Annotated in this window: 52 protein-coding genes and 1 tRNA gene; 35 read left to right on the top strand and 18 right to left on the bottom strand. The window is 53.7% G+C overall.

Features of this window, described 5'->3' with window-relative positions:
* Positions 1–29: 29 nt before the first annotated feature.
* Positions 30–371, bottom strand: a complete 342-nt coding sequence (locus tag FKW19_RS02165) for a zinc ribbon domain-containing protein YjdM (RefSeq protein ID WP_035351694.1) — start codon at positions 369–371, stop codon at positions 30–32.
* A gap of 216 nt (positions 372–587) precedes the next feature.
* Between FKW19_RS02165 and FKW19_RS02160 the strand changes: the two genes are divergently transcribed.
* The gene (locus FKW19_RS02160; protein ID WP_063354032.1) at positions 588–1703 is read left to right on the top strand and encodes an S-(hydroxymethyl)glutathione dehydrogenase/class III alcohol dehydrogenase; all 1116 of its coding nucleotides are present in this window, start codon (positions 588–590) and stop codon (positions 1701–1703) included.
* 15 nt (positions 1704–1718) lie between these two features.
* On the opposite strand, the gene treF is transcribed toward FKW19_RS02160, so the two are convergent.
* The 3 genes from treF to FKW19_RS02145 form a co-directional block, all read right to left on the bottom strand.
* Positions 1719–3773: an alpha,alpha-trehalase TreF gene (gene treF / locus FKW19_RS02155; RefSeq protein WP_089178975.1), complete on the bottom strand. Its 2055-nt coding sequence runs from the start codon at positions 3771–3773 to the stop codon at positions 1719–1721.
* A 65-nt stretch (positions 3774–3838) separates the two neighbouring features.
* Positions 3839–5647: an ABC-F family ATP-binding cassette domain-containing protein gene (locus FKW19_RS02150; protein ID WP_089178974.1), complete on the bottom strand. Its 1809-nt coding sequence runs from the start codon at positions 5645–5647 to the stop codon at positions 3839–3841.
* A gap of 51 nt (positions 5648–5698) precedes the next feature.
* Positions 5699–6448, bottom strand: coding sequence for a response regulator (locus FKW19_RS02145; protein ID WP_089178973.1), 750 nt, complete (start codon positions 6446–6448; stop codon positions 5699–5701).
* Positions 6449–6536: 88 nt separating this feature from the next.
* Here FKW19_RS02145 and FKW19_RS02140 point away from each other — a divergent pair, with 88 nt between their 5' ends.
* From FKW19_RS02140 to glpK, 12 genes are all read left to right on the top strand, one after another.
* Positions 6537–7088, top strand: a complete 552-nt coding sequence (locus FKW19_RS02140) for a sigma-70 family RNA polymerase sigma factor (protein ID WP_255446461.1) — start codon at positions 6537–6539, stop codon at positions 7086–7088.
* 100 nt (positions 7089–7188) lie between these two features.
* On the top strand, positions 7189–7782 hold the full coding sequence (locus FKW19_RS02135; protein ID WP_089178971.1) for a sigma-70 family RNA polymerase sigma factor: 594 nt from the start codon (positions 7189–7191) through the stop codon (positions 7780–7782).
* 74 nt (positions 7783–7856) lie between these two features.
* Positions 7857–8069: a NepR family anti-sigma factor gene (locus FKW19_RS15640; protein WP_003624310.1), complete on the top strand. Its 213-nt coding sequence runs from the start codon at positions 7857–7859 to the stop codon at positions 8067–8069.
* A gap of 101 nt (positions 8070–8170) precedes the next feature.
* Complete coding sequence (locus FKW19_RS02125) at positions 8171–9853, top strand: sensor histidine kinase (protein ID WP_082823232.1); 1683 nt, start codon at positions 8171–8173, stop codon at positions 9851–9853.
* A 92-nt stretch (positions 9854–9945) separates the two neighbouring features.
* The gene (cydD, locus tag FKW19_RS02120) at positions 9946–11667 is read left to right on the top strand and encodes a thiol reductant ABC exporter subunit CydD (RefSeq protein WP_089178970.1); all 1722 of its coding nucleotides are present in this window, start codon (positions 9946–9948) and stop codon (positions 11665–11667) included.
* Positions 11668–11669: 2 nt separating this feature from the next.
* Positions 11670–13364, top strand: a complete 1695-nt coding sequence (gene cydC, locus FKW19_RS02115) for a thiol reductant ABC exporter subunit CydC (RefSeq protein WP_089178969.1) — start codon at positions 11670–11672, stop codon at positions 13362–13364.
* A 78-nt stretch (positions 13365–13442) separates the two neighbouring features.
* A complete protein-coding gene (locus FKW19_RS02110) occupies positions 13443–13820 on the top strand; it encodes an OmpA family protein (RefSeq protein WP_035351352.1) in 378 nt (125 codons plus the stop codon).
* A 4-nt stretch (positions 13821–13824) separates the two neighbouring features.
* Entirely contained in the window at positions 13825–15705 is a 1881-nt protein-coding gene (recQ, locus tag FKW19_RS02105; RefSeq protein ID WP_063354023.1) for a DNA helicase RecQ, read from the top strand.
* Positions 15702–16472 carry a DeoR/GlpR family DNA-binding transcription regulator gene (locus tag FKW19_RS02100; protein ID WP_006115322.1) on the top strand — a complete coding sequence of 257 codons (771 nt, stop codon included), beginning with the start codon at positions 15702–15704 and terminating at the stop codon, positions 16470–16472. The genes recQ and FKW19_RS02100 overlap by 4 nt, the downstream gene beginning before the upstream one ends.
* Positions 16473–16612: 140 nt before the next feature.
* A complete protein-coding gene (gene glpD / locus FKW19_RS02095; protein WP_089178968.1) occupies positions 16613–18133 on the top strand; it encodes a glycerol-3-phosphate dehydrogenase in 1521 nt (506 codons plus the stop codon).
* A gap of 45 nt (positions 18134–18178) precedes the next feature.
* Positions 18179–19009 (top strand): MIP/aquaporin family protein, encoded by an 831-nt coding sequence (locus FKW19_RS02090; protein ID WP_006115320.1) that lies wholly within the window; start codon positions 18179–18181, stop codon positions 19007–19009.
* Positions 19010–19036: 27 nt separating this feature from the next.
* The gene (gene glpK / locus FKW19_RS02085; protein ID WP_006115319.1) at positions 19037–20536 is read left to right on the top strand and encodes a glycerol kinase GlpK; all 1500 of its coding nucleotides are present in this window, start codon (positions 19037–19039) and stop codon (positions 20534–20536) included.
* A 62-nt stretch (positions 20537–20598) separates the two neighbouring features.
* On the opposite strand, the gene FKW19_RS02080 is transcribed toward glpK, so the two are convergent.
* Positions 20599–21117, bottom strand: a complete 519-nt coding sequence (locus tag FKW19_RS02080; protein ID WP_035351360.1) for a copper chaperone PCu(A)C — start codon at positions 21115–21117, stop codon at positions 20599–20601.
* 138 nt (positions 21118–21255) lie between these two features.
* On the opposite strand from FKW19_RS02080, the gene nrdR reads away from it, so the two are divergent.
* From nrdR to thiL, 3 genes are all read left to right on the top strand, one after another.
* Positions 21256–21732: a transcriptional regulator NrdR gene (gene nrdR / locus FKW19_RS02075; RefSeq protein ID WP_006115317.1), complete on the top strand. Its 477-nt coding sequence runs from the start codon at positions 21256–21258 to the stop codon at positions 21730–21732.
* A 65-nt stretch (positions 21733–21797) separates the two neighbouring features.
* On the top strand, positions 21798–22322 hold the full coding sequence (gene nusB / locus FKW19_RS02070) for a transcription antitermination factor NusB (protein ID WP_089178967.1): 525 nt from the start codon (positions 21798–21800) through the stop codon (positions 22320–22322).
* Positions 22291–23280 carry a thiamine-phosphate kinase gene (gene thiL / locus FKW19_RS02065; protein WP_089178966.1) on the top strand — a complete coding sequence of 330 codons (990 nt, stop codon included), beginning with the start codon at positions 22291–22293 and terminating at the stop codon, positions 23278–23280. The genes nusB and thiL overlap by 32 nt, the downstream gene beginning before the upstream one ends.
* Before the next feature lie 24 nt (positions 23281–23304).
* Here the strand turns inward: thiL and FKW19_RS02060 are convergent, their stop codons facing one another.
* The gene (locus FKW19_RS02060; protein WP_150150530.1) at positions 23305–24453 is read right to left on the bottom strand and encodes a hypothetical protein; all 1149 of its coding nucleotides are present in this window, start codon (positions 24451–24453) and stop codon (positions 23305–23307) included.
* A 31-nt stretch (positions 24454–24484) separates the two neighbouring features.
* Here FKW19_RS02060 and FKW19_RS02055 point away from each other — a divergent pair, with 31 nt between their 5' ends.
* Positions 24485–25327 (top strand): SDR family oxidoreductase, encoded by an 843-nt coding sequence (locus tag FKW19_RS02055; RefSeq protein WP_050793082.1) that lies wholly within the window; start codon positions 24485–24487, stop codon positions 25325–25327.
* Between the two features lie 428 nt (positions 25328–25755).
* On the opposite strand, the gene FKW19_RS02045 is transcribed toward FKW19_RS02055, so the two are convergent.
* The 3 genes from FKW19_RS02045 to FKW19_RS02035 all read right to left on the bottom strand — a co-directional run bounded on the left by FKW19_RS02045 (position 25756) and on the right by FKW19_RS02035 (position 26400).
* On the bottom strand, positions 25756–26016 hold the full coding sequence (locus FKW19_RS02045; protein ID WP_089178965.1) for a hypothetical protein: 261 nt from the start codon (positions 26014–26016) through the stop codon (positions 25756–25758).
* A gap of 20 nt (positions 26017–26036) precedes the next feature.
* Positions 26037–26303, bottom strand: a complete 267-nt coding sequence (locus FKW19_RS02040; RefSeq protein WP_089178964.1) for a hypothetical protein — start codon at positions 26301–26303, stop codon at positions 26037–26039.
* Positions 26304–26326: 23 nt separating this feature from the next.
* Positions 26327–26400, bottom strand: a tRNA-Cys gene (locus tag FKW19_RS02035).
* A 153-nt stretch (positions 26401–26553) separates the two neighbouring features.
* Between FKW19_RS02035 and FKW19_RS02030 the strand changes: the two genes are divergently transcribed.
* From FKW19_RS02030 to msrA, 5 genes are all read left to right on the top strand, one after another.
* Entirely contained in the window at positions 26554–27270 is a 717-nt protein-coding gene (locus tag FKW19_RS02030) for a protein-L-isoaspartate O-methyltransferase (RefSeq protein WP_238331194.1), read from the top strand.
* Between the two features lie 120 nt (positions 27271–27390).
* Entirely contained in the window at positions 27391–28830 is a 1440-nt protein-coding gene (locus tag FKW19_RS02025; RefSeq protein ID WP_006115310.1) for a TolC family outer membrane protein, read from the top strand.
* Positions 28831–28866: 36 nt separating this feature from the next.
* A complete protein-coding gene (locus FKW19_RS02020) occupies positions 28867–29508 on the top strand; it encodes a DUF2497 domain-containing protein (protein ID WP_006115309.1) in 642 nt (213 codons plus the stop codon).
* A 141-nt stretch (positions 29509–29649) separates the two neighbouring features.
* Positions 29650–32343, top strand: coding sequence for a valine--tRNA ligase (locus tag FKW19_RS02015; RefSeq protein WP_089178962.1), 2694 nt, complete (start codon positions 29650–29652; stop codon positions 32341–32343).
* A 79-nt stretch (positions 32344–32422) separates the two neighbouring features.
* Positions 32423–32959: a peptide-methionine (S)-S-oxide reductase MsrA gene (gene msrA / locus FKW19_RS02010; RefSeq protein WP_035351367.1), complete on the top strand. Its 537-nt coding sequence runs from the start codon at positions 32423–32425 to the stop codon at positions 32957–32959.
* A 12-nt stretch (positions 32960–32971) separates the two neighbouring features.
* Here msrA and FKW19_RS02005 read toward each other — a convergent pair whose 3' ends face one another.
* The 5 genes from FKW19_RS02005 to FKW19_RS01985 are packed head-to-tail and all read right to left on the bottom strand — an operon-like array spanning position 32972 to position 38626.
* Positions 32972–34327 carry a nitrate/sulfonate/bicarbonate ABC transporter ATP-binding protein gene (locus FKW19_RS02005; RefSeq protein WP_006115306.1) on the bottom strand — a complete coding sequence of 452 codons (1356 nt, stop codon included), beginning with the start codon at positions 34325–34327 and terminating at the stop codon, positions 32972–32974.
* Positions 34328–34342: 15 nt separating this feature from the next.
* Positions 34343–36091 (bottom strand): ABC transporter permease subunit, encoded by a 1749-nt coding sequence (locus FKW19_RS02000; RefSeq protein WP_089178961.1) that lies wholly within the window; start codon positions 36089–36091, stop codon positions 34343–34345.
* A complete protein-coding gene (gene dut, locus FKW19_RS01995; protein WP_089178960.1) occupies positions 36088–36567 on the bottom strand; it encodes a dUTP diphosphatase in 480 nt (159 codons plus the stop codon). Before dut ends, FKW19_RS02000 begins: the two co-directional genes overlap by 4 nt.
* A gap of 35 nt (positions 36568–36602) precedes the next feature.
* Positions 36603–37832, bottom strand: coding sequence for a bifunctional phosphopantothenoylcysteine decarboxylase/phosphopantothenate--cysteine ligase CoaBC (gene coaBC, locus FKW19_RS01990; RefSeq protein WP_089178959.1), 1230 nt, complete (start codon positions 37830–37832; stop codon positions 36603–36605).
* Between the two features lie 11 nt (positions 37833–37843).
* A complete protein-coding gene (locus FKW19_RS01985) occupies positions 37844–38626 on the bottom strand; it encodes a class I SAM-dependent methyltransferase (RefSeq protein ID WP_006115302.1) in 783 nt (260 codons plus the stop codon).
* A gap of 29 nt (positions 38627–38655) precedes the next feature.
* Between FKW19_RS01985 and mutM the strand changes: the two genes are divergently transcribed.
* The 6 genes from mutM to gyrB all read left to right on the top strand — a co-directional run bounded on the left by mutM (position 38656) and on the right by gyrB (position 46642).
* Entirely contained in the window at positions 38656–39495 is an 840-nt protein-coding gene (gene mutM / locus FKW19_RS01980; RefSeq protein ID WP_089178958.1) for a bifunctional DNA-formamidopyrimidine glycosylase/DNA-(apurinic or apyrimidinic site) lyase, read from the top strand.
* Between the two features lie 138 nt (positions 39496–39633).
* Positions 39634–39903 carry a 30S ribosomal protein S20 gene (gene rpsT, locus FKW19_RS01975; protein WP_012812907.1) on the top strand — a complete coding sequence of 90 codons (270 nt, stop codon included), beginning with the start codon at positions 39634–39636 and terminating at the stop codon, positions 39901–39903.
* 341 nt (positions 39904–40244) lie between these two features.
* On the top strand, positions 40245–41678 hold the full coding sequence (gene dnaA / locus FKW19_RS01970) for a chromosomal replication initiator protein DnaA (RefSeq protein WP_006115300.1): 1434 nt from the start codon (positions 40245–40247) through the stop codon (positions 41676–41678).
* Positions 41679–41793: 115 nt separating this feature from the next.
* The gene (dnaN, locus tag FKW19_RS01965) at positions 41794–42918 is read left to right on the top strand and encodes a DNA polymerase III subunit beta (protein WP_089178957.1); all 1125 of its coding nucleotides are present in this window, start codon (positions 41794–41796) and stop codon (positions 42916–42918) included.
* A 45-nt stretch (positions 42919–42963) separates the two neighbouring features.
* On the top strand, positions 42964–44112 hold the full coding sequence (gene recF, locus FKW19_RS01960) for a DNA replication/repair protein RecF (RefSeq protein WP_006115298.1): 1149 nt from the start codon (positions 42964–42966) through the stop codon (positions 44110–44112).
* Between the two features lie 91 nt (positions 44113–44203).
* Entirely contained in the window at positions 44204–46642 is a 2439-nt protein-coding gene (gene gyrB / locus FKW19_RS01955) for a DNA topoisomerase (ATP-hydrolyzing) subunit B (RefSeq protein ID WP_089178956.1), read from the top strand.
* 115 nt (positions 46643–46757) lie between these two features.
* On the opposite strand, the gene kdsA is transcribed toward gyrB, so the two are convergent.
* The 4 genes from kdsA to tpiA all read right to left on the bottom strand — a co-directional run bounded on the left by kdsA (position 46758) and on the right by tpiA (position 50475).
* Complete coding sequence (gene kdsA / locus FKW19_RS01950) at positions 46758–47591, bottom strand: 3-deoxy-8-phosphooctulonate synthase (protein ID WP_089178955.1); 834 nt, start codon at positions 47589–47591, stop codon at positions 46758–46760.
* Positions 47588–49222 (bottom strand): CTP synthase, encoded by a 1635-nt coding sequence (locus FKW19_RS01945; RefSeq protein WP_003625521.1) that lies wholly within the window; start codon positions 49220–49222, stop codon positions 47588–47590. The genes kdsA and FKW19_RS01945 overlap by 4 nt, the downstream gene beginning before the upstream one ends.
* 141 nt (positions 49223–49363) lie before the next feature.
* Positions 49364–49708, bottom strand: a complete 345-nt coding sequence (gene secG / locus FKW19_RS01940; RefSeq protein WP_006115295.1) for a preprotein translocase subunit SecG — start codon at positions 49706–49708, stop codon at positions 49364–49366.
* A gap of 26 nt (positions 49709–49734) precedes the next feature.
* A complete protein-coding gene (gene tpiA / locus FKW19_RS01935) occupies positions 49735–50475 on the bottom strand; it encodes a triose-phosphate isomerase (RefSeq protein WP_089178954.1) in 741 nt (246 codons plus the stop codon).
* A gap of 246 nt (positions 50476–50721) precedes the next feature.
* Here tpiA and FKW19_RS01930 point away from each other — a divergent pair, with 246 nt between their 5' ends.
* The 7 genes from FKW19_RS01930 to FKW19_RS01900 all read left to right on the top strand — a co-directional run.
* Positions 50722–52641 (top strand): SurA N-terminal domain-containing protein, encoded by a 1920-nt coding sequence (locus tag FKW19_RS01930; RefSeq protein WP_089178953.1) that lies wholly within the window; start codon positions 50722–50724, stop codon positions 52639–52641.
* Positions 52638–54179, top strand: coding sequence for an anthranilate synthase component I (gene trpE, locus FKW19_RS01925; RefSeq protein WP_006115292.1), 1542 nt, complete (start codon positions 52638–52640; stop codon positions 54177–54179). The genes FKW19_RS01930 and trpE overlap by 4 nt, the downstream gene beginning before the upstream one ends.
* 58 nt (positions 54180–54237) lie before the next feature.
* Positions 54238–54834, top strand: coding sequence for an aminodeoxychorismate/anthranilate synthase component II (locus tag FKW19_RS01920; RefSeq protein ID WP_006115291.1), 597 nt, complete (start codon positions 54238–54240; stop codon positions 54832–54834).
* Positions 54834–55946 carry an anthranilate phosphoribosyltransferase gene (gene trpD, locus FKW19_RS01915; RefSeq protein WP_089178952.1) on the top strand — a complete coding sequence of 371 codons (1113 nt, stop codon included), beginning with the start codon at positions 54834–54836 and terminating at the stop codon, positions 55944–55946. The genes FKW19_RS01920 and trpD overlap by 1 nt, the downstream gene beginning before the upstream one ends.
* A gap of 17 nt (positions 55947–55963) precedes the next feature.
* The gene (gene trpC, locus FKW19_RS01910; protein ID WP_089178951.1) at positions 55964–56830 is read left to right on the top strand and encodes an indole-3-glycerol phosphate synthase TrpC; all 867 of its coding nucleotides are present in this window, start codon (positions 55964–55966) and stop codon (positions 56828–56830) included.
* Between the two features lies 1 nt (position 56831).
* Positions 56832–57308: a cyclic pyranopterin monophosphate synthase MoaC gene (gene moaC / locus FKW19_RS01905; RefSeq protein ID WP_089178950.1), complete on the top strand. Its 477-nt coding sequence runs from the start codon at positions 56832–56834 to the stop codon at positions 57306–57308.
* 127 nt (positions 57309–57435) lie between these two features.
* Positions 57436–57671, top strand: a 236-nt coding sequence (locus FKW19_RS01900; RefSeq protein WP_238706778.1) for a thiamine pyrophosphate-dependent enzyme, incomplete at its 3' end; no start/stop codon positions are given.

Genomic DNA, 57671 nt, shown 5'->3' with positions numbered 1-57671 from the left:
GTTTGAACATACGCCCTTTGGTTGACTCATCAGGATTTTTTCACGAATTCTGATTTCAGGTTCATCGCACCAAAGCCAGCTATCTTACAGGCAATGTTGTGGCCATCACCCGCATCAACCAGCCGAATGTTCTTAACCTTGGTTCCGCCTTTAACAGCCTGAGAAGATCCTTTAATTTTCAGATCTTTCAAAACCGTTACCGTATCACCATCAGCAAGCTGGTTTCCGTTGGCATCTCGCACAACGGATGAAACCTCCGCTTCTGCAGCATCCGCTTGGGTTTCTGCATTCCATTCATGGGCACATTCCGGGCAAACCCACAAATTTCCATCATGATAGGGATACTCGGAACCACAAGAAGGGCACTTCATTTTATCATCCTTTAATTTCTCCGTCTGAAATCCTGAACCCAAAGGGCAGGGGCAGAAGGTGTTTTTGATAAATACCATTTATGATGGAGAACACGAAATACCACGATGTTTATATTTAAGCAGAAATTGTGATGGGTTCACCCTGAACTCTCAATATCAACAGGCAAGTGAATATGGCAGATTACTGCCAGCCTTGATGAACAGGAGAAGATTTTCATGAAATCACGCGCCGCAGTTGCATTCAAACCGGGCCAACCTCTGGAAATTGTTGAAATTGATGTAGCTCCCCCACAGGCCGGGGAAGTTCTGGTTAAAATCCTGAACACTGGCGTTTGCCACACAGATGCCTTCACTCTTTCGGGGCAGGACCCAGAAGGCCTCTTTCCCGTTGTGCTGGGGCATGAGGGCGCAGGTATTGTGATGGAAGTTGGCGAAGGCGTTACCAGTGTTAAGCCCGGAGACCACGTTATTCCGCTATATACGGCAGAATGCGGTAAGTGTGAGTTCTGCACTTCTGGCAAAACCAACTTGTGTATTGCAGTGCGTGCCACGCAGGGTAAAGGTGTGATGCCGGATGGCACCAGCCGTTTTTCCTACAAAGGTCAGCCACTTTACCACTACATGGGGTGTTCTACCTTTAGTGAATACACGGTGGTAGCCGAAGTTTCCTTGGCTAAAATCAACCCAGAATCTAACCCCGAACAGGTTTGCCTACTGGGTTGTGGCGTTACCACAGGCATTGGGGCCGTACACAACACGGCCAAAGTGCAAGAAGGGGATTCTGTAGCTGTTTTTGGCTTGGGCGGTATAGGCCTAGCCGTTATTCAGGGTGCGCGCCAAGCCAAGGCCGGACGAATTTTTGCTATTGATACCAACCCGGACAAGTTTGAACTGGCCAAGGCTTTTGGAGCTACGGATTTCATCAATCCCAAGGATTATGAAGCCCCCATTCAGCAGGTTATTATTGAAATGACAGGTTGGGGCGTGGACCACAGCTTTGAATGTATCGGCAATGTTGAAGTTATGCGCGCGGCCTTGGAATGTGCACACCGTGGCTGGGGCCAATCTGTAGTTATTGGCGTAGCCGGTGCCGGAAAGGAAATTTCCACCCGTCCGTTCCAGTTGGTAACGGGCCGTACATGGAAAGGCACGGCATTTGGTGGTGTTAAAGGCCGTACACAGCTCCCCGGCATGGTGGAAGATGCCATGGCAGGCAAAATTGATCTGGCCCCATTTGTAACCCACACCATGCCACTAGAAGATATCAACACAGCGTTTGACCTGATGCACGAGGGCAAATCCATTCGGAGTGTAATTCACTACACCCCGTAATACACTAACCGGTGCTTACTGATCCTTTGGTTTAGCTGGCTGATCGCTATGCTGGATCGGTTTGTCTGATGAAGGCGCACTGTGCGGGGCATCCTGTTCAGGAGCGTCATCATCATCGTCTCCATCATCATCCTTGTTGAATTGTTCCATATTGAGGGATGACAACGGCACACCACGCAAGGGCGAACGTTCTTCCACTGGAATTTCCGGGCCCTTTGCATCCCACGCATCAATTGGGGGCAGAGGTTCTTGCGAGGGTTGATCTGCCAGTGGGTTGTTATCCAACACCTGCCGCGTATTTTGCGGATAGCGGTTCATAAAGCCCACCAAGGTGCCGTTCGTCCAACCAAAGCCAATCTGCATGGGGTATTCCCCACCACCTTTACCGCCTGTTGGGCTGATCTCGGTGGCAGAAACATCGTATTTTTCCAGCAACACACCACTGCGTTCAAAAGTGCCAATCACGCGGGCCATCCAACGGCGCGCAATATCGGCCGCAAATTCGTGGTGCCCATATTGTTCCAGCCCTTTAACGGCCATCCATTCCAACGGCGCCCAGCCATTTGGGGCATCCCACTGCTGGCCTGTTGGATGCTCTGTTGCAGTTAAACCGCCCGCATGCAGCAAGCGGGTTTTAAGGGTTTCAGCCACCGCATCGGCCTGATTGACACTGGCTTGATGCAAAAACAGCGGCATGGAGGTGGCAATGGAAAGGATATTTGTTTGCCGCCCGGTGCGCCAATTATAATCAAAATAGGCGCCCTGTTTTTCGTTCCACAAAAACCGATTAATGCCAGAACGTAAAATTTCTGCCTGCTGGGCGTAATAACTGGCCTTATCTTCCTGCCCATTCAGCGCATAAGCATGAGAGAGTGTCTGATCCAGATGTACCATCAGACAGTTCAATTCAATTGTCAGCAGTGATGTAGTTTGGATTGTTGTCAGCGTTTTACCATCAGCCAACCACCGTGATGAAAAATCCCACCCGCTTTCGGCCCCAGCCCGCAAATCACGCCAGACTTCGCCAGAAGGGCGGCTTGTTTCCTGCGCTGTGGCCATATCCTGCGGCCAGCTTTCATCACGCGGGGCGCTGCGTGTATCCCAGTGGCGGAACATGAGGGTACCATCTTGCAGGCGCACCACATGGTGCCGCGCCATGCCCGGCGGCAGATTGGCCGCACCCAAGGTCCAGTAATCATATTCCTTCTGCAGTTCCGGCAGAAAGGATGTGTAGGCAATCTGCCCATCATGGCTAGCAAGCAAATCCAGCATGAGGGAAAAAAATGGCAGGCCAGAACGGCTGAGGTAATATGTGCGGTTGCCGTTGGGCATATGCCCATATGTATCTATAAGCGATGCAATATCGCGCACCATATCACGCATGAGATCTACATGATCATCCTCATACAGGCCGATCATGGTGAAGTAGCTGTCCCAGTAATAAATCTCTGCAAACCGCCCACCCGGAACAATATACTTATAAGGGAGGGGCAGTAGGGTAGACCACGGCATGGCCACGTCCGGGTCTCGCGTCAGAACATCCCACATGCCGGAAATGTAATCCCGCACACTTTCATCCGGTTTGCGCGTATAGGCGGCAGAGCGCAGGGCAGGGATAGTAAAATGCTCTGTTACAAAGTCTTTCAGGTTAAAGCCTGGCTTGTCTTTTTCCTGCTTCCATAATGCCACCAGATCGGTAGGAGAGCGATCGGGCACAATGTCTGAAACCACTTTGGGGTCTGTAAACATACGTGTTTGATGAATGGCTGCAAAAAGCCCATCAAACGCAATAGAAGGCGGGCGGATATCCTGTTCCACCGCTACTGGCGTTTCACTCTTGCTTTTGGCCATAACTTCTGGCGCTTTTCTCCCCTCCGGCTTTGGAGCTGCTGGCTGCGCACTCCCCGGCGGTAAAGGCGCCAGACTGAGCAATGGTTGTGCGCCTTCAGCATCCGCGGCATCAGTCATATCCTGCGCATACGCCATAGGCGCTGCGGTGAGGAGAGCAAGAAGCGCCACACTATAGAAAGGAAGAGTGCGCTTATAAAGAGAACCAGTAAAACAAGGCATACCAAAACATAGGCATTGCCACTGCTTACCTGCAAGCCGAAGATGATTGAAAAATGCGCCAGACTTTAATCTACTTTCAGGGCTTCGCGCTTCATTTCCAGTTCCAGCCAGCGTTCTTCAGATTCGGCCAGCTTTGTTTCCAGCTTTTGTAAATCAACCGAAATTTTTTCAAACTGCGCTGGGTTTTTGCCATACAGGTCTGGATCAGCCAGTTTTTCACGCAGCGTTGCAGCCTGTGCTTCCAGCTTTTCCATTTCCTTAGGCAGATTATCCAGCGCGAACTGATCCTTATAACTCAGTTTTTTGGCGGGGCCGCGTGCTGGGGCCGCATCCTTGGGTTTGGCAGGTTCATTTTCCACCACGGCAGCGGTTGTAAGTGGTTTCTGGTGCCGTTGAGCCAGCATATCGCTGTATCCACCGGCATATTCTATCCAGTTACCATCTCCCTCCGTTGCCAGAACAGATGTGGCAACACGGTCCAGAAAATCACGATCATGGCTTACAAGCAGCACTGTGCCTTCATAACTAGCCAGCATATCCTGCAAGATATCGAGTGTTTCCAGATCCAGATCGTTAGTCGGTTCGTCCAGCACCAGCAGATTGGAGGGCTTGGCCAAGGCGCAGGCCAGCATCAACCGCCCACGTTCCCCACCAGATAGAGCACTTACGGGCGTGCGTGCCTGTTCCGGACGGAACAAAAAGTCTTTCATATACCCAATAACGTGGCGCTTTTCTGTGCCCACCAACACCATATCGCCGCCACCTTCGGTTAGGGTATCGGCCAATGTGCGTTCTGGGTTTAAGCTCCGGCGCTGCTGATCCAGCGTAACCATATTAAGGGATGGGCCAAGCGAGATTGTGCCGCTATCGGGCCGGTCCAGCCCTGTGAGCATACGCAACAATGTGGTTTTGCCTGCACCGTTGGCCCCAACAATACCCAGCCGGTCTCCGCGCAGAACACGCAGATCCAGATGGCGAACCACCTGTTTTTCACCCCATGCCTTGCTGATATCTTCCGCCACAGCCACCAGCTTGCTGGATGTTGCGGCGGCCTGTGTGTTCAGGGTGAGGGTACCGGGGGTGCGAATAGCTTCCTTACGCGCGGTGCGCAAATCTGCCAGCTCTCGCACGCGGCGCACGTTACGTTTACGGCGTGCGGTTACGCCATAACGCATCCAGTCTTCTTCTCGCGCAATCTGGCGGTCCAATTTGTGCGCATCGCGTTCTTCCTGTTCCAGAACCTCTTCACGCCAAGCTTCAAACCGCCCAAATCCTTCATCAAGCCTGCGGGTTACCCCCCGATCCAGCCACACAACAGAGCGTGACAGCGTAGAAAGAAGCCGCCTATCGTGGCTGATAATCACCATGGCGCAACCAAGGCTCAGCAATTCACGCTCCAGCCATTCAATGGTGGGCATGTCCAGATGGTTGGTCGGTTCATCCAGCAACAGCACATCAGGGGCCGCAGCCAGCGCCCCGGCAATGGCGCAACGTCGGCCCTCACCGCCAGAAAGGTTTTGCGTGTTTTCTTTGCCCGTCAGGCCCAGCGCATCTAGCAATGGCGCAGCTCGCCATGCCATATCCGGGTCTCCTATCTGGTTCACCACGTAATCTGCTGTTGTGGTATAGGCAGTCAAATCCGGCTCCTGCGGCAGATAGCGCAGGGAAGCGCCGGGCTGCACAAAAACAGAGCCTGAATCCGGCTGAATAACACCAGCCGCTATTTTGAGAAGAGTGGACTTGCCCGATCCGTTTCTGCCCACAAGGCACAGGCGCTCACCCCGACCAACGGCAAAGCCTACGCCATCCAGAAGTGGGTTCCCCCCCAGTGTAAGAGTGATGTCCTGCAGGTGGAGTAAAGGAGGATGCGCCATGCTTAGAAAAGATAATCCGTATTTATGAAAGAACAATAAAGGCTGATTTGGTTACGCAGCCTGTGTGCGTGCGCTACTGACAGCCTGATACGTGGCAACCGCAAGGGTAAGGGGGTCAAACGGCTTGGTAATAACAAAGCTGGGTTCCATGGTTTCCCCAGTCAGCAAGCGTTCGGGATACGCTGTTACGTAAATAACCGGCACATTGAAGGATGAGGTAATTTCTGCCACCGCCTGTATGCCATCCCCCCCAGGGCCAAGGTTGATATCTGCCAGAATAAGCCCCGGCTTAGTTTCTTTAGCTAATTTTACCGCATCTGCCTGTGTATGGGCTATGCCTGCCACCTGATGCCCGCATTGCAGCACAAGCTGTTCGATATCCATGGCAATAATGGGTTCATCTTCAATAATCAGCACAGATGTCTGTACATTTTTGTGCAGGCGGCCCTGTGCGTCTTCCAGTTCCAGTTCCGCTTGCTTGGGGGGCACGCCTGTAATCCGCGCGGCCATTTCAACCGGCACTTCTTCCAGCGTGATCAAAAGCAAAAGCTGGCGCTGTGTTACAGAAAGCCCCGCAACATCATATTCCGCAGCAAATCCTTTGCGAGAAAACAGCCCTGAAATTGCCTCATAGAGCTGATAGAGGGGCGTGAAACCTTCCTTCAGCCGTTGCGCAGAAAGGCCGCGCAGGCTTTCAGCCACCAGCAGATCACCTTCTGGTTGGCTGCCTGTCAGCGCCCGCGCGTAACGTCTGCCATAAGGGAGGGCCCGGATCAGGCCGTCACGCAGCGACTCTGACATGGCAAGTCTCCTTCATAATGGGTCATGACAAAAACATGCGAGAACGCGATGATGCACGCGCACCGGCTTTCCGGAAAGGGGATTTATCCTGACTCGCACTCCACATTCCACCCATGTTGCCACGCGGCGCACGTTTCGCACAGAACTTCTTGCAATTATCCCTGCATTACGTGGGTTTGCACGCTTTCTGGCGCGTGATTCCGCCATTGCAGATGATCTGGTGCAAGATACAATTGTGCGTGCTCTGGATAAGGCAGAAAGCTTTACACCCGGCACAAACCTGCGGGCATGGTGCTTTGCCATTTTACGCAATCTGTTTTTGGAACAGCACCGCCAAGGCCGTAGGGAACGCATTGCGCTGGAAGATTACGGGCACCATCCCGCATCAACCTCCGAATCGTCACCGCACGCGCAAACCGAAATGCAGGAGCTGGAAAGCCTGTTGTGGCAGATATCTCCGCTCCTGCGTGAGGCTTTGGTGCTTGTTGGTGCGCAGGAGCTAACATACGCAGAAGCCGCAGACATATGTGGGGTGGAAGTGGGCACTATGAAGGCCCGCGTTTCCCGCGCGCGGGCCGCACTTAAAAAAGTTATGGCCACGCAGGATGGAAAAAATGGGCCGGAGGGCTCACAAACCTAAAGCTCTCGTTTTCGTGAACACTCACTTGTTTTTAAATGTAACCTTTCCACTTCGCCGAACATTGAAGGGGTAAGAGATCCACAAGGCGGAGAACACAAAAATGACAGCCTCTTTCCATGATCAGGTTATCGCTATCCTCCCCAAACTGCGCGTGCAGGCATTGGCGCTTACCCGCAATCGTTCTGTGGCCGAAGATCTTGTGCAGGATACTGTGTGCAATGCTTTGGCGGCGCAGGATAGTTTTGTAATGGGCACCAATTTTGCGGCATGGATGCACCGTATCTTGCGTAACCGTTTTATCTCCGACCTGCGTAAAAAGCGGGAAGTCGGGAACATTGATGATACTCCTCAATCCCTATTGTCTGTAAGCGGGCGGCATGAAGACAGGCTGGCCCTGAAGGAACTGGATGCAGCGCTTGCACGGCTGCCAGACGACCAGCGGGAAGCTTTGGTCTTGGGTGTTCTGGAGGGGATGAGCTATCAGGAACTGGCAGACGTTGCCGGATGCGCTGTGGGTACAGCAAAAAGCCGGGTTTTTCGGGCGCGCCGGCAGCTAGAAGTCTGGCTGATGGGAGAAGACGAAGACGGTGTTTCTGGCAAAACAAGCGCAGAATCCACCACAAGAGTTTCTTCTACCCGACGCAAAACCCGCACGGCCCGAAACACAACGCGTAACGCACAGCAGACGGCATAAGCGCAATGGCGTACGATACTGATGTTAGGGACCCAAAGCCCGCAGAGTCGTGCAAACACAGCACCCAACAGGCCATGCCCGGATGGATGGCATGGCAGAAACCGGAGTTCAGGATGGGAAAAAGGAGAGACGACGCCCACTCCCGAAAGCCGAAAAAAAAGCGGGATAAAGCTTTTGACCTATGGCTAAAGCGTGGCCTGCACCAGATGTTCGATAACGTTGTGAATGAACCCGTGCCTGAAGAGCTGCTTAAGCTTATTCAGGAAGATCGAGAAAAACAGGATTAAGCATTTTGCATATCAGTGGGCGAGGGGAAGGCCCTGCAAGCCGGGTAGCGGCCTCCCTTCTGTCTGGTCTGGGGCGTATTTTCAGCACTACAAGCGCACGAATGCGGCTGCTGATCTGCCTTTCAGCCGTTCCTGTTATTGCCATTGGCGCCGTACTGGCTCTGCATAATTACCGCGAAGTTACTCTTGGCAGTGCGCAGCGTGCTGGCAACGCCATTATGCGGCTAGACCTGCAATTCCGCCATGATACAGACAGATTACGTAGCGCCCTTGAAACCATAGGCCATATGGATCTGACCCCCGATCAGATCGTGCATGCCCTGCGGCTTATGGAAACCATTAGTGGGCAGCGTTACTGCTTTCTGTCCGTGCTGGATGATGAAGGAAAGCCCATACAATCCGTTTCCCCCCAAGGGCGGGGATGTGCGGAGGTAGGGGCGCTTTCTGCCCCAACCGATGTACATTCCACTCTACTTGAAGCCGTGCAGACCAGTGGTGGGCCGGGTGAAGGTGGCGCTTTTTTACGTATTACCGTACCCGCAGGGTTTCTGGCTCTACCAGAAGCACATGGTTATCTGATGGGTATTCTCCAGATATCTCGGCAAAGGGCATATCTGGGTAGCGCCTCCGGCTGGCAGGTTTTTGCAGAGGACGATAACCCCATACAGGCATGGCTGCTGATGCATAATGGGCAGTTGTTGCCTGTATGTTCAGATTGCGGGTGGCAATCTCCACCACCTTCCATTGTGCATGAACTCAAGAACGCTCTGGAAAACAGCGAGCGCAGCATTATCACACTCCCCACTGGGCTGGGGGGCTATGCTCTGGGCGCTATTGCGGGAGGAGCAGATATTCTGGTTTCCACCCAGCGCACATCCATGGAATCTGATGCTCTGCATACCATGATCCTGCAAATTGTAGGGCTGGTGCTGTTGCTGGTTATCGGGCTTGTTGCCGTTACGTTAGCGGCCAATATTGTGCTGATAGGCCCTTTGCGCCGTCTCACATACTCCGTGCAAAAATGGCAGATGGAAGGGATTTTTGATGCACGCATCACCCGCTCCATGCCGCTTGAACTCCAGCGCCTTGGGCAGGCTTTTACCCGTGCCACACGCCGCCTCTCCCGCCATGAAGCACGGCTTAAAAAAGCCATGGCGCATCAGCAACTGCTGATGAAGGAAGTGCACCACCGCGTTAAGAACAATCTCCAGATTGTGGCTTCCTTGCTCAACCTTCAGGCCAATCAGATTGAACACCCGGAGGTGCGGGCAGAATTTGCCCTGGCGCGAGATAGAATTCGGGCGTTAGCAACACTGCATCGGACACTCTATGCAGAAGATGCTCTGAACAGCCTGAACATGTCTGTCTTCCTGCAAGAACTTTGTGAGCAGACACTTCACATTGCCGGAGAATCTGAGTTCGGGCGCATTACGCTGGATGTGATTTCAGACAGTTTCTGGATGGACCCGGATCAAGCTGTGCCGCTTGCCCTGATCGTTACAGAAATTATCACCAACTCCATTAAATATGCTTTTCCGGATGGCCAGAAAGGCACCATTTTTGTGCGCCTGCATCGCAGCCACGGGCAACTCACCCTTCAGGTTGGGGATAACGGGGTAGGGTGCGCATGGGAAGAACCGCCAATACATCAAGGCATTGGCCTAAAACTTATTCACGCATTTGCGCGCCAGCTTAAAGCAACGCTTACGTATAAAGGGGAAGGCGGCGTGCAATATACGTTGGTGATGCGCCTGCCAGAAAACCCGCCAGAGGCCAGAAAATAAGGCAAAAAATGCACGCTATGCCCAGATTGCAGCGGGGGATGGCTTTCTAAACTGTTTGCGTCTTGCGTCTGTCGGTATAAACGCCTTGTATTATGAGCAACGAGAAAGCAGCAATCCGCAACTGGACACGGACACAATCGCGTCTGGGGCGTCAGGCAGCGCGATCAGTGGTTGGAGCCGGGCTGCTCTCCAGTCTTGTCGGTATAGGGCAGGTCTGGTGTGTGGCCGTTGTGCTGGGGCATGCCCTGGTTAACTGGAAGATGGCAGATGCCGCAGGCCCTATGCCTGTATGGCCTTTTCTGGCCTTTCCGGTTTTGGCCATTCTACGCGCTTTGGTTATGGTTCAGGCCGATACAGCCGCCGCGCGTGCAGGCATTGCCGCACGCCGCCGGTTGCGTGGTGAGGTTCTGGCCTCCGTTCTTACAGGTGGCCCTGCACTTTTGCGCCGCGTGCATAGCGGGGTGCTGGCTTCCACCATTGTAGATAGGGTGGAAGCGCTGGATGGCTTTTTTGGCCGTTGGATCCCGGCCTCTATTCTTTGGATTATTGCACCTGTTGCCATTCTCATTCCCATAGCCATTGTGCAGCCACATGCAGCACTGGTTCTGGGCCTATGCGGCATAGCTGTACCTTTCGGGCAGGCTCTGTTTGGCATTGGGGCGGCTGTGGCTTCCCGCAATCAATTTCTGGCCATGACACGCCTGCAAGCTCGGTTTTTAGATCGCGTTAAAGGTATTGCCACTATTGTTCTGGCTGGCCGTGCGGAAGATGAAACCCGCAAGCTGGGCGATGCAGCAGAAGAATTGCGCCAACGCACCATGAAGGTGCTGCGGGTTGCCTTTCTGTCTTCCGCCTCTATCGACTGCGCCATGGTTGTTGCTCTCATTGCCATCGCCATTATGGATGGCCGGCAGGCTTTGGCCCTACAGGCGGAAGGAAGCGCCCCTGCATTGGTGCATGCCGTTACTGCGGGGCTGTTTGTTTTGCTAGCTGTGCCAGAGTTTTTTGCCCCCCTCCGTGGCTTGGCCCTTGCTTATCAAGATAGAGCACACGCCCAAGGGGCTGCTACAGCTGTGCTGGAACTCCCTGAAGCTCAAGAGCGCCCTGCGCCGGAGGGTGCCCGCACCGTCAACGCCAATGGCGTGATGGTCTCCTTTGATGATGTCAGTTTTTCATGGGACCCAGCACGCGGTTTAGCGCTAGACCATGTCAGCTTTACTGTGCCTGCGGGTGAAACACTAATTCTGGCTGGAGCTTCTGGTTCTGGTAAATCCACTATCATGGAATTGCTGCTCGGCTTCATTCAGCCCGATACCGGGCGCGTTCTGTTCAACGGTGCTCCGCTAGATAGCATTGTGCCAGACGCACTGGCTCGCATGGTCTCATGGATTGGGCAAAAGCCTGTTCTGTTTGCTGGCACATTGCGTGAGAATATTCTGTTTGCAAAACCCGATGCCAGCGATGCCGAACTTCAGGCTGCGCTAAAATCTGCTGCTGTTGATCAGTTCTTGCCCAACCTGCCCGAAGGGCTTGAAACCCGGATTGGGGAAGGTGGGTTTGGTCTTTCTGGTGGGCAGGCCCAGCGCATTGCCATTGCGCGTGCTTATCTGAAAAATGCTCCGGTGCTGCTGTTGGATGAGCCCACAGCGCATCTGGACCCAGCAACAGAAAAAAGCGTGTTTGAAAGCCTGCAACGCTTGGCTGTAGGCCGCACCGTTATTTTGGCCACCCATTCTGCCGCCGTGCATATGTTCAAAGGCCGCCGCATAGATCTGGCCAGCGGCCGCGTTATCAGCCGACAGGGAGCAGCCTGAGCATGACCTCTCTCCCTAACCCACGCCCCACCGGGGAACTGACAGATTGGCAAGCCATCCGTACTGTTTTTGCGCTCTGGCGCAAACAGGGGGGGCGCCTTGCTGGCGGTATTGTTCTGGCTCTGCTGGCCTTGGCTTTTGGGCTGGCGCTCATGCAAACATCTGGGCTGCGGCTGGCCGGTTGCGTTATGGGTGAAATTGTTATTGCCACAACAGCTTTGCGCTGGATTGGTGCGGGCCGTGTGATCCTGCGTTATGCAGAACGCCTGTTTGCGCATGATGCCATGTTCCGCGCGTTGGCTGATTTGCGTGTGTGGTTTTTCCGCTCCCTCGCGCAGGGGGCCGCTGCCGGTTTGGGCTTCCGGCGGGCGGGGGATATGCTTTCCCGCCTTGTTTCAGATATTGGCACGTTGGACGGCCTTTACCTGCGCATTGTGGTGCCGCTTATCTGTGCCTGCGTTACATTTCCGGCCCTCGTTATTATTGCAGGCCATGCCAGTGTGTTGCTGGGCCTTGTTGTAGGGCTGCTATTTGCCTGCTCTGCCTTTGTGGTGCCATGGATGATTGCGCGCTCTAGCCGAGCATCTGCCAGCCAGATCGTGCATCATCTGGCCCATTTGCGCATTACGGTGCTGGATCTGGTTGGTGGCCTGCGTGAAATCCGCGCTTTTGGCGCAGAAGGCCGTATGCTGGCACGTGTGCAGGCGGCAGATGCCGCTCTCCTGCAAGATCAGCTCCGTCTGGCGCGGCGGGCAGCCCTTGCCAACGCCATGGCCTTTCTGGCCGGACAGATTGCCGTATTTGCTGTGCTACTGAGCATTGGCGGACTGTTTGCAGAACATATTCCTGCACTGGAAGGTGTGGGCATTCTGTTTTTAACCATTGCTGCTTTTGAAAGTGCCGCGGCACTTACCCGTGCAGGGCTACAGGCTGGTGCAATGGGGGCAGCAGCACGCCGCGTAGTGGAAGTGGCTGAACAACCTTCCGCCATCACCATTCCCGCGTCTGAGCAAACAGATGCACCGCTAGATACGCATATCCGTGTAGAAGGCGTAAAGTTCCGCTGGGCGGCAAATCGCCCATGGGTGTTTGATGGTCTTACACTGGATATTCCCGCAGGTGCACGCGTGGCCATTCTGGGGCCATCTGGCGTGGGCAAATCCAGCCTTGCAGCTCTCCTTCTTAAAGCTGCCACACCAGAAGCCGGAACAATCACACTGGGCGGAGAAGACATTTCCCGCATTAAGGCAGACTCTTTGCGCCAGCGTATCGCATGGCTTTCCCAAGCCACGCATTTGTTTGATGATACCATCCGCGCTAATCTGCTACTGGGCCGCCCAGATGCTACGGAAGAAGACCTGTGGCAGGCGTTGGAAGAAGCCGCCATTGCAGATGTTGTGCGTAACCTGCCAGAAGGGCTGAATACATGGTTAGGTGAAGGCGGTGTTCGGCTATCTGGCGGGCAAGGGCGACGTATTGCGCTGGCCCGCACATTACTGACGCAAGCCCCCATCATGATTTTGGATGAACCCGCCACAGGGCTGGATGCCCAAACAGAGCAGGACTTCCTACGCACACTCAACACCGTTACAGAAGGGCGCACAGTTATCCTTATCGCACACCGCCTGACTGGCGTTGAAAAGCTGGATCGCATCTGGCGGCTTTCTGCCGGAGTTGCCAAGGCCGCCGTTGCATAAGCAAATCTATGTTGACGTAATGCCCCCGGCAGGGCACCAGTTAGGAAATAATGACATATCTTGATTAGGATATTTTATATGCGCCGCTTGCTTCCTGTTGCTGGTCTCTGCCTTTTGGCTGCTTGTGCTGGCAATGCACCACGCAAATACGTGGTTTTCTTCTCCGCTCGTTCAACAGAGCTGGATGACAATGCTCGCAATGTCCTGTTGCAGGTGGCAGACGAATCCAGAAAGCATCCTTCCCGCATTGTAAAGGTGGAAGGTTACGCACATGCAGGGCAGGATCTTTCTGCCGATGCGCTTTTGGCCATTCAGCGCGCTAAAACTGTTGCCCAGCAACTAAGCGAAGATGGTGTGGCGGGTGATCATATCGTTCAGACCCCACGCGCACCTTCCAGCAGCGAAGGCATGCAGGTTGGCTCCCGCCGCGTGGAGATCGAACTGGCCAACCCCTGATAGAATGACAGAAACCGGCTCCATATCCACGCCCTCTCAGTTTTCACATAGCAGGCTGGAACGGGATCGGTTTGCTGGCAAACCGCCGCAGGAGGTTCTGCAGGCGGTTTTTGGCTTTCCGGGTTTCCGCAGCCTTCAGGCGCAAGCCGTTGAATGCGTTATGGAAGGCAGAGATACACTGGTGCTTATGCCAACCGGCGGCGGCAAAAGTGTTTGTTACCAAATACCCGCCCTGTGCCGCGAAGGCATGGGGCTGGTTATTTCCCCCCTTATTGCCCTTATGGATGATCAGGTTGCAGGCCTGCGCCAACTTGGCATCAATGCAGCGGCCCTTCATTCTGAACTAGAAGGGGATGAAGCCGCCAAAATCAGATCAGATCTGGCAAATGGGCGGATAGACCTGCTGTATATCTCCCCAGAACGGCTGCTTTCATCCGGCACGCTGGACAGGCTTGTGCGCATACCGCTTTCGGTTATCGCTATTGATGAGGCTCATTGTATTTCGGCATGGGGGCATGAGTTCCGGCCAGAATACCGCGCCCTTACAGCGTTGCCACGCCATTTTCCGCATGTGCCACGTATTGCCCTTACCGCTACCGCGGATGAACGCACGCGAGAAGATATTCTAACAGCGCTGGATATGCCGCATGCCGAGGTACTGGTTTCCAGCTTTCATCGGCCTAACCTCAACATTTCCGTGCAGCCCAAAGCGTCTGAAACCCGCCAGCTTATTACAGCACTGGAACGGCATAAGGATGCCGCCAGTATTGTATATTGTGGCAGCCGTGCCCGCACAGAGCGCATGGCCGCTTCTCTGCGTGAACGCGGATGGCCTGCCTTGGCCTATCACGCCGGGCTTTCCCCCATAGAAAAACGTGCCGCGCTCCTGCGTTTTCGATCTGGTGAACCTCTTGTTATTGTTGCCACTGTCGCCTTTGGCATGGGCATAGATAGGCCAGACGTGCGCGCTGTCGTGCATCTGGACATGCCATCCTCGCCAGAGGCCTATTATCAGCAAATTGGTCGGGCAGGGCGTGATGGCCTGCCATCTGACACACTTCTGCTGTACGGCGGGGAGGACATGGCTCGCGCCCGTTATTGGCTGGATCAATCCGCCGCACCAGAAAGCGAAAAACGGATTATGCGCAGCCGGCTGGAAGCCATGATCGCACTAACCGAAACCACGGGTTGCCGCACCCGTGCGTTATTGCATTGTTTTGGTGAGGAATTGGCCGAACCCTGCGGCCATTGCGATAACTGCCTACATCCGGTGCTAACATTTGATGGCACAGAAGCCGCCCGCAAGCTGCTTTCTGCTGTGTATCGCACTGGGCAATGTTTTGGTGCACTACATGTTATCAGTGTGCTGCGCGGCAAAACCACAGAAGCCGTTAAGCGTAATGGGCATGACAAGCTGACTGTGTGGGGTATTGGTAAGGATAAAAGCGAGCAGTTCTGGCGCGGCGTGGTACGTCAGCTTATTGCGCGTGGGGCCTTGCGCACAGAAGGCCAATACGGCGGCCTGATTTTAAACCAGAATGTAGCGCGCCCCATTTTACGCGGTGAGGAAGACATTCACCTACGTGCAGATCCTGTAGTGGAAACAGCCAGCCGCATATCAGACCGCAGCAGCCAAAGCGCAGGCATTACCCTTACGGAAGATAGCAAAGCCCTGTTTGATGCCCTACGCCAATGGCGCCGGGAAGAAGCGCAGGAGCAGGAAATTCCGCCTTACGTTATTTTCCATGATTCCGTGCTGCGCGATATCGCCATGGAAAAACCCTCAGATTTGGATGAGCTGGGAGATATCAAAGGGGTAGGGCGCTCCAAACTGGAACGGTATGGAGAAGCCGTGCTGGAGGTTCTTGAGACAGCGCAGGCATGACACAGGCAGTGCAACAACGTCGGTTTCGCATTCTTAAACTGGTGCAGCAACACGGCTATGCAACCAGCGAAGATTTGGCGCGTGAACTCAATGTTACCGTGCAAACCGTGCGCCGAGACGTCAACATCATGGCTGCACAGGGGCTGCTGGCGCGCCATCATGGTGGAGCCAGCTCTCTTTCGCCATCAGAAAATATTTCTTATTCCGATCGGCAGATCCTGAATTTGCGTGAAAAGGAAGCCATTGGGCGTAATGCCGCACAGGCCATTCCCAACGGGGCTTCGCTTTTCATCAATATTGGCACAACTACAGAAGCCTTTGCGCAATCTCTCCGCACCCATAAGGCACTGCGGGTGATTACCAACAATATTCATGTAGCCACGCTTTTGGCCCCCGCTCCAGAATGTAGTCTGATTATTACGGGTGGGCACGTTCGCCTGCGTGATGGCGGCATAGTTGGCCCTACAGCCGCCGCCATGATGGAACAATACCGGGCGGATTTTGGCGTGATCGGCATTAGCGGCATTGATGAAGACGGCACATTGCTGGATTTTGATGCAGATGAAATTAGCGCCGCGCAGGCCATTCTGCGCAATGCCCGCACTGTTTTTTTGTTGGCAGACCACACCAAGTTCCGCCGCAGACCCATGGCGCGGGTAGGGCATATTACGCAGGTCAACGCGTTTTATACCGATCAACCACCACCAGCGGGCATTCGCGCGCTGTTAAAAGAACACGATATCAAACTGCATATTGCCCAACCATGATCCATGATTTTCGTAAAGGAAAGCAGGAAGGGCCGTTAAAAACCGCCATCTGGCCATATTGACACCATTCTTCTTGCGTTTTCTTTTCGAATACGAATAAAAGACAGAAGTTTGCGTTCTGACCGAAACCGGAAGAAACCATGACCACACCTACTGCATCTCCCGCCCGCATTTATGATCTGCTCATTGTTGGAGGAGGGGTAAACGGCGCAGGCATCGCACGAGATGCTGTTGGCCGTGGCGCCTCTGTTCTGCTGGTAGAGCAGGATGACCTTGCCAGCTACACATCATCTTCCAGCACGAAGCTTATCCACGGTGGCTTGCGTTACCTGGAATATTACGAATTCCGCCTGGTGCGCGAAGCCCTTATGGAACGTGAACGCCTGCTGAAAATGGCCCCGCATATTATGTGGCCACTCCGGTTTGTGCTGCCTCATTCCAAACTGGTGCGCCCGGCATGGATGCTTAAGGCTGGCCTGTTCCTTTACGATCACCTTGCCTCCAACATGACACTGCCGAAGTCTCGCGGCATTGATTTCCGCACGCATTCATCCGGCGCGGCTCTAAAGCCAGAATACACCAAAGGTTTTGTGTATTCCGATGGTTGGGTGCAGGACAGCCGCCTTGTGGTGCTGAACGCCATGGATGCCGCAGAACGTGGTGCAGATGTGCGTACACGCACACGCCTGATTGCGGCCAACCGCGCCAACGGTGTGTGGGAAGCCACGCTGGAAGACCGCGCAACCGGCAAAACCACAACCGTACGCGCCAAGGCGCTGGTCAACGCGGCTGGCCCGTGGGTTGCGCGTTTGCTGGCCGATACGCTGAAAATCCCGAATTCCAAATCTGTTCGGTTGGTCAAGGGCAGCCATATTATTGTGCCGCGTGTGTATGAAGGCCCGCAGGCTTACATCTTCCAGAATCCGGATAAGCGTATTGTGTTCGCTATTCCATATGAACAGAAGTTCACGCTGATCGGCACCACCGATATTCCGTGGAAGCAGGAACCGGGCAAAGTGAACATTGCGCCCGATGAAGTGACTTACCTGTGTGAAAGCGTAAACCGCTACCTGAACGTGCAGGTGAAAGAAAGCGACGTGGTGTGGAGCTATGCTGGCCTACGTCCGCTGTATGATGATGCCTCTGCCAACGCCTCTGCCGTAACGCGTGATTACGTGCTGGATCTGGATACGCAGGACGGTGCGCCGCTACTTTCTATTTTTGGCGGCAAGATTACCACATACCGCAAACTGGCCGAACACGCGCTGGAAAAACTGGCGCCTGTTCTGCCCGCGGTGGGTGGCGAAAGCTGGACTGCACAAGAAGTTCTGCCCGGTGGTGACTTGGGAGATGGCGGCTTTGATCAGGCTCTGGCACGCCTGCGCCGTACAGCCCCATGGCTGCCAGAAGGTCTTGCATGGCGCCTGATGCGCAATTATGGCAGCCGCACCTACGAAATTATTGGTGAAGCCAATAGCATGCAGGATATGGGCGAAGTGCTGGGCGGTGACTTAACATCGCGTGAAGTAGATTATCTGATCTCTCGCGAATGGGCTCGCACGGCAGAAGATGTTCTGTGGCGCCGCAGCAAGCTGGGTCTGCATCTGAGCGATGCAGAAAAAGCCAATGTTGAAGCATATGTCGGGAAGAAACTTGCCTGATATCTGAGAACCATAGATACGTCCTTTCCAACAAGAAAAATAATAATGAGGAAGGTCATGGAAAAAACAGGAAAAGCCCTGCTTGGGGAAATGATAGCCGAATGTCTGGCTGTTATGATTATTGTGACTATAGGGGATTCAGTGGCAGCAATGTTCTCGCTGTATGATCCCAGCCCCTTCAAGCAGGCTTACTGGGGTGTTGCCATTACGTGGGGGCTGGCTGTTACGCTGGCCATCTATGTCACTGGTTCTGTATCTGGCACGCATGCCAACCCGGCCGTTACGCTGGCTTTGGCATGCTACCGTGGTTTTTCCTGGAAAAAAGTTGTGCCTTATTGGGTGGCGCAAGTTGGGGGCGGCTTTTTAGGCGCTTCGCTTGTATATGCCCTGTATGGCTCCGTTATCCAGCATTACGCGCTCGCTAATCATCTGGATTGGGTGAATGACGGCGCGGCTTCTGGCGTTTTCTTTACCCATCCCGGTGATTTTGTAACCCCACTTCACGCCATGATGAATGAGGTTATCCTTACCGCTATTTTGGTGCTGGGTATTTTTGCCATTACCTGTGAATACAATACCGTGGCCCCGCAGGCTAATTCCGGTGCGCTGATTATTGGCTTGCTGGTTGCCATTTTGGGCGCATCTTCCGGCTTTTTGGAAGGATGGGCCCTCAACCCTGCGCGCGATCTTGGGCCGCGCATTTTCTGTTTTGTTGCAGGATGGGGACGTGCCGCGTTTCCTTCCCCCGGCAATTATTGGTGGATGCCTATTGCTGGCCCCATGGTGGGCGGTTTAGTGGGCGCCACACTTTACCAGACACTTCTCCGCCCATTTATGCCCGCAAGGGCCCGGGTGACCACGACGGCGGCAGACTGACCGCAACACGCAGAAGGATACTCCTTAATGAGTAAGCAAGACTGTGTCCTGGCTATTGATCAGGGAACGACATCAACACGCAGCATTGTCTTTGATCGTGATGCGCAGGAACTCGCTGCCGCCAGAGAGGAGTTTGCACAGCATTACCCCAAGGCGGGTTGGGTAGAACACTGCCCGGAAGATATCTGGAAAGATGTCGTTAACACCGCACGCACAGCGCTGGAGAAATCTGGCGCGGCAGACCGGGTAGCGGGCATTGGCATTACCAACCAGCGCGAAACCATTGTGGTGTGGGAACGCGCCACTGGCAAGCCTATCCACCGCGCCATTGTCTGGCAGGATCGGCGCACGGCCAATGTGTGCCAGAAACTGCGTGATGAAGGCGCAGAAACACTGGTGCGCGAACGCACCGGGCTTTTGATTGATCCGTATTTTTCTGCCACCAAGCTGGCATGGCTGCTGGATAACGTGCCCCAGGCCCGTGAGCGTGCAGAAAAAGGCGAGCTGGCTTTTGGCACCATTGATTCCTTCATTCTCTGGCGTCTGACTGGCGGCAAGGTGCATGCAACGGATGTCACCAACGCATCTCGCACCATGTTGTTTGATATCCACCGCCAACAGTGGGATGAAGACCTTCTGCGTCTTTTCCGCGTACCTGCGGCACTTTTGCCAGAAGTGAAAGATAGCAGCTGCATTTACGGTGAAACTGATCCTGAACTGTTCGGCCGATCCATTCCTATCGCAGGTATTGCGGGGGATCAGCAGGCCGCTGTGGTCGGGCAGGCGTGCTTTACACCAGGCATGGCCAAGGCCACCTATGGCACGGGCTGCTTTTTGCTGCTGAATACGGGGGATAAACCCGTAACATCTCGCAACCGCATGCTCACCACCATTGCCTACCGTATTAATGGCAAAACCACCTACGCGCTGGAAGGCTCCATTTTTGTGGCGGGTGCCGCTATCAAATGGTTGCGTGATGGGCTGCACCTGATCACCCACGCATCTCAAACCGATGATATGGCGACACGTGTGCCAGATAGCCACGGCGTTTACATGGTGCCGGGGTTTGTAGGCCTAGGCGCCCCGCATTGGGACCCTGATGCACGCGGGCTGATCTGCGGCCTAACGCTGGATTCAAGTGCTGCGCATATTGCCCGTGCTGCTTTGGAATCCGTAGCCTATCAGACGCTCGATCTGGTTACGGCCATGATGCAGGATGGCGGTGGCACCACAGATAGCATTCGCGTAGATGGCGGCATGTCTGCCAATGACTGGTACTGCCAGTTTCTTGCAGACATGCTGCAAGCCAAGGTGGAGCGTCCACGCAATGTGGAAACCACCGCTCTGGGCGCAGGCTTTCTGGCGGGCATTGCAACAGGTGTGTGGGATAGCGAGCAGACCGTGGCTTCCGAATGGGCACGGGGCTCTCTATTTGAACCTAAAATGGAAAATGAACAGCGCCGCACCATGATTGCCGGATGGCATCAGGCGGTTAAGCGCACTCTTAGCACCTATACGGGCAGCTAAAAAACAAGCTCTGGCGGGAATATTTTTCCTGCCAGAGCAACGCTTTGCTGAATATGGCGTGATCAGTCTGGCTTATGGTCGCTTTCTGCATCTGTGCCTGCATCCTGAACAGGAACAGATACGGTTTTTGAAGATCCACCCATAAATGTAAATGTAAACGGCACGTTCTGATTGGCATGCACGTTATTGGAAAGGCCAAAGCAGAGCAGGTGGTACCCGCCCGGCGGAAACACCAGTGTAGAATTGCCCGGCAGGGCAAGATGGGTAAACAGCACCCTAGTACCGCCTGTGCTTTCCTGATCGGCATGGTGGCCCACCAGTTTCTGGCAAACGGGAGAACTTACCCCCGTAAGCAGATGCGCGGTTTCACTGGCATTGGACAGGGCAAAATAAACTGTTGCCGGTTCTCCTTCCGATGCCAGATGCAAAGATGTGTCAAATATGGTAATATCCTTTTGAGCATCCACCTGCTCCGGCAAAACGGGCTGGGAAGGCTGATTATCGGCCAACGCCTGCGGTAAGGCATAGGCTGAACAAGAAAGAGCTGCACAGAACAGAACAGCAAAATGGCTGCGTTTCATAATTTCTCCATCCAGATGGACCGCCACATGGTATGGACGAAACGGCCCAAAAGAAATAAGTGGTGCCTTTACATACGCGCTCTTTTAACAACAGAAAACGCCAGCCAAAAATGCGCCTGAGGGAAGGTTGATACCACCATGCGTTGCCCTTTTTGCGGGAACCCAGATAGTCAGGTCAAGGATAGTCGCCCCAATGAGGAAGGACTGGCCATTCGGCGGCGGCGTGCATGCCTGTCCTGCGGGCAGCGTTTTACCACGGTAGAACGTGTGCAACTGCGAGAACTGGTTGTGGTGAAAAACGATGGTAGGCGCGCGCCCTTTGATCGGGAAAAAATTGCACGCTCCATCCGTATCGCCCTGCGCAAACGCCCTGTTTCCGAAGAACAGATTGAGCAGATTGTTACCGGCATTGTGCGCCAGCTTGAGGGGAACGGAGAAACCGAGGTGACATCCACCCGCATAGGTGAACTGGCAATGGATGCCCTTAAGGAAGTAGATGGCGTTGGATATGTGCGGTTTGCAAGCGTGTACCGCGATTTTACGGAAGCCAAGGATTTTTCGGAAATTCTGAACCTTATGGAATCAGGTGGCGCCCCAGCCCCCGGAAAAGACTAGACCTTAGAACAGAAAAGCGCCATGAAACCCGGCTTTGCAACTGACTGGCCGGGCAGGAGGGATGGATGACAGAACTACAGGACGAACCCCGTTTGAAAGGGGCGCAACGGCCCCGCACGGCAGCACGCGTTGCCGCTGTGCAAGCCCTGTTCCAGATTGACCAGAATGGAGACCGCCCAGAAAACGTTATTGAACAGTTTCTGGTTCATCGGTTTGGCACAACGCTGGATGGCGCAAGTTATGAAGACGGCTGCATTCCAGAGGCCGATACACAGCTTTTCAGCCACATTGTGCGGCTGGTAACCTCCCTACGCACGCAGGTTACGCGGGAAGTTGAAAAAACGCTTCCAGAAACGTGGCCCATTGCACGGTTAGACCCCGTATTGCGCGCATTGCTTCTGGCAGCCGCGGCAGAAGCAACAGAAGGCGATGCACCAGCCCCTGTGCTGATCAACGAATATATGGACGTGGCCCACGCCTTCTTCTCTGGTGACGAACCGCGCCTTGTGAACGGCGTTCTGGATACGCTCTTCAAACGTCTGGCGGCTGAACGGAACCATGATACAGAACAAACCCAGCAACCAGACTGATCTGCCGCAGGAATTTGCGTTTATCCGGCAGCACTTTTCTGCTCTGGCTGGGGCTGCTGCCCTTGAATTGAGGGATGACGCCGCTGTTTTCACGCCGCCCGAAGGGCGAGAACTGGTGATTGCAGCGGATGGTATGGTAGAAAATGTTCACTTTCTGCCAGATGATCCACCAGAAACCATTGGCCGCAAGCTGCTACGCTGTAACCTGTCTGATCTGGCTGCCATGGGCAGCCGCCCGGAAGGTTGGCTACTAACATTTGCACGCCCACCTCATACTACCGAACAGTGGGTGGCACAGTTTTGCAAAGGGCTTAAAGCGGATCAGGAGCAATTCGGGCTCCAGTTACTGGGGGGCGATACAACCTCCACCCGTGGCCCGCTGGTCTTATCCCTGACCATTCTTGGCTCTGTGTTGCCGGGGCAGGCTATCCGCCGACAAGGCGCTCAGGCTGGTGATGGTTTATGGGTTACCGGCACTATTGGTGATGGCGCATTAGGCCTACGCGCCCTTAAAGGTGAGATACCTGATCCATCTGGCCATCTGGCGCAGCGTTACCGCCTGCCACAGCCCCGTATTGGTTTGCCCTTATACGGCCTTGCTTCTGCTGCCATGGATATTTCAGACGGTTTGCTCCAAGATGCAGGGCATCTCGCGCGGGAAAACGCGCTGCATGTGACCATCCACGCAGATACCGTGCCTCTATCAGACGCAGCTCGCCAAGCAGGCCCCAAATGGCTGGAAACCTGCCTGACTGGCGGCGATGATTACGAGATTTTATTTGCCGTTCCCACGCAGCATGAAGCCTCATTGCTGCGCAAAGGCGCGTTAGATACCGCCTGCGGCCCCATAAAAGTAACCCGTATCGGGGAATTCACGCAGGGATCTACCGGTGTAACGGTTGTAGATAGCGCAGGCAAAAGCCTGCAATTCCGTTCCCACGGATGGAGCCACCTTTAGGCGCTCCACCCGCCAGAGCGCGATTTATTCCACCAGAAGTTTTTCGTACATCCGGTGCCGTTTGTAAGGCGTGGGAGAAATGCGCTCAATCAGCTTACGCAAGCCTTCATGCGTTTCCAACACCCAGCCTAGCTCAATACTGCGATAAGGCAGCACATGGCCACGCTTCATCAGTTCATCAATAATCAGGGCAGGTAGCATGGCGCGCAGGGCGGTGCCGAGATACTTCTTGCGCACACCCAACAGCACCACCCGTGCAGACCGGAAATCATGGCTCATTACGCGAGAGGCCAGCTTAAGCCAGCCCAGCGGAGAGGGCGCACCACCTAAGTCACCGCTGATATCAAACATGTTGGGAATAACCAGCGCAATGGCAGCCGGTTCTCCGGCTACTTCAGCCAGCACATACTGTTCTGGCCGCAAAATGGGCTTAAGGGCCTTTAGCAGGCTTTTGACCTCATCCTGCGTAAGGGGAATATTTCCCCACGTATCAGACCACGCATCATTATAGATTTCACGTAGGATTTCGGCATCTTCATTCACCTTATCCTTACGCAGGCCGCGCATGGTAATCGCACCCAAGCGCTGCCGAATGTTAGCAGGTATCTGGTTTGCACGCTCTGCAGAAGGGCTGGTTTCCATCCGGTAGGATAGCAAATCTACCGCACGCTTAAACCCAGCAGCCTCCACAGCAGGACCCAGAGTTTTGGGGTGCCACGGTATGCCAATCATGGGGGGCTCATCTTGCCCCTCCACCATAATCCCGGATTCACCATTGCTATTCAGTGTCCACGGGCCACGTATGCGCTCAATTTTGCGCAATTTTAGCCATTGTATCGCGGCTTCAAGCAATGGGGCCACGCATTCCGGCTCCAGCGTATCCAGCGCCCCAAAAAAGCCTGTGCGCGGGCCGGGCTGCTTGAGAGCCAAAGCATCTATCTGGGCAGATATACGCCCAATGGGCTTTCCATTCCGCCACGCAAGAAAATAACAAGCAAAGCCGTGCTCAAAAAATGGTGCATGCGTGGGTGAAAAAATATCCCGCTGCTCCATATCTAAAGGAGGCACATAACTTGGCAAGCCATCGTAAAGAAGGCGTGGTAGTTTTATAAAGAGAGAAAACTGGCGTGAACCCGAAACAGGTGTAACCGTAATCTGAGTGGGGGAAGACATTGCCACTCCGTTGTGTGAAAGCCAAAAGCCAATGGGTGATGCCTTATTACGCAGCATTGGGAAAGGGAAAAGTGTGAAAGTTGTTGCGAACGGAAAACACACCGCACGCTCTGTTCTGCTGACTGGGGCCACCGGCGGAATTGGAATGGAACTGGCCAAACGTTACGCACGACCAGGCCGGACACTGATACTATGGGGCAGAAACCCGCAACGGCTGACAGAAATTGCCACAACGTGCTGTGCACGCGGCTCTGCTGTTTTTACCCGGCAGATTGATCTGTGTGATGGTGAAGCCGCTCTGGCAGCATTTAAGGCAGATTATGCTGAGCATAAACCTGATCTGGTTATTCTGGGGGCAGGGCTATCTGACATACAGCCATTAGACAGCATGACAGAAGACCCGCAAAAGGTCTTACAGCTTGCGCAGGTTAACTATGCCACGCCTGTAGCTTTGGCCACAGCCGCTGCCCAGAATATGATTCCTAATGGAGGCGGGCATATTGCCCTTATCGGCTCTGTTGCAGGTTTTTACGAACTCCCGTGCTCTCCTGCCTATAGCAGTTCTAAATGTGGGCTGGATTTTTTTGCACGTGCGGCAGGTCTGGCGTGGGAAGATAAAGGTGTGGGCCTTACGCTGATTGTGCCCGGCTTTATAGACACACCTATGAGCCGCAGGCTGGAAGGGCCACGGCCATTTCTGGTTTCAGCCAAAAGTGCTGCACGCCGCATTATCCGGGCCATTAACAAAAGAAAGAAAGTTTATATCTTTCCGTGGCCATTTCGGGCGCTGCGCGTTCTTGAGCGGCTGCTGCCTCAATGCCTGCGCGAACGCATTTTACGCAGCCTGATTGTTGGCCAAAAAGAGCGACAATAAGTTTTTCTAGATAGCTTGTGCTGCTTGAAAAAAGTAAAGCACAAGCTTGATGGAGCAGAAAAAACTAACTCTCACCACCCGGTAATCTGCCTTTTCCAACCCATAAGATGAGAGGAGGCAGGAAAAAATAAAATGCCATGATAAAAATAAGATCTCGCACCAGATAAGCCAGATCAATATGCAGGCCAAAATGGCAGATCAGATTAGCCAACCCCAGCATAAAACAGACACATAAAAAAGCGCCTGCGCTGGCATAAATAGTCCGCCCAGCGTTTATCTGTTCTACTTTCTCCAAAAAAACATCAGCAAATTTTTTCTGCACAAGCCAAGCCCTTATTTTACGAAATATTTATACCCGGCATGGCACACCGGAGCCCAAGATATGCGGGCAGCAGCACCTTTTTCAGATTCGCTGCCCGCAGTATCTTTTATTCCGCAAAATTTGGAAGCGTGATGTTCTGATCTTTTGCCAGTTTCTGAATAGCAACCTTGGTCAGGCCCAGCAGATTGGCTGTATCAACAAAAGCAGCATCGGCACTTGCGCCAGGCGTTGGGGGCAGGGTGACCGTTACAGAAAATTCAATATTCTGATCCTGCTTTGTAAAGCGCAACTTAGCCTTGGTGCTTCCGTCCTTCTGCACCTTAACGGAACGCAGAATGCCATTTTGTGCTGTAGTGTCATTACCCACGAGCGTATTCCTTTGCAAAATTATGACAGCGGGAATGTGAACGCAGCAGCCACAAGTAGCAACGCTTCTACCTGCACCCCAGACCACCCAAAATATGCAGACTCCCCAAGAGATTCTGAACACACACTGTAAGCTATACGTGCAATAAGGCGGCTTTTCCTGACAGCAGAAAAATCATCTACTTTCGGGGGCTTTGCGCGACGAATTGCGGCATCTTCCGCCGCATCATTCCATGTCATACGAATAAGAGCTGACAACCGCAGTTTTCTGCGGAAAATGTCAAGCATTGTCTTTTAGTTTCGTAGGGAAATGGAGGTCTGGGCGGGAATCGAACCCACATTCGCGGATTTGCAGTCCGCTGCATCACCATTCTGCCACCAGACCATCGGGTGATGGGGAGCCTTATCTCCTGTTCTGGCGCATTGGTCAAGCCGTTGTGTTGTGCGAATTTTAAATCTGTGTGTCACAAAATGTTTTGCCCTTAATCTGGCAGGCACTGCAAAGGGCATAAACCTTAACCGCAAGGGATAGGAAAACGTGACACTTCAGGCCGCAATACAGCAGAATTCCTACCCAATGCCGTATCCAAAAGATAAAGATATGGAAACCGCACGTAACCTTATGGTGGACGATCAGCTTCGTCCTTCAGAAATTACAAACCTCTCATTATTATCGGTCATGCGGGAATTGCCCCGCGAATGCTGTGTTATGCCCGATCAGCAATCTGTAGCTTATGCAGATATGACACTCTCCCTAGGGCAAGGGCGTGTATTGCCCCAACCTTTGCTCACAGCGCGCCTTGTGCAGGCCGTTATGCCAGTAGAAAAAGCGCGGGTTCTTGTTGTAGGGGCAGCAACCGGATACACAGCAGCACTTTTTGCCGCCCTTGGTGCCGATGTCACGGCGCTTGAATCAAACACACGCCTTGCCGAACAAGGGCAGCACTTCTGCCAGCAAGAGTCTCTGAACGTTTCATGGGTTATCGCCCCCCTTAGCGAGGGCATAACGGGCAACACGCCTTATGATGTCATTTATTTTGATGGCGCCATTCTACGTTTTCCCGCTTTTTGTGCTGCGCAACTGGCCACATCCGGCATCATGGCTGGTGTTATGGCCACCCCCAATAGATTAGCAGAAGCTTTTACGGCCAGAAGAGAGCCAGAAAGTGCGTCCAGTTTTATTGTCACTAACCTTTTTGAAACACAGCTACCTTTACTGCCAGATCTTGCCGCACCCGTTACTTTTGAATTCTAGAAATAAACTTTTAGAAAGATATTCTGCCGCAGATGATTACAAACTTGTAGAAATAGGTTCAGTATCGTGGCATGAGCAGTGCCTTAAGCGGCAATACGGTAACTGAATCAGGAGTATCAGATGCGGCGTATTTGCGGAGCAGGGGTGGGTATGGCTGTTGTGCTATGCAGTTCCACTGCATGGGGGCAGAAATACGATGGCAGTGGTTCGCCAACCTTTGTGCCACATACGCTGCAGGAAGCACTTGCTGCGGCCTATCTGACAAACCCGACTCTTCAGGAAGCACGTGCCACCCTACGCGCTACCGATGAACAGGTGCCAACCGCTTTGGCTGGCTGGCGGCCAACCGTAACCGGCACAGTAGGCCTGACATACTATAAGGGTGTGAACGATTATCAGGGTGAGGCAGATCAGCCTTCTACTGGTTATATTCGCCAATATAACACCCCTGGTTATACGGCAGGCGTAAGTGTTAATCAGCCGTTATATACGGGTGGCAAAACCACATCCTCTACACATCAAGCTGTTAACAAAGTTATGGCAGCCCGCGCGCATCTGATTTCTGCCGAACAGCAAGTGTTCAAGCAGGTTGTGAATGCGTATGTTTCCGTTATTGAAGATGAACAGCTCTTGCAGTTGAACATCAACAACGAACGCGTGCTTCAACAACAGCTCCGCGCAACGAATGAACGCTTCCGGGTAGGGGAAATTACGCGCACAGACGTTGCACAGGCTGAATCTGCTTACGCAACAGCCAAAGCTACCCGCCAGCAATCCGAAGGCACACTTCAAACTGCACAAGCCACATATATGCAGATTATCGGCATGGCACCGCCGCCTAATCTGGTTCCGCCGCAGCCTTTGGTATTACCTGTTAAAAATGAGCAGATGGCCGCAGCTATGGCGGTTAAAAACAATCCAGATGTCATCAATGCACTCTTTACCGAATCTTCCCAAAAAGATGCAGTAGCCGTTGCAATGGCAGCCATTATGCCAAAAGTTTCTGCCACTCTGGCTTATTCCAGACAGGTAAACCAAAGCCTGAATAACCAGATTGACGAAAACAAATACGCCATGATCAACTTCAACATCCCGGTTTATCAGGGGGGCTCAGAATACGCAGCTGTGCGGCAGGCCAAGCAGCAGGCGCAAGCTGCACACCGTGAAGTTGATGTGCAGCGCAGAACAGCCGCGCAGGATGCTGTTTCAAACTGGCAGAAACTGGTTGCCTATCAGGCCGCAATCAACAGTAACCGCGCCGCTATTCAGGCAGGCACCGTGGCTCTTGATGGGGTGGAACGTCAGGCTATTGTAGGCACCAGCACAACGCTGGAAGTGTTGCAGCAGCAGCAAACTTTGCTGCAAGCACAGGTGGCTCTTGTTCAAAGCTTAAGCAATATGGTGCTGACTTCGTACAACGTTGCCGCAGCCATTGGCCGCCTAACCGCAGCCGATCTCAAGTTGAATGTTCCTCTTTATGATGACAAAGCTTACTATAACGCTGTAAAAGATCGTCTTTGGGGGCTGAACGATTATGCGGTCAGCCAGCCAGGGCGCTAAAAGCTGAACAGTAAGGGTAAGGGCAGGGGTTATTGTATGGCATCGTCACAGGATCCATCTGAAGGCACAGGTAAATCAGTAGCAGATGTGCTGTCTTCTATACGGCAGACCCTGCATGATGAGCATCTGGCAGCCATGGCTCCCCCTTCTTCGGACACAGACTCCGCAGAGGGTGATGAAGACGATGATATGCTGGTTCTTTCCCCTTCCATGATGGAAGGGCTTGTGCAGGAATCGCAGCCGGATCATCATTCCAGCCAGCCCAATAGTTCAGCGCATCATCCAGTCAATATGGGAGAAGACACGGCTCTTGTGCAGTCATCACCTATCGCTCATGATGACGGTATCCTATCCGTAACTGATCTGAGACAGATCCCGCTAACTGAAAAGGCAGAACACGATATGTCTGGTCCTCTCCCAATCCCCCTGAATGACGAAACCATGTCAGATACATCAAATTCATTCGCTGTTCTGCAGAAAACCCTGCAGGATAAGTATCTAAGAGAGCATGAGGAGAGAAAAGTGGCTATTTCACATGAAGGGTCTCTGACTGTTGAAGATATCGTGCGCCAGGAAGTGCGCGTATTCCTTAAAAAGTGGCTGGATGCACATCTTGCAGGCATCGTGCAGGCTGCTGTCCGTAAGGAAGTGGAACGTCTGACGCAGCGCGGTCTGTAATACCGGAAACCAGACACGCCGTTACTGGGTGAACGCACACATTTCAGTAACGGGTGCTCTGCCAAAAACCGGATGATTGCTCTGCAAAGGCGGAGGCAGTACATGCCTGCCGCCTTTTTTACGTTGTGTGGTGGAATACATATGCTGAACAAGTCTTTTGAGCCGGCCCAGATAGAAACACGTCTGTACGAATTATGGGAAAGCAGAAAGGCATTTTCTGCACAGCCCAACAGCGGCAAAAAGCCGTTTACTATTATGATTCCACCGCCAAATGTTACCGGCACCCTGCACATGGGCCATGCCCTTACCATGACATTGCAGGATACGCTTATCCGCTGGAAGCGTATGCAGGGGTTTGACACCCTGTGGCAGCCCGGCACAGACCACGCAGGTATTGCCACCCAGATGGTGGTGGAACGCACCTTGGCCACCGAAGGAAAAACCCGCCAGGAAATGGGCCGTGATGCGTTTATTGAGCGCGTGTGGGAATGGAAGGAACAATCCGGCGGCGGCATTACAAAGCAGCTGCGCCGCCTTGGCTCCTCTCTCGATTGGCCACGTGAACGCTTTACGATGGATGAAGGCCTTTCCCGCGCAGTGCGGGAAGTGTTCGTAACCCTTTATAATGAAGGGCTGATTTATCGTGATCGCCGGTTGGTAAACTGGGACCCGGTTTTCCGCTCCGCCATTTCTGATCTGGAAGTGGAAAGCAAGGATGTTGCCGGTAATCTGTGGTATATTCGCTACCCTGTTGAAGGCGCTGGGGATGCAACAATTACCGTTGCCACCACGCGGCCAGAAACCATGCTGGGCGATACCGCTGTAGCCGTTCACCCAGAAGATGAGCGCTATAAAAACCTGATTGGTAAATCCGTTCGTCTGCCACTAACTGGCCGCCTGATTCCGATTGTTGCAGATGAACATTCGGACCCGGAAAAAGGCACGGGCGCTGTTAAAATCACGCCCGCGCACGATTTTAATGACTTCGAAGTCGGCCGCCGCCACAACCTGCCCATGATCTCTGTTCTGGACGATCAGGCCCGCATTGTGCTGGATGAAATCGAGCAAGACCTCAGCGCTGTTGAAGGACTGGCTGACCCAGCTTTTGTGCGCAGTCTGGCTGGCCTTTCCCGCGAGGAAGCACGTAAAACTATTGTCGCCCGTCTGGAAGAAGATGGCTGGCTGGAAAAAATCGAACCCCATCGCCATCAGGTGCCGCATGCTGAACGTGGTGGAGCAATTATTGAACCACGCCTAACCACGCAATGGTATTGTGATGCTGGCAAACTCTCTGGCCCAGCCGTGGAAGCCATTACATCCGGCCGCGCCAGCTTTATTCCCAAACAGTGGGAAAACACCTTCTTTGCTTGGATGCGTGATATCCAGCCTTGGTGTATTTCGCGCCAACTTTGGTGGGGCCATCGTATTCCGGCATGGTATGGCCCGGACGAACATGTGTTTGTGGCGCATGATGAAGCCGATGCTCAGGCACAGGCCAACGCCCATTACGGCAAGGTAGAATTACTACGGCGTGATGATGATGTACTGGACACATGGTTTTCTTCCGCCCTATGGCCGTTCTCCACATTGGGCTGGCCAGATAAAACACCAGAACTCGCCCGGTATTACCCAACTGATGTTCTGGTAACAGGCTTTGACATCATCTTCTTCTGGGTTGCCCGGATGATGATGATGGGCCAGCACTTCATGCATGATGTGCCGTTCCGCAACATTTTCATTCATGGCCTTGTGCGCGATGAGCACGGGCAGAAAATGTCCAAAAGCAAAGGCAATGGTATTGATCCACTGGAACTGATTGATCAGTACGGTGCAGACGCCATGCGCTTTACCATTTGCGCACTCACCGGTATTGGACGAGACGTCAAACTAGGCCGCAAACGGGTAGAAGATTACCGCGCCTTCATTACCAAGCTCTGGAATGCTGCTCGCTTCTGTGAAATGAACGGCGTTAAACCTGTTGAAGGGTTTGATCCGGCAACCGTTAAATCTCCGCTTGGTCGGTGGATTATTGCCGAAGCGGCCGCTGCTATTACAGAAGCAACGCGTGCGCTGGATTCCTACCGTTTTGATGAATACGCACTCAGTTGCTACCGCTTTGTATGGAACCGATTCTGTGATTGGTTCCTTGAATTCGCAAAACCCGTATTTAACTCTACGGATGAAGCCGAAGCCGCAGAAATTCGCGCTGTAGCAGCTTATGTTTTGGGCGTTATCCTGCGCCTGCTACAGCCTGTTATTCCGTTTGTAACGGATACGCTGTGGCACTCCTTTGGATATAGGGAAGAAGGCAGCCTTATTTCTGCAAGCTGGCCAGAACCTGTTGTGCCAGCCGGTGCAGAAGCAGCTCAGGCAGAGTGCGACCAGATTATTCGCCTGATTACGGAAATCCGTACAGTGCGGGCAGAAATGAACGTACCACCGGCACAGAAAGCCCCAGTGTTTTTGAAAGATGCCTTGCCGCAAACATTGGATCACGCACAGCGGTGGCAGGAAGCCATTGGCCGCATGGCGCGTGTTTCTGAAATTGCGCCATTGCAGGGTGATATTCCGCACGGCTCTGCACAGGCTGTGGTGGATGAGGCAACTCTTATCATCCCGCTGGCCGGGTTGATTGATCTGGATGCCGAACGTGCACGCCTGAAAAAGGAGCTGGGTAAGGCAGAAGATGAAGTTGCCAAAACTGAAAAGAAACTTGGCAACCAGAACTTTGTCACCCGCGCCAAACCCGAAGTGGTGCAGGAAATGCGGGATCGTCTGAAAGTGCAGCAGGGTGAGTGCGTGCGCCTGAAAGCAGCTCTATCTCGCATCGGGTAACAACCGCGCGATCCCATATAGCCTGCTGGCTTAATTGCTGGCAGGCTATATGAGCATACAAGCAGGAGAGAACAGCAGCATGGAAACAGCAATACTTGGCGGTGGATGCTTCTGGTGTCTGGAAGCTGTTTACCGTGGCATGAAAGGCATTCTCTCTATTGCGCCGGGTTATGCGGGCGGCACTGTGCAGCACCCTACCTATCAGCAAGTGTGCACCGGGCAGACAGGCCATGCCGAAGTTATCCGGCTGGAGTTTGATCCTGCCATTATCAGTTATGCTGAAATCCTACGCATCTTCTTTGTTATGCATGACCCCACAACCCTGAACCGACAGGGAAATGATAAGGGCACACAGTATCGCTCTGTTATTTTCTATGAAAATAACCAGCAGAAGCAGCTTGCGGAAAGCGCCAAACAAGAAATTGCGCAGGAAAAAATCTGGGGCAATCAGCCTGTGGTGACAGAAATTCAACCTCTCACCACTTTCTGGCCAGCGGAAGAAGCGCATTTTGATTATTACGCCCGCAACCCTATGGCGGGGTACTGTCAGGTTGTTATCAGCCCCAAAGTGGCTAAAGCCCGCAAGGAATTTGCGCGTTACTTTAGCCCCACATAAAAAACAGACGGCTTATTCTGAAGTTTCATCTTCCAGAAAAAAGCGGTCTCCTTCTTCATCATAATCAAACAGTTCCGCAAACCGGCCCCAACCAATAATGGTCTGGAGTGTCTGGCGCGCGTAATCGGCAGACATACTATCTTCCAACTCACTACGGAAACGCTCTGCTTTAATGCTGTGAGATGGCCGTTCATCCAGAAGGGTGCAGATCATCCGCACCAACGGCACGTTATGGAGCAACGCGTGGCCCATAATAGCCTTGCGCTCATCCAAATCGCTCAGAACAAAATGCACGCCCTCGTTGGTGAGCAGGATATCTCCATCTTCCAGTTCTGCCAGACGCAAAAGTTCCAGAGATTCCCCTAGTGGGAACAGATCATCCAGTTCAAGCTGAAGCTTTTCTGCCAATACCGGCAAATCCGCTCGGCCATTGAGCGGGGGTGCAGCCAAGGCCTCCATCATTCCAATCATCATGGTAATGGAAACAGGCACCAAAGCGCGGAAAGAGCGGGTAAGGGCAGCGCCTTGTGGCGCGCCTCGGCGTGCCAGATCGGCCTCAGAAACAATAGGGGCACGCTGCGTCATCAACGCGTAAATGTGGTCCACCAGCTGGCGGAACTCTGCATCTTCGCGGTTACGCGGGTGTGCAAACGGCACATTCAGCACATGCGCAATGCGCCCGGGGTTGGAAGATGCAATCACGATACGATCACACATCAACACAGCTTCTTCAATATTATGCGTCACAATCAGCATACATTGAACTGGCAGCTTTTCTTCCGACCATAGCTCTATCAGATCTGTGCGCAAATTTTCCGCTGTCAGCACATCCAGGGCAGAAAAAGGCTCATCCATAAGCAGCAAGTCAGGATGCACCACCAAGGCACGGGCCAACCCTACACGCTGCTGCATGCCGCCAGAAAGCTCCTTGGGCCAAGCATTCTCATACCCACCCAAGCCAATCAGATCTATGGCATCATCAACCAGCTTGTCACGCTCTGCGGCAGGCACTCCGCGCGCATCTAGCCCCAGTGCTACGTTTTCTTCAACTGTCATCCACGGAAAGAGGGCGAAGGACTGAAAGACCACTGCAATTTCCTGCGTGGGTTTATGCAGAGGCTGCCCTTTCCACACTATCTCACCAGAAGATGGCGGCAGCAAACCAGCTAGAATACGCAGCAGGGTAGACTTGCCCGAACCTGAACGCCCAAGCAGCCCAACTATTTCTCCGGCATGCAAGGTAAGGCTAATGTTATCCAGCACCTGCACATCAGCAGCGCTATCCTTATGGTAAAAACGGCTGACATGACGTGCTTCTGCCAAAACAGAGCCGGATGGAAATGTTTTTTTCTCTGGGCCAGATGCCATTGCTCTCTATCCGGTTCAGTTCAGTTTTAGGCGACGAGCGACAAAGTCCGACAAAGGCCGCCATACCAAAGCATTGGTGAACATGACAAATATACACATCACCACCGTACCCAACCCAACATTACTTATGTTTCCCAGTTGAGTGCTTTGCGCAACATAAGCGCCTAGGCCGTGGGCCGTTAAGGTTGTTTCTCCCCACTGCGCCACTTCCGATGCAATGGCTGCATTCCATGCGCCACCTGCGGCCGCCATAACGCCCACAAGGTAATAAGGTGCAATGCCCGGCAGTATAATGCGCCGCCACCAGAACCAGCCTCTCACTTCCAGATTTCGGCCAACTTCCAGCAAATTGGACGGGAAGGAGGACGCCCCAGCAATAACGTTGAACAGGATGTACCACTGCGCCCCCAAAATCATCAGGGGGGTGAGCCAGATATCTGGCGTCAGATGAAAATGTACAATTACCACCACAAACACCGGAAAGAACAGGTTAGCCGGAAAAGCCGCCCCATACTGTGCCAATATCTGCGCCCGCCGGGCGCGCATGGGGTCCAAACCGCACCAGATACCCACCGGCACCCATATTAACGATGCCAGCACCAACATGCTGACCACACGCAGCAATGTGATACCACCCAACCCAAACACATAGGCAATCTGGCCAAGCGTGTAATGGGTATGCGCGTAAGCCCACACCTGCCATGAAGCCGCAAGGCAGACAATCAGAAGAAAGCCCCACCACAGCCAATCTGCACCATCACTGTTGTCATCCGCTGTGGCACGCACTGTATCAGGGCGAGCCCCCAGAGGCAGGTAGCTTATGCGCCGCCCAACAGAAAGCAGGGCATTGCCCCCCATCCGCAGTAAACGTGTACGGCGCACCAGCCGCAAAAACCATGGCTCCACAACCTGGGCCGTATTAACACTTTCCAGCCTGAAGCGTGTGGCCCACGCGGCCAAAGGCCGAAACAGCACCTGATCATAAACCAGAATAACAACCATCATGGCCACAATGGCTGCGGCTACAGCACCAATATTCTGCTGATCTATGGCCATACCAACATAGGAGCCTATGCCCGGCAGCGTAACATCCGTGCTGCCAACGGTAATGCTTTCAGAATACACCACCATGAACCAGCCACCGGCCATGGACATCATGGCGTTCCACACCAAGGATGGGATAGTGCAGGGCACTTCCAGCCGCCAGAACTTCTGCCAGCTTGTTAGGCCAAAACAACGTGCGGTTTCTTCCAGCTCAGGCGGCACAGACCGCAGGCCCTGATACATGCCCAACGCCATGTTCCATGCCTGACTGGTGAAAATAGTAAAAATTGCCGCACATTCTGCCCCCAATATACGCCCCGGAAACAACCCCAGAAAAAACGTGATGGTGAAAGACAGAAACCCAAGGATGGGAACAGATTGCAGTACGTCTAATAAAGGTATCAAAATCTGCCCTGCACGCCTGCTTTTGGCCGCCAACGTTGCATATACAAACGTGAACACCAAAGAGCACGCCAAAGCCGCAAACATGCGTATGGTTGTGCGCAACGCATAGCCGGGCAAATGCCACATATCCAAATGTATGGGCATGCTGGCAGGCGCCACCAATGGCCCCAGCATGTGCCTTACTGCTGCCCCCAGCGCTATTGCCGCAGCCGCCAGACACAAAAGCAGAAGAGCATCTGCGCTGTTCGGATAACGTAAAGGCAGAGAAGACGAACCTTGTGGCCGAGGTACAAGGTTCATCCAGCTTCTGTTCATGGCACTCCGGTTCCCGTGCTGCCAAACCCACCTGCGCCGCGCTGGGTTTCATCCAGCTCGTTACATTCGGCCCATGCCACCCGTGTAACGGGGGCCACAACGGCCTGTGCAATACGCATGCCGCGCTCAATGGTAAACGGGGTTTGGCCGGCATTCAGCACAATTACCCCCAGTTCTCCGCGGTAATCTTCATCCACTGTTCCGGGGGAATTGGGAAGGATAATGCCGTGCTTGAGAGCCAAGCCAGAACGCGGACGCACCTGAAGTTCATACCCACGGGGCAAGGCTATGCGCAGCCCGGTTGGTACCAACACTCGCGCACCGGGCAGCAACACCACGGGCTCTGCCACTGCGGCCAGCAAATCCATCCCCGCAGCCCCAGCCGTGGCGTAGGAGGGTAGGGGCAAACCCTGCGCATGAGGGAGGCGTTGCACCTGCACACTAAGATCAGCCGAAGGACAAGTGGGTGCAGACATCAACAAGCCTCTATCAAAATTTCAAAAACAATCTATCAGGATTCTGTAAACCAATCTGCCATGCGAGAAGCAAGCCTTTGTGCAACTTCTTCTTTTGGCATATGTGGCCAGCGCTCACTGCCTTGGGCGGTTATCAGAACAACCTGATTTCTATCACCCCCCATAATGCCTGTGCCAGCACTTACATCGTTTGCAACAATCCAGTCACATCCTTTGCGTTGGCGCTTGGCGGTTGCATGCTCCTCCACCTTTTCGGTTTCTGCGGCAAACCCCACAACAAGCATCGGGCGCTGTGGGCCGGGGGCGGAAATTTCGGCCAGAATATCTGGGTTAGACACCAGCCGAATAGGAGCGGGCACATCATCTCGGCTGGTTTTTTTAATTTTTTGCCCCGCTTGCACCTCAGGCCGCCAATCTGCCACCGCCGCGGTGCAGACAGCCGCATCAAACGGAGCCGCTGCCTTAACGCATTCCAGCATTTGGCAAGCTGTTTCGCACGGAACAAACGTAACACCAGCAGGCGCACGCAACATGGTTGGGCCACTTACCAATGTCACGGAAGCTCCAAGATCCGCCAACGCAGCAGCAACGGCATAGCCCTGTTTACCGGAAGATCGGTTAGCCAGATACCTTACAGGGTCCAGCGGTTCTTGCGTAGGGCCTGCTGTTACCAGAACAGCCTTCCCCGCCAAAGGGCCATTCTGCTGTTGCCGCTGGCGGAAAAATGCTTGCACGGCATCCAAAATATCGGCGGGTTCCGGCATCCGGCCTGCGCCAAATTCACCGCAGGCCATGGGGCCAATAGCTGGCGGCACAACATGTACGCCGCGCTGCTGTAACGTGGCCACGTTATGCTGCGTAGCAGCGTGCTCCCACATTCTCACATTCATGGCGGGAACGGCCATTACAGGTGCATCTGTCGCCAATAAAAGCGTGCTGGCCAGATCATCCGCCAGACCACCGGCCATGCGTGCCAGTAAATTGGCAGATGCAGGGCAAACAAGAACCAAATCTGCCCAGCGGGAAAGCGCAATATGCCCCATTTCCTGCTCAGCCGTTAACGAGAACAGGTCTGCATAAACCGGCTGCTCACTTAACGCTTGCAGGGTAAGGGGCGTTACAAACTGGCTTCCGCCTTCCGTAAGCACGCAGCGCACCTGCATGCCAGCGCCTTTAAGCAGACGTATCAACTCCGGCGCCTTGAAGGCGGCAATACTGCCGCCCACAATGAGCAAAACGGAACGGGAAGGCAAAACCACGTCCATACCCTTTGGCCTTATACGCGCCAGCCGGAATGAATGGCTGCAATACCACCGGAAAGGGACTGATACCGCACGTGAGAGAACCCAGCCTCACGGAACATATCTGCCAGTGTTTCCTGATCCGGGAAGGTGCGAATGCTTTCCGCCAGATACTGGTAGCTTTCACGATCCTTGGCGATCAGATTGCCCATGGCAGGCAGCACCTTGAAAGACCACGCATCATAGATAGGTGCCAGTGCTGCCACCTGAACGCGGGAAAATTCAAGGCACAGAAAACGCCCGCCGGGTTTGAGCACACGCCGAGCTTCACGCAGCACAGCCATTTTATCTGTGCAGTTCCGCAGGCCAAAAGCGATGGAAACCCGATCGACGGACATATCGCGCAGCGGAATAGCTTCTGCATCCACAACGCAAAAAGACAGATCGGATACAAAACCACGATCAATGGCCCGATCCCGCCCAACAGACAGCATGCTGCTGTTAATGTCGGTCATAATGGCGGAGCCACCGCCACCCTTCAGCCAGCCAAAGGTAATATCACCCGTGCCACCGGCCAGATCCAACAAAGACATGCCGGGCTGCGGGCCAAGCTCTGTTACAAAAATACGCTTCCATACCCGATGGATGCCAAGGGACATGATATCATTCATCACGTCATACTTACCCGCAACGCTATCAAACACGTCACGAACAAGATTTTTCTTTTCTTCCTTCCTTACGGAACGGAAGCCGAAATCCGTTTCTTCCACTGTTGCGTCAGAAGAAGCGGGGGAGGGCGTAAAGCTGTTGTCGGTCATGGGGTTCCCCTATACCCTGCTTTTTAGCCATGCCGGAACTCCCTGAAGTAGAAACCGTAATGCGCGGGATGCAGATTGCCCTGCAAAACGGTACCATCAAAGAAGCAATTGTGCGCCGTCACGACCTGAGATGGCGGATTCCTGCCGATTTCTCACAAACAATCGAAGGCCGCCGGATAGAAGGCTTTCGCCGTCGGGGCAAATATATTCTTATGCGCCTGTCTGGTAGGATGTCCATAATCTGGCATTTGGGCATGTCTGGGCGCGTGCTTCTCGATTCTCCAACCACGCCATTATTGCATGAGCACGTTGTGCTGATTCTGCAAAATGGAAAGCGCTGTGGTTACATAGATCCGCGCCGGTTTGGCATGCTGGATCTGGTTCCAACCGATCAGGAAGATACCTATCCATTACTGGCAGGCATGGGGCCAGAGCCGCTTGAGCCAGATTTTACCCCCAAAACGCTTTTGGCTGCCAGCAAAAACAGGCGGATGCCCATCAAACCTTTCCTGCTTGATCAGAAGGTTGTGGCGGGGTTAGGCAATATTTATGTGTGTGAAGCCCTGTTTCGGGCTGGCATTGCCCCAACCATGCCAGCCTGCAATCTTACCGCCCCCAAAGCCCGCAAATTGGCGCAAGCCATACGTGATGTGCTGGAAGAAGCCATAGAGGCAGGTGGTTCCAGCCTGAAAGATTATGTACGCCCAGAGGGCGGGTTGGGGTATTTCCAGCACGCATGGCGGGTATATGGGCAAACGGGTAAGCCATGTCCCAATTGCCCCGGCACACCCGCATGTTCTGGTGTGCAGCAGATAACGCAGGCCGGACGATCCACATTTTTTTGTCCCCAAAGGCAGAAAAACGGGTAAAATCCTAGTGGTCGGCATGGAAGAAGCTTGACGGAAGGCGCTTAGGTGCATTACAGCACCGCTTACTCTTTATGGGTAGCGCGTTCCGGCGTGTCTGCCCTATTAATCTTTCTTAAGTGCTGGACAGAATAGAAACTCATGGCGAATATCGCTTCGGCGCGTAAGCGCATCCGGCAGACCGCGAAGCGGACTGCTCGTAACACCGCCCGCAAATCCCGCATGCGTACTTTCATCAAGAAAGTAGAAACCGCAGTTGAAGCTGGTGATCATGGCGCTGCGCGCGAAGCACTGCGCCTTGCTCAGCCAGAAATCCAGCGTGCGGCCACTAAGGGCGTTATCCACCACAACACGGTGGCCCGCAAAATTTCCCGCCTGTCTGCCCGTGTGAAAGCACTGGCTCCGGCCTGAGGAAAGTGCGGGGCCACCTTAATTGGTGGCCATCTGACGCTTTGAGATAAAGCCGAATCATCACCCAGATGGTTCGGCTTTGTTTTTATCACCACCTTGGCTGGATAAAGCGCAAGCAGGGCAGGCAGCATGAAATATTGATTGCTCCATTTGCTCTCACTGCTTTACCTTGCTGGATGGCTTGGCGCTGTTCGGGCTACCTTCCGCAAGATATAAGCAAGCCTGCACCATAGGCCGCCAAGGCCGTTACAGATGTTACACAGCACCGGCAGCACACGTGCCGCCTGTTTTGTGAAAATGCGTGAACCCATTCGCGCCTTAATGACCGCTCGGGAGCAAAAATGACAATCGGAGTGGACGATGACGAAAGCGCCTTTTCCCGGCTTGAAGACGGCAAGGGGCTTGAGGAATCGTGGCTGCGTATCTGCGCCCGCCTGAAGGGCGAAGTTGGCGAAGTTGAATACCGCACTTGGCTGACCAAAATTGCGCTGGGCCCGATTGATGGTGATGAAATCACCCTGCTTTTACCCACACGCTTTTTGCGCGACTGGGTAAGAAGCCAGTATGGTGACCGCCTGAGCGAACTGTGGAATCAGGAAATCCCCAGCATCCGCCGGGTGGAGCTACAGGTTGCCCGCGCCGGAGATCCGGCCCCCATACCTTTGGAAAGTGTGCCAAGCGCCAACGCCGCAACACCCGCACAGGAAGAGGCCACCCCAGCAGCACGCACCGCGCCAGAAGTGCGGAGTGACTTGGTGACTGCGCTGGATAGCCGCTTTACGTTTGATACGTTCGTGGTGGGCAAGCCCAATGAATTTGCTTATGCCTGCGCCCGCCGGGTTGCAGAAAAACCCTCCAGCGTTGGGTTTAACCCGCTGTTCCTTTACGGTGGCGTTGGGCTGGGTAAAACGCATCTGATGCATGCCATCGGGGCCGAACTGATCCAGAGCGGCAATGTGTCCGTGGCCTATATGTCTGCCGAAAAGTTCATGTATCGGTTTATTGCGGCCATTCGTTCGCAATCTACCATCGAGTTCAAAGAGCAACTGCGTTCCGTCGATGTGCTGATGATTGACGATTTGCAGTTCCTGATCGGCAAGGACAATACGCAGGAAGAATTCTTCCATACCTTTAATGCGCTGGTAGATGCCGGGCGGCAGATTGTGGTTTCGGCTGATAAATCCCCATCCGATCTGTCGGGGCTGGAAGATCGGCTACGCACGCGTTTGGGCTGCGGTATGGTGGCAGATATTCATGCCACCACGTTTGAGCTACGTATTTCCATTCTGGAATCAAAAGCCGCTGCCTCTGGCGTTGTGGTGCCCGGTAAGGTTCTGGAATTTCTGGCACACAAAATTACGTCCAATGTGCGTGAGCTGGAAGGCGCGCTCAACCGCCTCATTGCTCACGCCAATCTGTTTGGCCGCCCGGTTACTCTGGAAGCCACACAAGAAGTACTGCACGATATTCTCAAAGCGCATGACCGGCGTGTAACAATTGAGGAAATCCAGAAAAAAGTAGCCGAGCACTGGAACATCCGCCTGACAGACATGTCATCCGCCCGCAGGGCGCGCAATGTGGCGCGGCCCCGGCAGGTTGCAATGTATCTGGCTAAGCAGCTTACAAGCCGCTCTCTGCCAGAAATCGGGCGTAAGTTCGGTAATCGTGACCACACAACCGTTATGCATGCGGTAAATCGCGTTACGGAACTGATGGGGCTGGATGCTGCTTTTGCAGAAGATGTGGAACTCCTGCGACGGATGCTGGAAAGCTGAAAACGTAGAGATTCCAAAGGGATTGACTGATAATGCCCACCTGTTACTTTTCGAGGTGGAAAAAGCAGGTGCCTCTTGCCAAACAGAGGCCCTGTCTTGCAGGAAAGAGGGTTAGATGAAGTTTTCGGCGGAACGTGCAACACTGCTTAAGGCGTTGGCCCATATCCAGAGTGTTGCAGAAAAGCGTAACACCATACCCATTCTAGCCAATGTTCTTATTCAGGCTGCTAATGGACAGCTCAGCCTGAAAGCCACGGACATGGAAATTGAAGTGGTTGAAGGTGTTCCCGCCAACATCACGCGGGAAGGGGCGACAACTGCACCTGCATCTGTTTTGTACGAAATCGTGCGCAAGCTGCCCGATGGTGTGGATGTAGAGCTGGATCAGGCCGATAGTGAAGGCCCTCTTCTGCTGCGTGCGGGCCGCTATGCTACCCGTCTGAACGTGCTGAGTGTGGATGACTTTCCATCCATGGGGGCAGGAGATTTCCCATATCGCTTCAAACTGCCCGCAACAACACTACATTCTCTCATAGACCGCACACGTTTTGCCATTTCAACCGAAGAAACCCGTTATTACCTCAACGGTATCTTCCTGCATGGCACAGAAGTAGATGGCGAACCCAAGCTGCGCGCCGTGGCTACAGATGGACACCGCCTAGCCCGTGTGGAAGCCGATCTACCAGCAGGCGCCGCCGGAATGCCGGGGGTTATTGTCCCACGCAAAACCGTGGCCGAAGTGCGCAAGCTGATTGATGAAGCGCCAGAAGAAGTAGAAATCGCACTTTCTGAAACGCGTATTCAGTTCACGGCAGGCCCCGTTACACTTACATCTAAGCTGATTGATGGCACGTTCCCTGAATACGAACGGGTGATCCCACGCAACAACACACGCATCCTGCGGGTTGGCAAAAAAGATTTTGCAGATGCCGTGGCACGTGTTGCCGCCATTAGTCAGGAACGTTCTCGCCCGGTAAAGCTCACGCTCGAACCCGGCCTGCTTACTCTGTCTGCCAGCAGCACAGAGCAGGGCATGGCTAAGGAAGAGCTGGATGACAACCGCATTTCCTACGATGCAGAAGGGTTGGAAATCGGTTTTCAGGCACGCTACCTTAACGACATCACAGATCAGGTAGAAAAAGAGGTGGAATTTGCGTTTGCAGATAGCGCATCCCCCACCATTGTGCGCGATGTAGATAGCCCATCTGCACTCTATGTTCTCATGCCGATGCGCGTGTGATCCGCTTTTTTGCTTTAACACTTACGGCCTGCCTCCGTTGCCCAAATGCAGGCAGGCCAACAGAAGCAGCGTGGCATGCCCCGGCTTCTTAAACTTACGCTTTCCAATTTTCGCAATTACGAACGGCTTGTATGGTCCCCCAATGCAAGCCTATTGGTGCTGACAGGCGAAAACGGCAGCGGCAAAACTAATCTGCTGGAAGCAGTTTCTCTTCTCTCGCCCGGTAGAGGGCTGCGCGCGGCACCTCTTACACAATTTGGCCGAATGGGCGCGATCAACTGGGGTGTTTCTGCGCGTATTGAAACGAAAGATGAGTTTCTTGAACTCGGCACCGGCACGCAAGGCGGGCAGGAGAGGCCACGCCGCGTTTTTTTGCTCAACGGTCGGCAAATTCGGGGGCAAGAAGCGTGGGAAGATACTCTTGCTACTGTGTGGATTACCCCACAGATGGATCGGTTATTTAGTGAGGGCGCATCCGGTAGGCGGCGCTTTCTAGATCGCCTGGTTATGGCGGTAACACCGCACCATGCGCGGGAACTGGCCGCATATGATCGTGCCATGACGCAACGCAATCGCCTGCTGCAAACACGCTTTTCCGAACACTCATGGCTATCTGGATTAGAAGCCTCCATGGCGCGTCATGCTGTGGCTGTTGCCGCAGCTCGGCAGGAAACCGTGCGCCAGATTTGCCATTATGCCCAAAATGGTCTGGGCGCTTTTCCTGCTGCCATTGCGACACTGCAATGCGCTATTGCCCAGAAACTGGAAACATCTCCAGCGCTGACCGTAGAAGATTGGCTATGTGCAAAACTTGCCGAGTTGCGAGAAGATGATGCCGCACGTGGGCGCGCCACATTTGGCACACATCGCAGTGATTTTTTGCTGGAAGATCTCTCGTCCAGACAACCGGCAGCACTCGCCAGCACTGGCCAGCAGAAATCCTTGCTTATTGGCATTGTGCTGGCACACGCGCGGCTTGTAACCGACTACCGCGGGCAGCCCCCCATTTTGCTATTGGATGAACCTTTAGTGCATCTGGACGCTGCGCGCCGGGCTTCATTGCTGGAAATTGTGCAGGATTTTCGCACAACTGTGCTGCTTACCGGCACAGATCAGGCACCTTTTGCCCCACTTAAGCACAGCGCTCAGTTCGAAACCCTGAAAAACGGTGCTTTTTTGCCATCTGGGCCATAAAACATACGGCTCAATCTGGCCCCAGAGGCTTGATCAGGGTATAAGAATAAAAGGTTTTTTTGTTCTTTCCTGTACGGAGCGTACCGTTCTTATGACCGACCTCTCTCAGCCCACGCCATCTGCCGTTTCCGAAGAGTATGATGCCGCGTCGATCTCTGTGCTGAAGGGGCTGGATGCTGTCCGTAAACGGCCCGGCATGTACATTGGTGATACGGACGATGGCTCTGGCTTACACCACATGGCGTTTGAAATTATTGATAACGCAGTGGATGAGGCTCAGGCCGGTTTTGCATCGCGCTGCATTGTCACTTTTAATGCAGATGGCAGCGTAAGCGTGCGCGACAATGGGCGTGGCATTCCTACAGACATGCATACAGAAGAGGGTATTAGCGCCGCCGAAGTGGTGCTGACCCGCCTGCATGCTGGCGGCAAGTTCAACCAGAATTCCTACAAGGTTTCTGGCGGCCTGCACGGGGTGGGCGCTGCCGTGGTGAATGCGCTTTCTGAGTGGATGGAAGTGCGCATCTGGCGTAACGGACAGGAACACTTCATTCGCTTCCAACATGGTGAGCGCGATGCCCCGTTGGAGGTGGTTGGCCCATCTTCCGAACCATCAGGCACGGAAGTAACCTTTAAACCCAGCAGTGAAACATTCCCCAAAACGGATTTTGATTTCACTATTCTGGAGCGCCGCCTGCGTGAGCTGGCCTTCCTGAACTCCGGGCTAGAAATTGTGCTGCGCGATGCACGCGTTACCCCCGTGCGGGAAGAAAAATTCTTTTACGAAGGTGGGCTAGAAGCTTTTGTAGATTGGTTGGATAGGTCTCGCACCTCGCTGTTTGCTCCACCCATTACTGGTAGCCTAGAAAACCCGGACAACGGCATTAAGGTCGAGTTCGCGCTCACATGGAATGATAGCTTCCATGAAACTATGCTGTGCTTCACCAACAACATTCCGCAGCGCGATGGCGGAGCGCATCTGGCAGGCTTCCGTCAGGCACTTACCCGTGTTGTTGGCAAATATGCCGAAAGCATTGCCAAAAAAGATGCGCTTTCCCTGCAAGGGGAAGATATGCGGGAAGGGCTGACGGCTGTTCTGTCCGTTAAAGTGCCAGACCCCAAGTTCTCTTCCCAAACCAAGGACAAGCTGGTTTCGTCCGAAGTGCAGCCCGTTGTACATGCTGCTGCGGCAGACATCATCAGCCACTGGTTTGAAACACACCCCAAAGAGGCAAAAATTGTTGTCTCTAAGGTGCTGGATGCTGCCTCTGCGCGTGAAGCCGCCCGTAAGGCGCGTGAGCTTACACGCCGCAAAGGGGTTCTGGATGTTTCATCACTGCCCGGCAAACTAGCAGACTGCCAGGCTCGTGACCCAGCCAAAGCTGAACTGTTTATTGTGGAGGGTGATTCCGCAGGCGGCACCGCCAAACAGGGGCGTGATAGGCGCTTCCAAGCCATTCTGCCTCTAAAAGGCAAGATCCTGAACGTAGAGCGCGCGCGGTTTGACCGCATGCTAGGCTCTGCCGAAATTGGCACGCTCATTACGGCTCTTGGTACTGGTATTGGCCGTGGCGAGCCAGAGCAGGGTGGTTTCTCTATTGAAAAACTGCGTTACCACCGCATTGTCATTATGACTGACGCTGACGTGGACGGATCTCATATCCGTACACTGCTACTGACCTTCTTCTTCCGCCAAATGCCAGAACTGATCGAACGCGGTTATCTGTATATTGCCCAGCCGCCGCTTTACCGTGCCAAACGCGGGAATGAAGAAACATACCTGAAAGACGATGCCGCACTTGAGCAATATCTGCTCAACAAGGCCCTGAACAATGCCAGCTTTGTTTACACGGACAAACGCGTTGTAAGTGCTGAGGAGCTGGCCGCAGATCTTCCGTTCATTCGGCAGGCAGCGCAGGCGATTAACCGCCTTTCCAACCGCATTCCTTCTTGGATTATCGAACAGGTTGCCTTGGCTGGCGCGCTAACAACAGATATTGAGCTGCTCCAGCAACGGATGCCAGCACTTCAGCAGCGCCTTGATGCAGCATCTGCTGAAAATGAAAAAAGCTGGAAAGCCGTTGCCAGCGCAGATGGTGTGGAACTGGCCCGCAATGTGCGTGGGGTAGGGGAAGTGTACCGCATTGACCCAACCATGCTGGCCAGCAACGATGCCCGCTGGCTGACCATGCAAGCAAACCGCCTGCAAAAAGACTTTGCAGAAGGCGTGGCGCTGAAAAACGATACCACCGAACACCAACTGAGTGGCCCGGCTGATCTTTATACCCGACTGCTGGCACAGGGCCGCCGTGGGCTGACAATTAACCGCTTTAAAGGTCTGGGCGAAATGAATGACGCTCAGCTTTGGGAAACCACATTGGACCCGGCTATGCGCACGCTGTTGCAGGTACGCGTAGGCGATGTGGAAGAAGCTGGCGATGTGTTTACCACCCTGATGGGAGATATTGTTGAACCCCGGCGTGATTTCATTGTCGGCAACGCACTTAAAGTTGCCAATCTGGACGTCTAACCCTGCATAAAGGGGGAGAATTTACCTCTCTCCCCCTTTGGGACTATAAAAAAGCCGCAGCCTGAAAAATCAGGTTGCGGCTTTTTTGTTAGCAAGAATACTGGCTTCGCCTAGTTTACCCTTTAATCAGAGCATCAATCTTCTTGAACTGCTCCAGCAAGGCTGGCAGGCTTTTTATAGGTAACATGTTGGGGCCATCGCTGGGCGCTTGGTCTGGGTTCTCATGCGTTTCAATAAACAGAGATGCCACACCAATTGCCAAAGCAGCACGAGAGAGCACAGGGGCAAACTCACGCTGGCCACCAGATGCACCACCTAAGCCACCCGGTTGCTGTACGGAATGCGTGGCATCAAACACAACGGGGTAGCCAGTCTGGGCCATAATAGGCAGGCCACGCATATCATTTACCAGCGTATTATAACCAAAGCTGGTACCACGCTCACACAGCATGATGCGATTATTGCCCGTAGAAGCAATTTTGGCCGCAACGTGCTTCATATCCCACGGTGCAAGAAACTGGCCTTTTTTCACATTCACCGCAGCTCCCGTTTTACCGGCTGCCAATAACAGATCTGTCTGGCGGCACAGAAAAGCCGGGATTTGCAGCACATCCACAGCTTCTGCAACCGGAGCGCACTGTTCTGGCGCATGCACGTCTGTTAGCACCGGAATATCCAGCGTATTCCGCACGTTAGCCAGAATATCCAGCCCTTCGGCCATGCCAATACCACGCGCACTGGAAATGCTGGTGCGGTTGGCTTTATCAAACGAGCTTTTATAGATCAGCCCAACACCAGCCTTCTGGCAGATTTCCTTCAAAGCCGTGGCTGTTTCCATTGCATGTGCAGCGGATTCAATCTGGCACGGCCCGGCAATCAGCACAAATGGCTGATCATTACCGATGTACAAAGAACCAAGCTGAAAATCCGAACCCAATGCCTGCGTCATGCTTTTTTAGCCTTTTCCAGCGCAGCCCCCACAAACCCGGCGAACAGCGGATGCGGTGCAAACGGCCGAGACTTGAGTTCCGGGTGATACTGCACAGCAATGAACCACGGATGATCTGGATATTCCACCACTTCTGGCAAGATGCCATCTGGTGAAAGGCCAGAGAACTTCATCCCGGCTTTTTCAAGCTGATCCTTGTAATGAATATTCACTTCATACCGATGGCGATGCCGCTCACGAATGGACGTTGCGTTATACACTTCTGCCGCGCGGGAGCCTTCAATCAGCTTGGCTGGGTACGCGCCAAGGCGCATGGTGCCACCCAGTTCTCCACCTTCGCTCCGGCGCAGGCGTTCGTTACCGCGTGCCCATTCGGTCATCAGACCCACCAAAGGCTCTTCCGTATAGCCAAATTCGGTAGAAGATGCGTTGGGTAGGTCAGCCAGATTACGGGCACATTCAATAACCGCCATCTGCATGCCAAAGCATATTCCAAGGAACGGAATACCTTTTTCACGCGCAAAGCGAATGGCCTCAATCTTGCCCTGAGATCCACGCTCACCAAACCCACCGGGCACCAGAATGGCATCTACATCGCCCAGTTTAGCTTCTAGTGATGCCGGGTCTTTTTCAAAAACTTCGGCATCCACCCAATCCAGAACAACCTTGGTACGGTGGGCAATGCCACCATGCAGCAGAGCTTCGTTCAGAGATTTGTAGCTATCCAGCAGGGCTGTGTATTTACCAACCACTGCAATGCGCACCTCGTTATCGGGGTGGCGGATGGCATCTACAATTTTTTCCCACCCTGTCAGATCAGGTTCTTCAGCGTGGGGCAGGCCGAAGTAACGCAGCACTTCGGTATCCATACCTTCTGCATGGTAGGAAAGAGGGCAAGAGTAAATGGTATCTACATCCCGCGCGGCAATAACGGCTTCGGGGCGCACATTGCAGAAATTGGCAATCTTGCGCCGCTCTGTTGGCGGAATAGGGCGATCACAGCGGCACAGCAAAATTTGCGGCTGAATACCCACATTCTGCAATTCCTTAACGGAATGCTGGGTCGGCTTGGTTTTCAGCTCACCCGCAGAAGGTATCCACGGCAGCAGCGTAAGGTGCACAACCATGGTCTGATCCGGGCCCAGATCATTACGCAGCTGGCGGATAGCTTCCAGAAATGGCAGGCTTTCAATATCGCCAACTGTGCCGCCAATTTCCACCAACACAAAGTCCAGATCATCCGTATTGGCAACGACAATGTCTTTAATGGCATCCGTAATATGCGGGATAACCTGCACGGTTGCGCCCAGATAATCACCACGCCGTTCACGGGCGATAACATCTGAATAAATTTTGCCTGTTGTGGTGTTGTCTTCCTTAGAAGCATTTACCCCCGTGAAGCGTTCATAATGGCCAAGATCAAGGTCTGTCTCGGCGCCATCCTCGGTCACAAACACTTCCCCATGCTGGTAGGGGCTCATGGTGCCGGGATCAACGTTCAGGTAGGGATCAAGCTTGCGTAGGCGCACTTTGTAGCCACGCGTCTGCAACAGGGCAGCAAGGGCAGCAGATGCAATGCCTTTGCCAAGAGAGGATACCACACCACCGGTGATAAAAACAAAGCGGGTCATGAGCAGACTTCCTACACGGACAAGGCCGGGCGGGTAAAGATGGACAAACGCAAACTACCGCATGCCACAGGACATGCGGAGCTGAAGGGATGAAAGGGCTCTCTCCTCACACATAGCGGAAAGGAGAGAGAAACCTGCATTTTACGGATGCGCCGGAGTAGCTGGCTGCGGAGCAGGAGCTGTTGTTGCCGGAGCAGCAGGTGCGGGCGCTGTGGCTGCCGGGGGCTGGGCCAGAATATCATGCCCTTCACCCGTAACGGAGCCTTTGTAAAGCATGGCTAACAACAGGGAAAGCAGCATGAACACACCAGCCAGCACAGCCGTTGTGCGCGTAAGCAGGTTGGCTGTTCCGCGGCCGGACATGAACGCACCCATGCCCTGGCTGCTGCCAATTCCAAGGCCACCGCCTTCACTCCGCTGAATTAGCACAACGCCAATCAGGGCTATGGTCACACAGAAATGCAGGATCAGCAGGGCTGTGGTCATGTCAGATTCCAGATCAGAACAGCAAATCAGGCAGCAGATGCTGCGCTGACGATGGAAAGAAACGCGTCCGCCTTAAGGCTGGCACCGCCAACAAGCGCACCCGCCACTTCAGGAATGGGCAGGATGGTGGCCGCATTCCCAGCGTTTACGGACCCTCCATACAGGATTTTGATGACTTTTCCAGCCTCTCCAAACTGTCGCACCAATTCTTCACGCAGGAATTTCATGGTTTCGGCAATCTGATCAGTGGTGGCGGCAAGGCCTGTGCCAATCGCCCAGATAGGCTCATATGCCAAAATACCATTAAACCCATCGGGCAAAGAGCCCTTGATCTGCCAACCCAGCGCATCAAAGTGCTCACCAGTTTCGCGCTGATCTTCGGTTTCACCAATACAGACAATCGGGGTCAGCCCGGCTTTGGCAGCGGCCATGGCTTTTTCACGCACGGTTTCATCCAGTTCACCATGTTCCTGACGGCGTTCTGAATGGCCCAAAACAACATAGGACACGCCCAGATCAGCCAGCATGGGGGCAGAAATATCACCCGTATGCGCGCCAGAAACATCCTGATGGCAATCTTGCGCACCCAACTTTACCGGTGTGGGCTTTAACGCATCTGCCAGCAGCCCAAGCTGGGTAAAGGGCGGGCACACCACCACATCCGCGCTGTTGGCGGGCAAGCCGCTGGTGATAGCCTTGACGAGTTCCTGCGAATCACGGCTTAGGCCATTCATTTTCCAGTTGCCGACAATAATCTGTCTGGTCATGTCCTGCTCCTTGCCTGTAGCGCGCCATGCCAGCGGGCACGTGCGTTTATAATATGGTTCTTACATGAAGGCTAAACCATAGACGCCCCCCTTGGGGCAAGAGAGCAGGCGCCTTAATTCTTGCCTGTCTGTCGTGCAGGAGCGGTTATGTCTGGTCAAGCACCGCAGCTACCCTTATGGTGCCGCGCCTGTGCATACCCTTTGTGGTATGATGTTTTTTAAGCATAGCTGTGGATCCATCGGGTCATGATTTCCTATCTACGTCGCGTTTTTGTTGAGTCCTGGCTGGGCCGGGTGACTGCAATTGTCATTTTTCTGGCCTTTGTCGGCTGGGGAATAGGCGATGTTATGGGCTATATGGGGGAAGAAACGGATGTTGTTGCCAAAGTGGGGCAACAACAGGTTTCTTCCGATGATCTGGCCACAGCCCTGCAATCTGAACTGCCAACAATTGCCCGCCAGATGGGGGTATCAGACCCATCGCAAATTCCTTTGGCCATGCAGCGGCAGGTTGCCTACCAGATTCTGCACCGCCTGATTGGGCAAGCAGAGCTACTGAATACCGCACAGAAGTTAAAAGTGGCAGTGCCTGATTCGGCCGTACGGGATGAAGTATTCTCGCTCCCTTATTTCAAAGGCGCGAATGGCCAGTTTGATCGCGCCAGCTTCAATCAGAAACTGCATGACCGCGGGCTAACCGAGCAACGCTTTTTGGACATGGTGCGGAATGATCTGACCACACGCACCATTCTACAACCCTTGGCGCAGGCGGGCAGCGTTTCCGACACAATGCTCCAGCGCTTTCTAACCTACGGTGCAAAAACGCGCGTGGTGGATTTTGTGAGCATTCCGTTTGCTGCGCAGCCCACCCCCAAAACACCAGATGATGCCGTATTGCAGCGCTATTACAACAACCATTCGTGGATGTTCCGTACGCCGGAACTGCGCCATGCCAAGATTGTGGTGCTTTCCCCACAAACAGTGGCAGACAGCATCATCATGGATGAAGCCGATATCAAGCGCATCTATGATGAGCAGAAATCTCGCTACAACGTACCAGAAACGCGCGATATCCAGCTTATAACCCTGCAAGATCAGGCACAGGCAGCCGCCATTGCCAACGCGTGGAAAGTAGGTGGCAACTGGCAGGCTATCCAGAACAGCGCAAAAGATGCGGCTGCGGTAGAAATGCCAAATGCTCGCCCGTCCACAATTCCTTCTGCTACTCTACGGCAGGCTGTTTTCCATGCTCCAGAAGGTCAGGTCAGCGATCCGCTTAAAACCGAAGGTGGATGGGCTGTTTTTCGTGTTACCAAAATAACGGCTCCGCACACCACGCCGTATGAAGATGCAAAAAAAGACATCCTCTCGCAGTATCGGGCTGCTGTTGCGCCATCTGTTGCAGGTGAGCGCAAGCGCAAGCTGCAAGATGCGCTTGCAGGCCAAGGGCTAGATGCCATTCCGGCAGATCTGGGTGCGGTTGCTGCGGCAGGCACACTGGATGCGCAAGGCATGACGGCTGATAAAGAACCCGCGCCGTTGCCAGCATCCGGCAAGCTGCGTGAAGCCATTATCCACCAGATTTTCACCCAAAAACCCGGCGCACGTGCAACGCTTGTGGATGGGCCGGACAACAGCAGCTTTGCTGTGGAAGTGGATACCGCTACACCCGCAGCCCCTCGTACATTTGTGCAGGCACAAACAGATGTTTTGGCCGCATGGCAGGATGAAGCACGCAAGCATGCAGCAAATGAGCAGGCAACAACCCTGTATTTGGCAGCCAAAAACAAGCAGGCTTTAGGCACAGTAAACGCATCAGGTGCACAACTTACGCGGGATGCAGCTTTCTCTTTCGCCAAGCCCAACAAGAATATTCCGGCAGCACTCATGGATTATCTCCCACGCATGCAGCCGGGGCAGGCGGTTATGACAGAAGATGACGGCCACTTCCTTGTGGCAATTGTCACAAAGCTGTTCGTGCCCAACCCACCAGCCCCAGCCGATGGCGTACAGCGCCTGAAAGACTCTCTGGCACAGGCAGATAGTGATGATCTGGTTGCCAGTTATGTGGAGGCATTAAGCAAGCGCACACCGCCCCATATTAACGAACGCGCTGTTATGGCCACACTATCTGCCGCCGGATTTGGAGGAGAAGCCACGCCATGAGCATTACCGCACGCATTGCGCCTTCACCCTCTCGCCAGCAGTGTGAAGCCGCTTGGGCGCAAGGCCAGCCTTCTGTTGTGTTTTCTGTAGAAGCAGCAGATTTGTTGACACCTGTTTCAGCCTACCTGCGCCTTGCGCGCTTTGATGGTGGCACCGGCAAAAACACGTTGTTGCTGGAAAGTGTGGAAGGTGGCACATCGCGCGGGCGGTATTCTGTTATTGCCCTCAAGCCAGATATTATCTGGACCTGCCATAACGGGCAGATCACGCTGGATGAAAGCCCGGAAAACCCGGATATTGCCCCGCGTATTCTTACAGAAAAGCCATTGGAAAGCCTGCGTGCCCTGATCCATGCCACGCGCATGGAGCTGCCCGAAGGCGTTCCTCCAATGGTTGCGGGCCTGTTTGGATATTTGGGCTATGACATGGTGCGCCAGATGGAGCATCTGCCAGATGCGCCACCGGATGATCTGAACCTGCCTGAATCTATTCTCATGCGCCCCGGTCTTTTTGCTGTGTTTGACACGGTAAGCGATGAGCTGATTCTGGCCGCGCCTGTTCGCCCACAAAAAGATGAAACCGCCGCACAGGCTTGGGATAAAGCGCAAGATCTGCTGCGCCGTGCGCGCGAATGCCTGTCAGGAGCGCTGCCGCCTTTACCAAAACAGCCAGAAAACCTGCCAGAACCGGCTGAACCGCGTTCCTCCTTCAGTAAGGATGAGTTCTGTCAGGCCGTTGAGCGTATTCAGGATTATATTGCGGCTGGCGATGCCTTTCAGGTTGTTCCCAGCCAGCGTTTTTCTACGCCGTTTCCGCTTCCATCTCTGGCGCTGTACCGTACGCTACGGCGTATTAATCCAGCGCCATTTCTGTTCCATCTGGATTTTGGTGATTTCTCACTTGTTGGGTCCTCGCCCGAAATTCTGGTACGCTTGCAGGATGGTACCATGACGGTACGCCCGCTTGCTGGCACACGCCCGCGCGGCAAAACGGCGGAAGAAGACCTGCGGCTTGAAAAAGATCTTCTGGCCGACCAGAAAGAACTGGCCGAGCATCTGATGCTAATAGACCTTGGCCGTAATGATGTGGGCCGTGTGAGTATTCCCGGTACGGTGAAAGTGACAGAACGATTCGTGATTGAGCGTTTCAGCCACGTCATGCACATTTCTTCCAACGTGCAAGGCACACTCAAGCCGGAACTGGAAGCGCTGGATGCCCTTGTGGCCGCTTTTCCCGCAGGCACGCTAACAGGTGCGCCCAAAATCCGCGCCATGGAAATTATTGATGAAGTAGAACGCACCCGCCGCGCCACCTACGCCGGGTGCATTGGCTATTTTGGCGCTGGCGGCAACATGGATACGTGCATTGGGCTGCGCATGGCCGTTGTAAAAGACGGGCAAATGCATGTGCAAGCTGGCTGCGGCGTAGTGGCAGACAGTGTGCCAGAAACAGAATATGAAGAAACACGCCATAAAGCCCGCGCTGTATTCCGCGCCGCAGAAGCCGCGTTGGAACAGGCAAGGGCAGGGCGTTCTTAATGTCGTTTCTGTTCCATTCTTATTTGACCCCAACAGTACATAAGGTCATCATTCGGCCATGATCCTTCTGATCGACAATTATGATAGCTTCACCTTCAACCTTGTTCACTATCTGGGTGAACTGGGGGCACAGTGTGATGTCCGCCGCAATGATGCCCTAAGCGTAGAAGATGCACTGGCCCTCAAGCCGGATGTCATTGTGCTTTCTCCCGGCCCATGTTCCCCCAATGAAGCCGGTATCTGCTGTGATCTGATATCTGCCGCAGCCGGTAAGGTGCCTGTTTTTGGCGTATGTCTGGGGCATCAAGCTATCGGGCAGGTGTTTGGTGCACAGGTGGTGCGTGCCCCTACGCCCATGCACGGCAAGGTGAGCCCCGTTTTCCACAACGGGCAGGATGTTTTTGCGGGCCTACCCAACCCGTTTAATGCCACGCGCTATCATAGCCTTACGCTTGAACCTGCCAGTATTCCGGATGCCCTGGAAGTTACGGCATGGACGGAAGATGGTGTTATTATGGGTGTGCGCCACCGGCAGTATCCCATTTCGGGCGTGCAGTTCCATCCGGAAAGCATTGCCTCGGAATATGGCCATGATCTGATGAAAAACTTTCTTTCCATCGCATCTGCCTGGAAAGAAAAACAGGCCGTTGCCTGATGTCCGCTCCCCTTCATGGCGCTGCATCTCAAGTAGCAGGTGAGCAGTTTTTTTCTACCATTCTGGCACGTGTTGCAGACGGGCAAACACTAAGCGCAGCCGAAGCCGAATCTGCTTTTGGCGTTATTATGGATGGCCTGATTGCGCCAGAACGCATTGCGGCTTTTCTTATGGCTTTGCGCGTGCGTGGCGAAACGCAGGATGAATTGCTTGGTGGTGTAACGGCTTTACGGGCCCGCATGCGCACTGTGCCCGCCATGCCTGCCGATACGATAGACGTATGCGGCACGGGCGGAGACAATTACGGCACATTGAATGTATCCACCGCTGTTGCCTTTGTGCTGAGTGCGCTTGGTGTGCCCGTTGCCAAACACGGTAACAGGGCTATTTCTTCGCGTTCTGGCGCTTCCGATGTGCTGGCTGCGCTAAGTGTTCCACTTTCTGCACAAGCCGAGGTTCTGGCGGAGCAGATGCAGGTACACCGGGTCATTTTCCTATCTGCTCCGCACCACCATCCCGCCATGCGTTTTGCTGCTCCGATACGCAAAACCTTAGGCGTGCGTACGCTGTTTAACCTCATGGGGCCATTGGTAAACCCGGCAGGTGTTAAACGGCAGCTTGTGGGCGTTTTTTCACCCGCATGGCTGGAGCCTATGGTCAATGTGCTCAAAAATCTTGGCTCCCAGAAGGTCTGGGCCGCATGCGGCCTACCATCAGACGGGCAGGGCGGCATTGATGAAATTACGCTGGCAGGCCCTACACAGGTTGTAGCGCTGGAAAATGATGCCATCTGCTCGTTTTCTATTACGCCAGAAATGGCTGGCCTTGCCTATGCTCCGGTCAGCTCCATATTGGGGGGGGATGCCCAATACAATGCGCAAGCTCTAGAAGCTTTGCTGCATGGTGCATCAGGAGCATATCGTGATACAGTTGTTTTAAACGCCGCCTGCGCACTTCACGTGGCAGGGCGGGTAACACTCCTGCGGGACGGACGCATTGATCCGCAGGCCTTGCGGGAAAGTGTGGCTTTGGCTGCACGCCCACTGGATGATGGCACGGCTTTGGCAGTGCTAAACGGTTTGCGCGCTTCTAACCCGGATGCACGCGCCTGAGACATGACAGGATAATCATGACCGATACACCACTCGCGTCCTCGGCAGCTTCTGCTTCGGACACTCTTGCCAACAAGATTGACGAACTGCCGGATGTTCTCTCCCGCATCTGCGCACGCACCAAGCTGGAAGTTGAACATCGCTCCACCCTGATGTCCCTTAAGGAAATCACAGCCAAGGCGCAGGAAACCAAAGAGGCTCCACGCGGGTTTGGTCGGGCGCTGAAGGAAAAAGCTGCTGATCGCGCAGTTGGCCTGATTGCAGAAATCAAGAAGGCTTCTCCTTCCGCTGGTATCCTGCGCGAAACGTATAATCCGGCAGAAATTGCCGCAGAATATGAGCAAGCAGGGGCAGCCTGTATTTCCGTGCTAACGGAAAGCTCCTGTTTTCATGGTGATAATGAAGATCTGGGCAAGGCGCGGGCTGCATGTTCCCTTCCTGTTCTGCGCAAGGATTTTATTCTTGATCCGTGGCAGGTTTATGAAAGCCGCATGATCGGGGCAGATTGCATTCTGCTCATTATGTCTATCCTGTCTGATGAAATGGCGCTGGAACTGGTTGACCACGCCAAAGGGCTAGACATGGATGTGCTGGTGGAAGTGCATGATGAGGAAGAACTGAACCGCGCCCTTGCGCTGGATACCTTCTTGATCGGTATCAACAACCGTAACCTCAAAACGCTTCAGACCAGCTTGGATACCACGCGGGAACTTTCTCCTCTGGTGCCGCCAGATCGGATTATTGTGTCTGAAAGTGGCATCAAAACGCATGAAGATATCGTGCAGCTTTCCGGCATTGGCGTAACGGGCTTTCTGGTAGGTGAATCCCTGCTGCGAGATCCGCATCCCGGTGATTCTGCCAAAAAACTGTTGGGGCTGGCCTAACGTGCCCTCTCCAGCACTCACGCATCTGGATACAGCCGGGCATGCGCATATGGTGGATGTTTCCGCTAAAGCTGCCACGCGCCGCAAGGCTGTGGCCACCGGGGCTATTATTATGCAGCCCCAAACGCTGGAAATGATCCTTTCAGGCGCAGCCCCAAAAGGTGATGTTCTGGCAACGGCCCGCATTGCTGGCATTATGGCTGCAAAAAAAACAGCAGATATTATCCCGCTCTGTCACCCGCTTAGCCTAAGCAGTGTAACTGTGGATCTGGCTCCGAATGATAACAGGATCGAGATTACCGCAACTGTTACAACAACTGGCGCAACCGGGGTGGAAATGGAAGCGTTAACCGCCGTGTCTGCTGCGGCCCTTACACTGTACGACATGTGCAAAGCAGTTGACCGTGGCATGCAGATAGAAAATATAAAGCTCCTTCATAAAAGTGGGGGACGCTCAGGAGACTACAACGCTGCATAATAAAACACGCGAAACAGCAGGCAGTTTTACTGGAGCTTTAGAAACCATCTGAAGGCCCGGAAACGGATGCCGCTGTTGCGCACCATTTATTACGAACTGTTTACATATCGCAAAAGGTTCATCACGCATGGGAACGAACGCCAAACAGGTCGGCAAGGCAGGAAATAACGGTCCTTCCTTAACACGAGACCAGTTTCTTAAAGCCTACTATGACATGCTCCTGATCCGCCGCTTTGAAGAAAAAGCCGGGCAACTTTACGGTATGGGCCTAATTGGCGGTTTCTGCCACCTGTATATCGGGCAAGAAGCTGTGGTGGTTGGTATCCAGATGAGCCTGCATGAAGGCGATAAGCTGATTACATC

This window comes from Acetobacter sp. DmW_125128 (genome assembly GCF_008704325.1).
Classification (GTDB): domain Bacteria; phylum Pseudomonadota; class Alphaproteobacteria; order Acetobacterales; family Acetobacteraceae; genus Acetobacter; species Acetobacter oryzifermentans.
Note: the sequence above shows the minus strand (reverse complement) of the source record. Positions and strands in the feature narration are given on the sequence as shown.

Coding starts and splice junctions, on each gene's coding strand:
- FKW19_RS02165 (WP_035351694.1), bottom strand. CDS start 371: ATGAAGTGCCCTTCTTGTGGTTCCGAGTATCCCTATCATGATGGAAAT.
- FKW19_RS02160 (WP_063354032.1), top strand. CDS start 588: ATGAAATCACGCGCCGCAGTTGCATTCAAACCGGGCCAACCTCTGGAA.
- treF (WP_089178975.1), bottom strand. CDS start 3,773: ATGCCTTGTTTTACTGGTTCTCTTTATAAGCGCACTCTTCCTTTCTAT.
- FKW19_RS02150 (WP_089178974.1), bottom strand. CDS start 5,647: ATGGCGCATCCTCCTTTACTCCACCTGCAGGACATCACTCTTACACTG.
- FKW19_RS02145 (WP_089178973.1), bottom strand. CDS start 6,448: ATGTCAGAGTCGCTGCGTGACGGCCTGATCCGGGCCCTCCCTTATGGC.
- FKW19_RS02135 (WP_089178971.1), top strand. CDS start 7,189: ATGACAGCCTCTTTCCATGATCAGGTTATCGCTATCCTCCCCAAACTG.
- FKW19_RS15640 (WP_003624310.1), top strand. CDS start 7,857: ATGCCCGGATGGATGGCATGGCAGAAACCGGAGTTCAGGATGGGAAAA.
- FKW19_RS02125 (WP_082823232.1), top strand. CDS start 8,171: ATGCGGCTGCTGATCTGCCTTTCAGCCGTTCCTGTTATTGCCATTGGC.
- cydD (WP_089178970.1), top strand. CDS start 9,946: ATGAGCAACGAGAAAGCAGCAATCCGCAACTGGACACGGACACAATCG.
- cydC (WP_089178969.1), top strand. CDS start 11,670: ATGACCTCTCTCCCTAACCCACGCCCCACCGGGGAACTGACAGATTGG.
- FKW19_RS02110 (WP_035351352.1), top strand. CDS start 13,443: ATGCGCCGCTTGCTTCCTGTTGCTGGTCTCTGCCTTTTGGCTGCTTGT.
- recQ (WP_063354023.1), top strand. CDS start 13,825: ATGACAGAAACCGGCTCCATATCCACGCCCTCTCAGTTTTCACATAGC.
- FKW19_RS02100 (WP_006115322.1), top strand. CDS start 15,702: ATGACACAGGCAGTGCAACAACGTCGGTTTCGCATTCTTAAACTGGTG.
- glpD (WP_089178968.1), top strand. CDS start 16,613: ATGACCACACCTACTGCATCTCCCGCCCGCATTTATGATCTGCTCATT.
- FKW19_RS02090 (WP_006115320.1), top strand. CDS start 18,179: ATGAGGAAGGTCATGGAAAAAACAGGAAAAGCCCTGCTTGGGGAAATG.
- glpK (WP_006115319.1), top strand. CDS start 19,037: ATGAGTAAGCAAGACTGTGTCCTGGCTATTGATCAGGGAACGACATCA.
- FKW19_RS02080 (WP_035351360.1), bottom strand. CDS start 21,117: ATGAAACGCAGCCATTTTGCTGTTCTGTTCTGTGCAGCTCTTTCTTGT.
- nrdR (WP_006115317.1), top strand. CDS start 21,256: ATGCGTTGCCCTTTTTGCGGGAACCCAGATAGTCAGGTCAAGGATAGT.
- nusB (WP_089178967.1), top strand. CDS start 21,798: ATGACAGAACTACAGGACGAACCCCGTTTGAAAGGGGCGCAACGGCCC.
- thiL (WP_089178966.1), top strand. CDS start 22,291: ATGATACAGAACAAACCCAGCAACCAGACTGATCTGCCGCAGGAATTT.
- FKW19_RS02060 (WP_150150530.1), bottom strand. CDS start 24,453: ATGTCTTCCCCCACTCAGATTACGGTTACACCTGTTTCGGGTTCACGC.
- FKW19_RS02055 (WP_050793082.1), top strand. CDS start 24,485: ATGGGTGATGCCTTATTACGCAGCATTGGGAAAGGGAAAAGTGTGAAA.
- FKW19_RS02040 (WP_089178964.1), bottom strand. CDS start 26,303: ATGCTTGACATTTTCCGCAGAAAACTGCGGTTGTCAGCTCTTATTCGT.
- FKW19_RS02025 (WP_006115310.1), top strand. CDS start 27,391: ATGCGGCGTATTTGCGGAGCAGGGGTGGGTATGGCTGTTGTGCTATGC.
- FKW19_RS02020 (WP_006115309.1), top strand. CDS start 28,867: ATGGCATCGTCACAGGATCCATCTGAAGGCACAGGTAAATCAGTAGCA.
- FKW19_RS02015 (WP_089178962.1), top strand. CDS start 29,650: ATGCTGAACAAGTCTTTTGAGCCGGCCCAGATAGAAACACGTCTGTAC.
- msrA (WP_035351367.1), top strand. CDS start 32,423: ATGGAAACAGCAATACTTGGCGGTGGATGCTTCTGGTGTCTGGAAGCT.
- FKW19_RS02005 (WP_006115306.1), bottom strand. CDS start 34,327: ATGGCATCTGGCCCAGAGAAAAAAACATTTCCATCCGGCTCTGTTTTG.
- FKW19_RS02000 (WP_089178961.1), bottom strand. CDS start 36,091: ATGAACAGAAGCTGGATGAACCTTGTACCTCGGCCACAAGGTTCGTCT.
- dut (WP_089178960.1), bottom strand. CDS start 36,567: ATGTCTGCACCCACTTGTCCTTCGGCTGATCTTAGTGTGCAGGTGCAA.
- coaBC (WP_089178959.1), bottom strand. CDS start 37,832: ATGGACGTGGTTTTGCCTTCCCGTTCCGTTTTGCTCATTGTGGGCGGC.
- FKW19_RS01985 (WP_006115302.1), bottom strand. CDS start 38,626: ATGACCGACAACAGCTTTACGCCCTCCCCCGCTTCTTCTGACGCAACA.
- mutM (WP_089178958.1), top strand. CDS start 38,656: ATGCCGGAACTCCCTGAAGTAGAAACCGTAATGCGCGGGATGCAGATT.
- rpsT (WP_012812907.1), top strand. CDS start 39,634: ATGGCGAATATCGCTTCGGCGCGTAAGCGCATCCGGCAGACCGCGAAG.
- dnaA (WP_006115300.1), top strand. CDS start 40,245: ATGACAATCGGAGTGGACGATGACGAAAGCGCCTTTTCCCGGCTTGAA.
- dnaN (WP_089178957.1), top strand. CDS start 41,794: ATGAAGTTTTCGGCGGAACGTGCAACACTGCTTAAGGCGTTGGCCCAT.
- recF (WP_006115298.1), top strand. CDS start 42,964: ATGCAGGCAGGCCAACAGAAGCAGCGTGGCATGCCCCGGCTTCTTAAA.
- gyrB (WP_089178956.1), top strand. CDS start 44,204: ATGACCGACCTCTCTCAGCCCACGCCATCTGCCGTTTCCGAAGAGTAT.
- kdsA (WP_089178955.1), bottom strand. CDS start 47,591: ATGACGCAGGCATTGGGTTCGGATTTTCAGCTTGGTTCTTTGTACATC.
- FKW19_RS01945 (WP_003625521.1), bottom strand. CDS start 49,222: ATGACCCGCTTTGTTTTTATCACCGGTGGTGTGGTATCCTCTCTTGGC.
- secG (WP_006115295.1), bottom strand. CDS start 49,708: ATGACCACAGCCCTGCTGATCCTGCATTTCTGTGTGACCATAGCCCTG.
- tpiA (WP_089178954.1), bottom strand. CDS start 50,475: ATGACCAGACAGATTATTGTCGGCAACTGGAAAATGAATGGCCTAAGC.
- FKW19_RS01930 (WP_089178953.1), top strand. CDS start 50,722: ATGATTTCCTATCTACGTCGCGTTTTTGTTGAGTCCTGGCTGGGCCGG.
- trpE (WP_006115292.1), top strand. CDS start 52,638: ATGAGCATTACCGCACGCATTGCGCCTTCACCCTCTCGCCAGCAGTGT.
- FKW19_RS01920 (WP_006115291.1), top strand. CDS start 54,238: ATGATCCTTCTGATCGACAATTATGATAGCTTCACCTTCAACCTTGTT.
- trpD (WP_089178952.1), top strand. CDS start 54,834: ATGTCCGCTCCCCTTCATGGCGCTGCATCTCAAGTAGCAGGTGAGCAG.
- trpC (WP_089178951.1), top strand. CDS start 55,964: ATGACCGATACACCACTCGCGTCCTCGGCAGCTTCTGCTTCGGACACT.